Source organism: Salmonella sp. 2020_1395 (assembly GCF_043848115.1).
GTDB lineage: Bacteria > Pseudomonadota > Gammaproteobacteria > Enterobacterales > Enterobacteriaceae > Salmonella > Salmonella enterica.
The window spans coordinates 171,512-228,400 of sequence record NZ_JBCMFH010000008.1; the positions used below are offsets into that span (position 1 = coordinate 171,512).

Genomic DNA, 56,889 nt, shown 5'->3' on the forward strand with positions numbered 1-56,889 from the left:
TGCTTATTTAACTATATTAGAAAATAGAAAAGAAGTACCTTCATATACTGAGTATCAAGTTGGAACTGGTGCTGGGGTAAGTTTGAAAGATTTTCTGGTTTATTTGCAAAATACTATGATGCCAGGTTCATCGAGTATATTTGAATTTGGTGCGATAGAGCAAAGAGATAATGAAATAATGTTCTCTGTAGCAAATAATAAAAATTTAAAAGCAATGGGCTGGAAACCAAATTTCGATTATAAAAAAGGAATTGAAGAACTACTGAAACGGTTATGAGATTTTCATGATCTTTTAATAAATAAATCGTTAACAAATTAGTCGCGTTATGTTGTAAAAACTAAGTCGTTTAATTGCATAGTGAAAGTTCAATTGTTAAAAATTCCGAGTCATTTAATTGTTGCAGGTTCATCATGGTTATCCAAAATAATAATTGCCGGGGTGCAGTTAGCAAGTATTTCATATCTTATTTCTATACTAGGTGAAGAGAAATATGCAATCTTTAGTTTGTTAACTGGTTTATTAGTATGGTGTAGCGCTGTTGATTTTGGCATCGGTACAGGACTGCAAAATTATATATCAGAATGCAGAGCCAAAAACAAAAGTTATGATGCATATATTAAATCAGCATTACATCTAAGCTTTATAGCTATTATTTTTTTTATTGCTTTATTTTATATTTTTTCTGGGGTAATTTCCGCTAAATATCTTTCTTCTTTTCATGAGATATTACAGGACAAAACCAGAATGCTCTTTTTTACCTCATGTCTGGTTTTCAGTTCTATTGGAATCGGAGCTATTGCTTATAAAATACTTTTTGCCGAATTGGTCGGGTGGAAAGCTAATCTATTAAACGCATTATCTTATATGATAGGTATGCTCGGCTTGCTATATATATACTATAGGGGGATCTCAGTTGACATAAAATTATCACTAATAGTCCTGTATCTTCCAGTGGGTATGATTTCATTGTGCTATATTGTATATAGATACATAAAGCTTTATCATGTTAAAACAACAAAATCTCATTATATAGCGATTTTACGTAGATCTTCAGGGTTTTTTCTTTTTACTTTATTATCGATAGTGGTGCTTCAAACAGATTATATGGTCATTTCTCAAAGGCTAACTCCTGCTGATATTGTCCAATATACAGTAACGATGAAAATTTTTGGTTTAGTCTTTTTTATTTATACTGCTATTTTGCAAGCATTATGGCCTATATGTGCTGAATTGAGAGTCAAACAGCAATGGAAAAAACTTAACAAAATGATAGGTGTCAATATTTTGCTTGGCTCACTATATGTTGTTGGATGTACAATATTTATTTATTTATTTAAAGAGCAGATATTTTCAGTAATAGCCAAAGATATTAATTATCAAGTTTCTATTTTATCTTTTATGTTAATTGGCATATATTTCTGTATTCGCGTTTGGTGTGACACTTATGCAATGTTATTGCAAAGTATGAATTATTTAAAAATACTTTGGATATTAGTACCACTACAAGCAATAATTGGTGGAATAGCACAATGGTATTTTTCTAGTACGCTTGGAATCAGTGGAGTGCTGCTTGGCTTGATTATATCTTTTGCTTTAACTGTTTTTTGGGGGCTTCCACTAACTTACTTAATTAAGGCAAATAAGGGATAATCATATGCTTATATCATTTTGTATTCCAACTTATAATAGAAAAGAATATCTTGAAGAGTTGTTGAATAGTATAAATAATCAGGAAAAATTTAATTTAGATATTGAGATATGTATATCAGATAATGCCTCTACTGATGGTACAGAGGAAATGATTGATGTTTGGAGGAACAATTATAATTTCCCAATAATATATCGACGTAATAGCGTTAACCTTGGACCAGATAGAAATTTTCTTGCTTCAGTATCCCTTGCGAATGGGGATTATTGTTGGATATTTGGCAGTGATGATGCTCTTGCGAAAGACTCGTTAGCGATATTACAAACTTATCTCGATTCTCAAGCAGATATATATTTATGTGACAGAAAAGAGACCGGGTGTGATTTAGTTGAGATTAGAAATCCTCATCGTTCTTGGCTCAGAACAGATGATGAGCTTTATGTGTTTAATAATAATTTAGATAGGGAAATCTATCTCAGTAGATGCTTATCTATTGGTGGTGTATTTAGCTATCTAAGTTCTTTAATAGTAAAAAAAGAACGATGGGATGCCATTGATTTTGATGCGTCCTATATTGGCACTTCCTATCCTCATGTATTTATCATGATGAGCGTATTTAATACGCCTGGGTGCCTTTTGCATTATATATCAAAACCACTCGTAATATGCCGAGGAGATAATGATAGTTTCGAGAAGAAAGGAAAGGCCAGACGAATATTAATTGATTTTATTGCATATTTAAAATTAGCTAATGATTTTTACAGTAAAAATATATCTTTAAAACGAGCATTTGAAAATGTTTTGCTAAAAGAGAGACCATGGTTATATACAACTTTGGCTATGGCATGTTATGGCAATAGTGATGAAAAAAGAGATTTATCTGAATTTTATGCAAAGCTAGGTTGTAATAAAAATATGATCAACACTGTACTTCGATTTGGGAAACTAGCATATGCAGTGAAAAATATTACCGTGCTTAAGAATTTTACTAAACGGATAATTAAGTAGTAGTAAGTTATTATATTGAGATTAAATGTAGATTTAACCTTTCTGGATTCAGCTAGATTTACGTTACTGACTTTTCTTTTTAATGAAAAACCATATTTGATATATATAAATAAATTTGGATAGCTTAACTACTTAGATGTTTTTTCGGGGAATGTTAGTATAATAATATATTTTTCTTATGATTATTTTGTGGTGTTTTACTGCCGGTATTACATTAACTCTATTATTAAGAATTACACCTAGTGTAAACTTCGTAATATTATTTATCCTTATGATTATTGCTTTAAAGATGCGTATGGAAAAACGGAGAGCTATTCAATGATCGTAAACCTATCACGTTTAGGTAAAAGTGGTACGGGAATGTGGCAATACTCGATTAAATTTTTAACGGCACTGCGAGAAATAGCTGATGTTGACGCAATAATCTGTAGCAAGGTACACGCTGATTATTTTGAAAAGCTCGGTTATGCAGTAGTTACTGTTCCGAATATTGTTAGCAACACATCAAAAACATCGCGACTTAGACCATTAGTATGGTATGTATATAGTTACTGGCTTGCGCTGAGGGTTTTAATTAAGTTTGGTAATAAAAAATTGGTGTGTACTACGCATCACACTATCCCCTTACTGAGAAACCAAACGATAACCGTACATGATATAAGACCTTTTTATTATCCAGATAGTTTTATTCAGAAAGTGTATTTTCGCTTTTTATTAAAAATGTCTGTTAAGCGATGTAAGCATATTTTAACGGTATCTTATACCGTTAAAGATAGCATTGCTAAAACTTATAATGTAGATAGTGAGAAAATATCAGTAATTTATAATAGCGTTAATAAATCTGATTTTATACAAAAAAAAGAAAAAAAGAATTACTTTTTAGCTGTTGGAGCAAGTTGGCCACATAAAAATATTCATTCATTCATAAAGAATAAAAAAGTTTGGTCTGACTCTTATAATTTAATTATTGTATGTGGTCGTACTGACTATGCAATGTCTCTCCAACAAATGGTCGTTGATCTGGAACTAAAAGATAAAGTGACTTTTTTACATGAAGTCTCATTTAATGAATTAAAGATTTTATATTCTAAAGCCTACGCGCTTGTTTATCCTTCTATTGATGAGGGTTTTGGCATACCTCCTATTGAAGCGATGGCATCAAATACTCCAGTTATAGTGTCCGATATACCGGTATTTCATGAAGTGTTAACCAATGGTGCATTATATGTGAATCCGGATGATGAAAAAAGCTGGCAGAGTGCAATTAAAAATATAGAGCAGTTGCCTGATGCAATTTCCCGATTTAACAACTATGTCGCACGGTATGACTTTGATAATATGAAGCAGATGGTTGGCAATTGGTTGACGGAATCAAAATAAATGAAAATAACATTAATTATTCCCACATATAATGCAGGGTCGCTTTGGCCTAATGTTCTGGATGCGATTAAGCAGCAAACTATATATCCGGATAAATTGATTGTTATAGACTCAGGTTCTAAAGATGAAACGGTTCCGTTAGCCTCAGACCTGAAAAATATATCAATATTTAATATTGACTCTAAAGATTTTAATCATGGAGGAACCAGGAATTTAGCAGTTGCAAAAACTCTGGACGCTGATGTTATAATTTTTCTAACGCAAGATGCAATTCTCGCGGATTCGGATGCAATTAAAAATTTGGTTTATTATTTTTCAGATCCATTGATAGCAGCGGTTTGTGGTAGACAACTTCCTCATAAAGATGCTAATCCCCTTGCAGTGCATGCCAGAAATTTTAATTATAGTTCAAAATCTATTGTTAAAAGTAAGGCAGATACAGAAAAATTGGGCATTAAAACCGTGTTTATGTCAAATTCTTTTGCAGCTTATCGGCGGTCTGTTTTTGAAGCACTTGGGGGGTTTCCTGAACATACTATCCTCGCTGAAGATATGTTTATGGCTGCGAGAATGATCCAGGCGGGGTATAAAATTGCTTATTGCGCAGAAGCCAGCGTAAGGCATTCGCATAATTATACGCCAAAACAAGAGTTCCAACGGTATTTTGATACAGGGGTATTTCATGCCTGTAACCCTTGGATTCAGCGTGACTTTGGCGGAGCCGGTGGTGAGGGTTTCCGCTTCGTAAAATCAGAGATTCAATTCCTGCTTAAAAATGCACCGTTCTGGATTCCAAGAGCTTTATTAACAACCTTTGCTAAATTTCTGGGTTACAAATTAGGCAAGCATTGGCAATCTTTACCGTTGCCTACATGTCGCTATTTTAGCATGTACAAGAGTTATTGGAATAATATCCAATATTCTTCGTCAAAAGAGATAAAATAAATGTCTTTTCTTCCCGTAATTATGGCTGGCGGCACAGGTAGCCGTTTATGGCCGCTTTCACGCGAATATCATCCGAAGCAGTTTCTAAGCGTTGAAGGTAAACTATCAATGCTGCAAAATACTATAAAGCGATTAGCTTCACTTTCTACAGAAGAACCCGTTGTCATTTGCAATGACAGACACCGTTTCTTAGTCGCTGAACAACTCCGTGAAATTGACAAGTTAGCAAATAATATTATTCTCGAACCGGTAGGCCGTAATACTGCACCAGCGATCGCTCTTGCCGCGTTTTGTGCGCTCCAGAATGCTGATAATGCTGATCCTCTTTTGTTGGTTCTTGCTGCAGATCATGTGATCCAGGATGAAATAGCTTTTACGAAAGCTGTCAGACATGCGGAAGAATACGCCGCAAATGGTAAGCTTGTAACTTTTGGTATTGTTCCAACGCATGCTGAAACTGGTTATGGATATATTCGTCGTGGTGAGTTGATAGGAAATGACGCTTATGCAGTGGCTGAATTTGTGGAGAAACCGGATATCGATACCGCCGATGACTATTTCAAATCAGGGAAATATTACTGGAATAGCGGTATGTTTTTATTTCGTGCAAGCTCTTATTTAAAGGAATTGAAGTACTTATCACCTGAAATTTACAAAGCTTGTGAAAAGGCGGTAGGACATATAAATCCCGATCTTGATTTTATTCGTATTGATAAAGAAGAGTTTATCTCATGCCCGAGTGATTCTATCGATTATGCAGTTATGGAGCACACACAGCATGCCGTGGTGATACCAATGAGTGCTGGCTGGTCGGATGTGGGCTCCTGGTCCTCACTTTGGGATATATCGAATAAAGATCATCAGAGAAATGTTTTAAAAGGAGATATCTTCGCACATGCTTGTAATGATAATTACATTTATTCCGAAGATATGTTTATAAGTGCGATTGGTGTAAGCAATCTTGTCATTGTTCAAACAACAGACGCTTTACTGGTGGCTAATAAAGATACAGTACAAGATGTTAAAAAAATTGTTGATTATTTAAAACGAAATGATAGGAACGAATATAAACAACATCAAGAAGTTTTCCGCCCTTGGGGAAAATATAATGTGATTGATAGCGGAAAAAATTACCTCGTTAGATGTATCACTGTTAAGCCGGGTGAGAAATTTGTGGCGCAGATGCATCACCACCGGGCTGAGCATTGGATAGTATTATCCGGGACTGCTCGTGTTACAAAGGGAGAGCAGATTTATATGGTTTCTGAAAATGAATCAACATTTATTCCTCCGGATACTATTCACGCGCTGGAAAATCCCGGAATGATCCCCCTGAAGTTAATTGAGATTCAATCAGGTGCCTATCTTGGTGAGGATGATATTATTCGTTTAGAACAACGTTCTGGATTTTCGAAGGAGTGGACTAATGAACGTAGTTAATAATAGCCGTGATGTTATTCATTCATCAGGTATTGTGTTTGGAACGAGTGGGGCTCGCGGTCTTGTAAAAGATTTTACACCTCAGGTATGTGCTGCTTTTACGGTTTCATTTATTGCCGTTATGCAGGAACATTTTTCCTTTGATACCGTAGCATTGGCAATAGATAATCGTCCAAGTAGTTATGGGATGGCTCAGGCGTGTGCTGCTGCATTGGCGGATAAAGGCGTTAACTGTATTTTTTATGGAGTGGTACCAACCCCAGCTTTGGCCTTTCAGTCTATGTCTGACAATATGCCTGCGATAATGGTTACGGGAAGTCATATTCCATTCGAGCGGAACGGCCTCAAGTTTTATCGTCCTGATGGTGAAATCACGAAACATGATGAGGCTGCGATCCTTAGTGTTGAAGATACGTGTAGCCATTTAGAACTTAAAGAACTCATAGTTTCAGAAATGGCTGCTGTTAATTATATATCTCGTTATACATCTTTATTTTCTACTCCATTCCTGAAAAATAAGCGTATTGGTATTTACGAACATTCAAGCGCTGGGCGTGATCTTTATAAGCCTTTATTTATTGCATTGGGGGCTGAAGTCGTTAGCTTGGGTAGAAGCGATAATTTTGTACCTATAGATACAGAGGCTGTAAGCAAAGAGGATCGGGAAAAAGCTCGCTCATGGGCTAAAGAGTTCGATTTAGATGCCATATTCTCGACAGATGGGGATGGTGATCGCCCTCTTATTGCTGATGAGGCCGGTGAGTGGCTAAGAGGCGATATACTAGGTCTATTATGTTCACTTGCATTGGATGCAGAAGCGGTCGCTATTCCTGTTAGTTGTAATAGTATAATCTCTTCTGGCTGCTTTTTTAAACATGTTAAGCTTACGAAAATTGGCTCGCCTTATGTTATCGAAGCTTTTAATGAACTATCGCGGAGTTATAGTCGTATTGTCGGTTTTGAAGCCAATGGCGGCTTTTTATTAGGAAGCGACATCTGTATTAACGAGCAGAATCTTCATGCCTTACCAACTCGTGATGCTGTATTACCAGCAATAATGCTGCTTTACAAAAGTAGGAATACCAGCATTAGCGCTTTAGTCAATGAACTCCCAACTCGTTACACCCATTCTGACAGATTACAGGGGATTACGACTGATAAAAGTCAATCCTTAATTAGTATGGGCAGAGAAAATCTGAGCAACCTCTTAAGCTATATTGGCCTGGAGAATGAAGGTGCAATTTCTACAGATATGACAGATGGTATGCGAATTACCTTACGTGATGGATGTATTGTGCATTTGCGCGCTTCTGGTAATGCGCCTGAGTTACGCTGCTATGCAGAAGCTAATTTATTAAATAGAGCTCAGGATCTTGTAAATACAACGCTTGCTAATATTAAAAAACGATGCTTGCCGTAAAAGAATTGAATGTTATTTACTTAATATGCCTATTTTATTTACATTATGCACGGTCAGAGGGTGAGGATTAAATGGATAATATTGATAATAAGTATAATCCACAGCTATGTAAAATTTTTTTGGCTATATCGGATTTAATTTTTTTTAATTTAGCCTTATGGTTTTCATTAGGATGTGTCTATTTTATTTTTGATGAAGTACAGCGATTTATTCCTCAAGACCAATTAGATACAAGAGTTATTACTCATTTTATTTTGTCAGTAGTATGTGTCGGTTGGTTTTGGATTCGTTTGCGACATTATACATACCGCAAGCCATTTTGGTATGAGTTAAAAGAAATTTTTCGAACGATCGTTATTTTTGCTATATTTGATTTGGCGCTGATAGCGTTTACAAAATGGCAGTTTTCACGCTATGTCTGGGTGTTTTGTTGGACTTTTGCCATAATCCTGGTGCCTTTTTTTCGCGCACTTACAAAGCATTTATTGAACAAGCTAGGTATCTGGAAGAAAAAAACTATCATCCTGGGGAGCGGACAGAATGCTCGTGGTGCATATTCTGCGCTGCAAAGTGAGGAGATGATGGGGTTTGATGTTATCGCTTTTTTTGATACGGATGCGTCAGATGCTGAAATAAATATGTTGCCGGTGATAAAGGATACTGAGACTATTTGGGATTTAAATCGTACAGGTGATGTCCATTATATCCTTGCTTATGAATACACCGAGTTGGAGAAAACACATTTTTGGCTACGTGAACTTTCAAAACATCATTGTCGTTCTGTTACTGTAGTCCCCTCGTTTAGAGGATTGCCATTATATAATACTGATATGTCTTTTATCTTTAGCCATGAAGTTATGTTATTAAGGATACAAAATAACTTGGCTAAAAGGTCGTCCCGTTTTCTCAAACGGACATTTGATATTGTTTGTTCAATAATAATTCTTATAATTGCATCACCACTTATGATTTATCTGTGGTATAAAGTTACTCGAGATGGTGGTCCGGCTATTTATGGTCACCAGCGAGTAGGTCGGCATGGAAAACTTTTTCCATGCTATAAATTTCGTTCTATGGTTATGAATTCTCAAGAGGTACTAAAAGAACTTTTGGCTAACGATCCTATTGCCAGGGCTGAATGGGAAAAAGATTTTAAACTGAAAAATGATCCTCGAATCACAGCTGTAGGTCGATTTATACGTAAAACTAGCCTTGATGAGTTGCCACAACTTTTTAATGTACTAAAAGGTGATATGAGCCTGGTTGGACCACGACCTATCGTTTCGGATGAACTGGAGCGTTATTGTGATGATGTTGATTATTATTTGATGGCAAAACCGGGCATGACAGGTCTATGGCAAGTGAGTGGGCGTAATGATGTTGATTATGACACCCGTGTTTATTTTGATTCATGGTATGTTAAAAACTGGACGCTTTGGAATGATATTGCCATTCTGTTTAAAACAGCGAAAGTTGTTTTGCGGCGAGATGGTGCGTATTAAGCTTATCGAGAAGTACTGAATAATAATTGTATAAAATAGCCTGCGTAAAATCTGAACGCATCAATCGCTACCTTAATATCATACCTTTGAGTTAACATACTATTCACCTTTAACCTGCCATGACCGTTTGTGGCAGGGTTTCCACACCTGACAGGAGTATGTAATGTCCAAGCAACAGATCGGCGTCGTCGGTATGGCAGTGATGGGGCGCAACCTCGCGCTCAACATCGAAAGCCGTGGTTATACCGTCTCCGTTTTCAACCGCTCCCGTGAAAAGACCGAAGAAGTGATTGCCGAGAATCCCGGCAAAAAGCTGGTGCCTTATTACACGGTGAAAGAGTTTGTTGAATCCCTCGAAACGCCTCGTCGTATCCTGTTAATGGTGAAAGCGGGCGCAGGTACTGATGCAGCTATCGATTCGCTGAAACCGTATCTGGAAAAAGGCGATATCATTATTGATGGCGGTAACACCTTCTTCCAGGACACAATCCGTCGCAATCGCGAGCTGTCTGCGGAAGGTTTTAACTTTATCGGTACCGGTGTTTCCGGTGGTGAAGAGGGCGCGCTGAAAGGGCCATCTATCATGCCTGGCGGTCAGAAAGATGCCTATGAACTGGTGGCGCCGATCCTGACGAAGATTGCTGCTGTGGCGGAAGATGGCGAACCGTGCGTGACCTATATCGGCGCCGATGGTGCTGGTCACTACGTCAAGATGGTCCACAATGGTATTGAATATGGCGATATGCAGCTTATCGCTGAAGCTTACTCCCTGCTGAAAGGCGGCCTGAACCTCAGCAATGAAGAGTTGGCGAACACTTTTACCGAGTGGAATAACGGCGAGCTGAGCAGTTATTTGATCGACATCACTAAAGACATCTTCACTAAAAAAGATGAAGACGGAAACTACCTGGTGGATGTCATTCTTGATGAAGCCGCCAACAAAGGGACCGGTAAATGGACCAGCCAGAGCGCGCTGGATCTGGGCGAACCGCTGTCGCTAATTACCGAATCCGTCTTTGCGCGTTACATCTCTTCGTTGAAAGCACAACGTGTTGCCGCATCTAAAGTGCTCTCCGGCCCGAAAGCGCAGCCGGCAGGCGACAAAGCGGAATTTATCGAGAAAGTGCGTCGCGCGCTGTATCTTGGCAAGATCGTCTCCTATGCGCAGGGCTTCTCGCAGCTACGCGCCGCGTCTGATGAATATCACTGGGATCTCAACTACGGCGAGATTGCTAAGATTTTCCGTGCGGGTTGTATCATTCGCGCTCAGTTCCTGCAGAAAATCACCGATGCTTACGCAGAAAACGCTGGTATTGCCAATTTGCTGTTAGCGCCTTACTTCAAGAAAATTGCTGATGAGTACCAGCAGGCGCTGCGTGATGTTGTGGCTTACGCGGTGCAGAACGGCATTCCGGTGCCGACATTCTCTGCGGCAGTGGCCTACTATGACAGCTATCGCGCCGCAGTACTGCCAGCTAACTTAATTCAGGCGCAGCGTGACTACTTTGGTGCGCACACCTATAAACGTACTGATAAAGAAGGTGTTTTCCATACCGAATGGTTGGAATAATTTCTGCGAAATGTTTAAGCCCGGTTTAATACCGGGCTTTTTTTTATCTCTATTCTTATTGATTTATCGCTTTTGCTTAATATTAACTTAATAATCTGTGTTTATCGTAATGAAGATAATCTGAATTGTTTTCGTCTGCGTTGCACTTTATATACTCAGGCGTTAAAACTTTAATATCTTATCAGGATGCGAAATACATCATGATTCATAATTAAGTTAATTCTGAGAGCGAATAATGAAAATCACGATATCCGGGACGGGTTATGTTGGCTTGTCTAATGGTTTGCTTATTGCACAACATCATGATGTGGTGGCGTTAGACATTGTTCCTTCCCGTGTTGAACTGTTAAATGATCGGATATCTCCGATTGTTGATAAAGAAATTCAGCAATTTTTAAAGGAAGATAACATCAGATTCAGGGCAACGCTGGATAAGTTTGATGCGTACCAGAATGCAGATTACGTCATCATTGCTACGCCTACGGATTACGATCCCAAAACCAACTATTTTAATACGTCTAGTGTGGAATCGGTCATTCAGGATGTGATCAGCATCAACCCCGCTGCCGTGATGATTATTAAGTCTACGGTACCGGTTGGCTTCACGGCGGCAATGCGTCAGAAGTTTGCGACAGAAAACATCATTTTCTCTCCGGAGTTTTTACGTGAAGGTAAAGCCCTTTACGATAACCTTTATCCCTCCCGTATCGTGATTGGGGAACAGTCTGAGCGCGCCAGAGAATTTGCCGCATTACTCCAGGAAGGCGCTATTAAACAGGAGATTCCGACGCTGTTTACGGACTCCACTGAAGCGGAAGCCATTAAACTTTTCGCCAATACTTATCTCGCTATGCGAGTCGCTTATTTTAATGAATTAGACAGCTATGCTGAAACGTTAGGATTAAATACCCGACAAATTATTGAAGGGGTGTGCCTCGACCCGCGTATTGGCAATCATTATAATAATCCCTCTTTTGGTTATGGCGGATATTGTTTGCCAAAAGATACCAAACAGTTGCTGGCTAATTATCAGTCGGTGCCTAATAATATTATCTCCGCTATCGTTGAAGCAAACCGTACGCGTAAAGATTTTATTGCCGACGCTATCCTCGCCAGAAAGCCTAAAGTGGTGGGCATTTATCGCCTGATTATGAAGAGTGGCTCCGATAACTTCCGCGCCTCATCGATTCAGGGGATTATGAAGCGCATTAAAGCGAAAGGCGTAGAGGTCATCATCTATGAGCCGGTAATGGAAGAAGATACTTTCTTTAACTCACGTCTTGAACGTGATTTGCACTGCTTTAAACAGCAGGCGGATGTCATTATTTCCAACAGGATGGCGGCAGAGCTTTTGGATGTTGCTGAAAAAGTGTATACCCGCGATCTTTTCGGTAGTGATTAATAAGGCAATCGGGGCTGATGAGTCCCGATGATTTATTGACCATATGGAAATAATGTCTGATTTTTATCATTAATCCTATGGCATATATTTGCTTTATGACTACACTGTCTCCAGCTTCATCCTTTTTTTAGTTAGGGTATCTATGACAGTGGATAGTAATACGTCTTCCGGGCGTGGGAACGATCCGGAACAGATTGATTTGATTGAGTTATTGCTACAGTTATGGCGTGGGAAGATGACCATTATTGTAGCCGTTATTATCGCCATTTTGCTGGCCGTAGGCTACCTGATGATAGCCAAAGAAAAATGGACATCCACGGCGATTATTACCCAACCTGATGCCGCGCAGGTTGCCACCTATACCAACGCGCTCAACGTCTTGTATGGCGGGAATGCCCCCAAAATCTCTGAAGTGCAGGCGAATTTTATAAGCCGCTTTAGTTCTGCGTTTTCCGCATTATCGGAAGCGCTGGATAATCAGAAAGAGCGGGAAAAGCTCACCATTGAACAGTCGGTAAAGGGGCAGACGCTGCCGCTCTCGGTTTCTTATGTGAGTACTACCGCTGAAGGGGCGCAGCGTCGGCTGGCGGAATATATCCAACAGGTGGATGAAGAGGTCGCTAAGGAACTGGAAGTTGACCTGAAAGATAACATCACGCTGCAAACCAAAACGTTGCAGGAGTCTCTTGAGACGCAGGAAGTTGTGGCGCAGGAACAAAAAGATCTGCGTATTAAGCAAATCGAAGAAGCGTTGCGCTATGCGGATGAGGCCAAAATCACGCAGCCGCAGATTCAGCAAACCCAGGATGTTACCCAGGACACGATGTTCCTGTTGGGGAGCGATGCGCTAAAATCGATGATACAGAACGAAGCGACGCGTCCACTGGTCTTTTCTCCGGCCTATTACCAGACGAAGCAGACACTGCTGGACATTAAAAATCTGAAAGTGACTGCCGATACGGTGCACGTCTATCGTTATGTGATGAAGCCGACGCTGCCGGTCCGTCGCGATAGCCCGAAAACAGCCATTACCCTCGTGCTGGCTGTGTTGCTGGGCGGGATGATCGGTGCCGGGATTGTGCTGGGGCGCAATGCGCTACGTAGCTATAAGCCAAAAGCCTTGTAAGCTTCTTTGCCGGATGGTGGTCGGCTTCGAAAGGTAAAATTTCTCATTAAAAAACCGGGCATTGCCCGGTTTTTTTACGCTTATTGATGACGCTTACGAAGATTGTCGATCACGGTGGTGAGGTTGAGATCCTGATCCTGCAACAGCACCAGCAGGTGGTACATCAAATCAGACGCTTCATTGGTTAATTCAAAACGATCATTGACGGTGGCCGCCAGCGCGGTTTCCACACCTTCTTCGCCAACTTTTTGCGCAATACGTTTAGTACCGCTGGCGTACAGTTTCGCCGTGTAAGAGCTGGCCGGATCGGCGGTTTTGCGCTCTGCCAGTAGCTGCTCCAGTTGATACAGGAATAACCACTGATGGCTGGCGTCGCCAAAGCAGCTGCTGGTACCTTTGTGGCAGGTCGGCCCGACAGGATTTGCCAGCACCAGCAGTGTATCGTTGTCGCAATCCGGCGCAATGCTGACGACATTCAGCACATGGCCTGAGGTTTCGCCTTTGGTCCATAAACGCTGTTTCGTGCGTGAGAAGAACGTGACATGGCCGGATTCAATGGTTTTGTCCAGCGCTTGTGGGTTCATATAGCCCAGCATCAATACTTCGCCGGATACCGCATGTTGCACGATGGCTGGCATCAGGCCATCGGTTTTTTCCCAGTCCAGCTCGCGGCGTTGTTGCTCTGTTAACATATCCTGATCTCCACGCCCTGGCCTGCCAGGTACGCTTTTAATTCGCCAATATTGATGATTTGCTTGTGAAAAACGGAGGCGGCAAGCGCGCCGTCGACATCGGCATCACGGAATGCCTCAAGAAAGTGTTCCATCGTGCCCGCGCCGCCGGAGGCGATCAGCGGCACGCGGCAAACGTCACGGACTTTTTTCAACTGCGTCAGATCATAACCGTTACGCACGCCGTCCTGGTTCATCATATTCAGGACGATTTCCCCTGCGCCGCGCTGTTGTACCTCTTGCACCCAATCCAGCGTCTCCCACTGCGTCACGCGGGTACGGTTTTCATCGCCGGTATACTGGTTAACATGATATTTCCCCGTGGCGTCGTCAAACCAGGTATCAATCCCGACGACAATGCATTGTACGCCAAAACGGTCAGCCAGACGGGTAATCAGCGTTGAGTCAGCCAGCGCCGGGGAGTTGATAGAGATCTTATCCGCCCCGAAAGAAAGAATTTTGGCGGCGTCGTCAATTGACCGGATGCCGCCCGCTACACAAAACGGAATGTCGATCACCTCGGCAACGCGCGCCACCCAGCTTTTATCGACTACGCGACCATCGCTGGAGGCGGTAATGTCATAGAACACCAGTTCGTCCGCGCCTTCATCGGCATAGCGTTTGGCCAGCGGAACGATATCGCCAATGATCTCATGGTTGCGAAACTGTACGCCTTTCACCACCTGACCATCACGAACATCCAGACACGGAATTATACGTTTTGCCAGCATTGGATGGCCTCCTTAACGGTAAATTTCCCTTCCAGCAGAGCGCGTCCGACAATCACGCCGCGCACGCCGGTGCCGCGCAGGGCGGCAATATCACCGATATCGCCAATACCGCCGGAGGATTGAAAGGCGATCTGCGGATATCTGGCGCATATTTCTTCGTACAGCGACACGTTAGAGCCCGCCAGCGTGCCGTCGCGAGAAATATCGGTACACAGTACATGTTTCAGGCCGACGGGGAGATAGGTCTCCACCAGTTGTTCCAGCGAGACACCGGAATTTTCCTGCCAGCCGCTAACCGCCACCTGTTTGTTGCCGTGTTCGTCTATGCGAACGTCCAGCGCCAGTACCAGCGCCTGCGCGCCAAAACGTTCAAACCAGCCTTTCACCACGTCAGGGGATTTCACCGCCGTTGAACCGATGACCACACGGGCAACGCCAGCTTTCAGTAATGCCGCAACGTCTTCTTCGGTACGCACACCGCCGCCGACCTGAACAGGCACGTTCACGCCCGCGACCAGGGTTTTAATCAGCGGTATCTGTCGCTTAGCCGGATCTTTAGCGCCGGTCAGATCTACCAGATGCAGCACCCCGGCGCCCTGGGCGGCGTAATCCTGCAAACGGGGCAGGGGATCGTTACCATAATCCCGCTGCCGGGCGTAGTCGCCCTGGTGGAGACGCACCACGGTGCCGTCAATTAAATCTAATGCCGGAATAATCATTACATCTCCAGGAAGTTTTTCAGCAACTGTGCGCCCGCCGCGCCCGAACGTTCCGGGTGGAACTGTACGCCGAAGAAATTATCTTTCTGTACCGCCGCGGTAAACGGCTCGCCGTAATTGCACTGGGCGATAGTCCACGGGTTGACCGGCATCGCGTAGCTGTGAACAAAGTAAAAATAGGCGCCATCTTCAATGCCCTGAAACAGCCGATTGCCCGCCTGCGGATACACGCGATTCCAGCCCATGTGCGGCAGCGGCAGACCAAAGTCGGTCATTTTCGGCACGTCTTGCTCGATAATGTTCAGCAGATCCACGCCGCGCGTCTCTTCGCTGCGACGACCCAGCAGTTGCATCCCTAAGCAGATACCCAGTACCGGCTGAGTACACGCTTTAATTAAGTCGATCAGTTCACGTTCGCGCAGTTGATCCATAGCGGCCTGCGCCGTGCCGACGCCGGGCAGAAAGAGTTTGTCAGCGCGTAATACGGTTTCCGCTTCGCGGCTGACCACCGGGGTGTAACCGTGGCGCGCCACGGCGGATTTCACCGAGCTTAAATTGGCGCAGCCGGTGTCAAGGATGACGACGTTCATCACAGCACTCCTTTCGAGGACGGTAATGTATCGCCCTCCACGCGAATAGCCTGGCGTAGCGTCCGACCAAAGGCTTTAAACAAACTTTCGACACGGTGGTGATCGTTCTTACCCTTAGTCTTGAGATGCAGAGTGACGCCCATCGTGTAAGAGAGTGAGCGGAAAAAGTGTTCAATCATCTCTGTGCTCAAATCGCCCACACGCTGGTAGGTAAATTCAGCTTTATATTCCAGATGCGGACGACCGGAAATATCCAGCGCGCAGCGCGCCAGACATTCATCCATCGGCAGGACAAAGCCAAAACGACAGATACCGCGCTTGTCGCCGAGTGCCAGTTTTAATGCCTCACCGAGCGCCAGTCCGGTATCTTCTACCGTGTGGTGATCGTCGATATAGAGATCGCCCTTAACGGTAATCTCCATGCGAAAGCCGCCGTGGGTGGCGATTTGATCGAGCATATGGTCAAAGAAGCCGACGCCGGTATTAATCTTGCTGTTGCCTTCGCGATCCAGCCAGACGCTGACATCAATCTGTGTTTCTTTGGTGTTGCGGACCACATGCGCATAGCGATCGCGTTTCGTTAGCTGTTCGCCAATCATCGTCCAGTTCAGCGTTTCACGGTGATAGCGTAAACCAGTAATGCCCATATTATCAGCGAGCTGGATATCGGTCGCACGATCGCCAATCACATAGCTGTTGGCGCTATCCATCGCTTGTTCCGCAAGATAACGCTCCACCAGCTTCACTTTGGGCTTGCGGCAGTCGCAGTCGTCTGCGGGCAGGTGAGGGCAGATCAGCACCTCATCAAAGCGTACGCCCTGAGAGGTGAAAATCTGCATCATCAGGTTGTGCGGTCCGTCGAAGTCCGTCTGCGGGAAGCTTTGCGTGCCAAGTCCATCCTGGTTAGTGATCATCACCAGCTTAAAACCGGCTTTTTGCAGCTTCAGCAATACGGGTATCACTTCTGGCTCAAAGGCCAGTTTATCAAAGCGGTCTACCTGAAAATCGCTCGGCGGTTCGGAAATCAAGGTTCCGTCCCGGTCGATGAAAAGATACTTCTGACTCATACTGGCTCCGCACGTAAGGCGTCAATGACGCGCTGGTTTTCCTGGCGGGTGCCGACCGTAATCCGCAGGCAGCCGCTTAAAGAAGGTTGTTTATTCTGATCGCGTAAGATAATGCCCTGATCCCATAAGGATTTAAACACGCTGCTGGAGGCAGTAAACCGCGCCAGAATATAGTTGGTTTCAGAGTCAAAGACGTGTTCTACGCAGGCGGTCTGTTGCAGGGCATTCACCAGATACTGACGTTCCTGCACTGTCTGCGCCACGCGATCGCGCATTGCGTTTATTCCCTGCGGACTCAGCGCCTGGGCGGCGATATCCGCCACTGGCGTAGAAAGCGGATAAGGGGCGATCACTTTTAACAGCAGGTTGATCACCTCTTCATTAGCCAGCGTAAAGCCGCAGCGCAGACCCGCCAGCGCAAAAGCTTTCGACAATGTGCGCAGGATAACCAGATGAGGATATTCAACCAGCCAGCCTGTCAGCGTGGCCTGTGGGCAAAACTCAATATAAGCTTCGTCGGCGACGACTATCGCTTTACCGCGTGTCAACTCCAGCAGCGTGCGCAGATCCTGCGGGTTGATAAGTTGCCCGGTAGGGTTATTGGGGCTACAAACGAATACCACTTTTGTGCCGTCAAGGTTGTCGGAAATCCCCTGTAGATCCAGCTGCCAGTTTTCAAGCGCGGGAACCGTCCGGCGCTCTACGCCAATGGTTTCGGCGCTGACGCTGTACATACCGTAAGTGGGCGGACAGTAGAGAATGGCGTCTTTCCCCGGTTCGCAGAAGGCGCGGATCACCAGCTCGATCCCTTCATCCGCGCCGCGGCTGACCAGCACCTGCTCCGGCTTTACGCCAGCATATTGCGCGTAGTTTTCAATCACGGCCTTTGGCTGGCATTCCGGGTAGCGGTTAAGCGTTTGTTGGGTGAGCTGAAACTCCACCGCTGTCGGGAATTCATTCGCGTTCAGCCAGACATCGCCGTTACCGCCCAGACGGCGGGCGGACTGATACGGTACCAGGTTGCGGACATTTTCACGGGCTAAGTCAGCGACGCTGAGAGTGTTTTCAGTGCTCATGCTTGCTCCTTGAGGGCGTTTACGCGCAGGGTCACGGCATTTTTATGGGCGGTCAGACGTTCTGCCGCCGCCAATGTTTCAATGGTTGATGCCAGAGCGGAAAAGCCCGCTTTCGACAGTTCCTGAACGGTCATCCGTTTCTGGAAATCCGCTAACCCAAGGCTGGAACAGGTAGCAGTATAGCCATAGGTCGGTAAAACATGGTTGGTTCCGGAAGCGTAATCACCGGCGGATTCCGGCGACCAGTCGCCGAGAAATACCGAGCCTGCGCTGGTAATCGCATCCACCAAATCGCGCGCATTGCGCGTCTGGATGATTAAGTGTTCCGGCCCATACTGATTAGAGATGGCGACGCACTGCGCTAAATCTTTGGTCACAATTAGACGACTGGCGCTCAGGGCCTGCCGGGCGGTGTCCGCGCGCGGCAGCTCCGCCAGTTGACGTTCTACCGCCTCCGCCACCTTGCGGGCAATGTCAGCATCAGGCGTCAGCAGAATCACCTGGGAATCCGGACCGTGCTCAGCCTGGGAGAGCAGGTCAGAAGCGACGAAATCCGGTGTTGCGCCGCTGTCGGCGATCACCAGTACTTCAGACGGCCCGGCAGGCATATCGATAGCCGCGCCGTCGAGGCGCTGGCTGACCTGACGCTTGGCTTCGGTTACAAAGGCGTTGCCGGGGCCAAAAATTTTATCCACTTTCGGTACGGACTCGCTGCCGAAGGCCAGAGCGGCAATCGCCTGCGCGCCGCCGACGTTAAAGATTTCCTGCACGCCACACAGTTGCGCCGCATAGAGGATTTCATCAGCGATGGGCGGCGGCGAGCACAGAACCACGTTCTGACATCCCGCAATGCGCGCCGGCGTCGCCAGCATCAGCACCGTTGAGAAGAGCGGAGCCGAGCCGCCGGGAATATACAGACCGACAGACGCGACGGGACGCGTAACCTGCTGGCAACGCACGCCTGGCTGGGTTTCCACATCTACAGGCGGTAGCGTCTGCGCGGAATGGAACGTTTCAATATTTTTGACGGCAGCGGCCATCGCCTGTTTTAATTCGTCGCTCAGACGCGCGCCGGCGGCGGCGATCTCTTCAGGGGTGACGCGTAGCGCTGTCACTTCTGTTTTATCAAATTTAGCGCTGTATTCACGCAGGGCATCGTCACCGCGTGTTTTTACATTATCCAGAATATCGCTGACCGTCCGGGTAATACTGTCAGAGGCGGAAATCGCCGGACGCGTCAGCAGCGCACGCTGCTGTTCAGGGCTACAGCTGTTCCAGTCAATCAGGGTATTGAAGCTCATGGTCTTTACTCCATCACAGGGTTCCGCCTTATCCGGCCTACAGAACCCAAAATATCAACGCATTACGTAGGCCTGATAAGCGCAGCGCTATCAGGCGTCAGATCACTCCATCATCTTCTCGATCGGCAGTACCAGAATCGAGCTGGCGCCAAGCGCTTTCAGTTTCTCCATGGTTTCCCAGAACAACGTTTCGCTGCTGACCATGTGCATCGCCACGCGCTGTTGCTCGCCCGCCAGCGGCAGAATTGTCGGCCTTTCAGCGCCTGGCAGCAGGGCGATAACCTCTTCCAGGCGTTCACTTGGCGCGTGCATCATGATGTATTTCGATTCGCGCGCCTGAATCACGCCCTGAATACGGGTCAGCAATTTATCGATCAGCTCTTGCTTGCTCTGTGCCATCTCACCGTCGCGCTGAATCAGACAGGCTTTAGAGCGGTAGATAACTTCGACTTCACGCAGGCCGTTAGCTTCAAGCGTCGCGCCGGTAGAGACCAAATCGCAGATAGCGTCGGCCAGCCCCGCGCGCGGCGCGACTTCGACAGAACCATTTAACAGACACGATTTAAAAGAGACGCCTTTCTGATCGAGGTAGCGTTTGAGGAGGTGCGGATAAGAGGTAGCGATACGTTTACCGTCCAGCGCCGCCGGGCCGTCCCAGGCTTCGTCAACCGGCGTTGCCAGCGATAAACGGCAGCCGCCGAAGTCAAGACGGCGCAGGGTAAAATAGCGCGGATCTTCGCCCTGCGCGCGGCGGTTGAGTAGCTCTTCTTCCAGCACGTTCTCGCCGATAATGCCGAGATCGACCACGCCATCCATCACCAGACCCGGAATGTCATCATCACGCACGCGCAGGATATCAATCGGCATGTTTTCCGCCATCGCAATCAGGCGCTGAGTGTGTAAATTAATTTTTATGCCGCAGCGGGCCAGCAATTCTCGTGAATCATCGCTTAAACGGCCTGATTTCTGAATAGCTATGCGTAAGCGGGTGTTGTCTAACATTCTGCGTTCCTCTTTATCCTGTCTGAACCGGTCTGTATCGCGCGCCAAAAAAAAGCCCCCGGAAGATGATCTTCCGGGGGCTTTCTCATGCGTTCATGCACCACTGGAAGATCTGAATGTCTTCCAGCACACATCGCCTGAAAGACTAGTCAGGATGATGGTGATGATGGTGGTGTTTAAATTGAACGCGTGTCATAAAAATTCCGATGAATGCTTATTCATTTGATACCTTTTAACCTAAACCACTTTTACGCCTTAAAGCAAGCGCTTTTTTCATTTCGCATTTATAGTATGAATTGTCAGTCACGGCGGGCTGGCGTAGCCTTATGTATAAGGCGTTAAAGTCAGGAGAAAATGGATGAAAAAGGTCGCAATTGTCGGTTTAGGTTGGTTAGGCATGCCGCTGGCAATGTCGCTGGCAGCGAGAGGCTGGCAGGTTACCGGCAGCAAAACCACCCTTGACGGGGTGGAAGCGGCCCGTATGAGTGGAATTGAAAGCTATCCGCTGCGTCTGGAGCCGGAGTTGGTCTGTGAGGCGGACGATCTTGACGCTCTGCTGGATGTCGATGCGCTGGTGATAACACTGCCCGCGCGCCGTAGCGGTCCAGGAGAGGATTTTTATCTGCAGGCGATGCAGGAGCTGGTCGACAGCGCGCTGGCTTATCGTATCCCGCGTATTATTTTTACCAGTTCGACGTCTGTTTACGGCGATGCGCAAGGCGTGGTGAAAGAGAATACGCCGCGTAATCCGGTCACGGCCAGCGGGCGTACCCTGAAGGAACTGGAAGATTGGCTGCATAATCTGCCGGGCACGTCAGTAGATATTCTGCGGCTGGCGGGGTTGGTCGGGCCTGGACGCCATCCCGGACGTTTCTTTGCCGGAAAAACCGCGCCGGATGGTCAACACGGGGTCAATCTGGTGCATCTTGAAGACGTGGTTGGCGCAATTACCCTCTTGCTACAGGCGCCAAAAGGGGGGCACATCTATAATATATGTGCGCCGGCGCATCCAGCCCGCAACGTGTTTTATCCGCAAATGACGCGCTTGCTGGGAATGGCGCCGCCGCATTTTCGTGACGCACCGGACAACGGCAAAGGGAAGATTATCGACGGTAGCCGGATTTGTAATGAGCTGGGATTTGAATATCAATATCCCGATCCGCTGGTGATGCCGATGGAGTGAGTCGCTGTCCAGCAGGTGGTCGCCATATAGCGCAAGGGGACGAGTATGAAACCACTGCTGGACGTTCTGATTATTCTTGATGCGTTAGAAAAAGAAGGCAGCTTCGCGGCGGCGTCGGCAAAATTATTTAAAACGCCGTCCGCCCTCAGTTATACCGTTCATAAGCTGGAAAACGATCTTAATATCCAACTGCTCGACCGTAGCGGGCATCGCGCGCGATTTACGCGAACCGGTAAGATGCTACTGGAAAAAGGCCGTGAAGTGCTGCACACCGTTCGCGAGCTGGAAAAGCAGGCGATTAAACTGCATGAAGGCTGGGAGAACGAACTGGTCATCGGTGTGGATGATACCTTTCCCTTTTCTCTTCTGGCCCCGCTTATCGACGCTTTTTATCAACGCCACAGCGTGACGCGCCTTAAATTTGTCAATGGCGTTCTCGGCGGTTCATGGGAGACGCTGACGCAGGGAAGGGCGGATATCATCGTTGGCGCCATGCGCGCGCCGCCGCCTGACACCGGCTTTGGCTTTGCAAGACTGGGCGATCTTGAACTGGTGTTTGCTGTCGCCCCGCATCATCCGCTGGTTCATGAAGAGGAACCGCTTAGCCGCCAGACGATCAAACGTTTTCGCGCGATTGTGGTTGGCGATAGCGTCCATTCCTCGCGATCAATAGGGTCTGAACTGCTCGACGCTCAGGAAGCGATTACCGTGTTTGATTTTAAAACCAAGCTGGAGCTGCAAATTAGCGGCCTGGGATGCGGCTATTTACCGCGTTATCTGGCGCAGCGATTTTTGGAAAGCGGCGCGCTTATAGAGAAGAAAGTTGTGGCGCAAATCGTCTATGAACCGGTGTGGGTTGGCTGGAATGAACAGACCGCCGGGCTGGCCAGCGGCTGGTGGCGGGATGAAATTTTAGCAAATAATGCTATTGCTGGGGTGTATGCAAAATCGCCGGTTTAAAAATCAATCGCTTATGAAAAATAATTTTTTGAACGCGCTCGCATTCTCTTGTCATTTCACTTCAATTTAGGGCAGAATACGCCGCTTGCAAAAAATGACACTAACCGACGTTTTAATACGCGTCGGTTATTTTTTTGCTTCAAACACATCATTCAATACCAAGAGGCCGGGCTTCGTACCGGATAGATACTTACTTAAAAATCGACAGTTGTTGTCGCTGAGGAATCCAGAAAATGGGGCAATTTTTTGCTTACGCGACGGCATTCGCCGTAAAGGAGAATGACCATGTCGCATAACGTTACTCCAAACACCTCTCGCGTGGAATTACGTAAAACGCTTACGTTAGTTCCGGTTGTAATGATGGGTCTTGCCTATATGCAGCCGATGACGCTGTTCGATACATTTGGTATCGTTTCAGGCCTCACTGACGGTCACGTACCGACGGCGTATGCATTCGCGTTAATCGCGATTCTGTTTACGGCGTTGAGCTACGGGAAACTGGTGCGTCGCTACCCTTCCGCGGGTTCGGCGTACACCTATGCCCAGAAATCCATCAGCCCGACCGTTGGCTTTATGGTGGGTTGGTCTTCTCTGCTCGATTATCTGTTCGCGCCGATGATCAACATTCTGTTGGCGAAAATTTATTTTGAAGCGCTGGTGCCCTCCATTCCGTCATGGGTGTTTGTCGTGGCGCTGGTGGCCTTTATGACGGCCTTTAACCTGCGCAGCCTCAAATCAGTCGCTAACTTCAACACCGTGATTGTGGTGCTACAGGTGGTGCTGATTGCGGTCATTCTGGGCATGGTGGTTTATGGCGTATTTGAAGGCGAAGGCGCCGGTACGCTGGCGAGCACCCGTCCGTTCTGGTCCGGCGATGCGCACGTTATCCCGATGATTACGGGAGCGACGATCCTGTGCTTCTCCTTTACCGGCTTTGACGGCATCAGTAACCTGTCGGAAGAGACCAAAGATGCTGAGCGCGTGATCCCGCGTGCGATTTTCCTGACCGCGCTGATTGGCGGCCTGATCTTCATCTTTGCAACCTATTTCCTGCAATTGTACTTCCCGGATATCTCTCGCTTTAAAGATCCGGATGCGTCTCAGCCGGAAATCATGCTGTACGTGGCGGGTAAAACCTTCCAGGTTGGCGCGCTGATCTTCTCTACTATCACCGTACTGGCTTCCGGTATGGCGGCGCATGCAGGCGTAGCGCGCCTGATGTACGTGATGGGGCGCGACGGCGTATTCCCGAAAAGCTTCTTCGGTTACGTTCATCCGAAATGGCGTACGCCAGCGATGAACATCATCCTGGTCGGGGCGATCGCGCTGCTGGCGATTAATTTTGACCTGGTGATGGCGACGGCGCTGATTAACTTTGGCGCGCTGGTCGCGTTTACCTTTGTTAACCTGTCGGTGATTTCGCAGTTCTGGATCCGTGAGAAGCGTAATAAAACGTTGAAAGATCACTTCCAGTATCTGTTCCTGCCGATGTGCGGCGCGCTCACGGTTGGTGCGTTGTGGGTTAACCTGGAAGAGAGCTCAATGGTACTGGGCCTGATCTGGGCGGGTATCGGGCTGATTTATCTGGCGTGCGTAACTAAAAGCTTCCGCAACCCGGTTCCACAGTACGAAGACGTCGCGTAATCGCGCGTATTATCGGCAATAGTAAAACCGGAGGCAGTGCCTCCGGTTTTTTGTCTGTCATCCAGCACGTTTGCCGGATGGCGGCGTCACTATTTATCCGCTCTGAATTAACAATGCCCGTCAGGCATTGGTCAATTACACAATCTCAGTTGCGTACTGCCACAGTGATTTCAGCAACCCCAGCTTCGTTTTATCTTCCGCATACTGCTGAGAAAGCATCTGCAATTCATTGGCATACTGTTGTAAAAACTCCGGCGTCAGCACCTGACGGCGATGCTCCAGCCAGCGCTGCTGCTCTGCGTCATCCAGCGTACCGGGAAAATTGCGTGCGCGGTAATTAAACAGCAGCTTCTCAATGCGCTTATCGACAAAAGTAATGTCCAGCGCGGGTAGGTTACGCGGCTCGGTTTCGAGTACGATTTTCATGGCTGCGCGATCGGCATCGCTGAAAAAACCATCATAGAGCTGGGCATCAACGTTATCCGAGGCGGCAAAAGGTTCGGCTTCGGCGAAAATCGCCACCACTTTGTCGCGGACCTGCGGGTTTTCACGTAGCACTTTCAGGTTATCCAGGCAATGCTGGCGGTTAATTCCCAGCCGGTCGGCATCCTCCGGGCGCAAGGTATTCGCCTGCGCCAGTACCGGACATTTATTGATATGCACCAGCTTTACCGGCACTGCGACGTGATCGCCAAGATCGGCTTTGGCCGTATAAAGCCGCTCGCGAAGGGTGTCGCTGTCCAGCTCAAGAAGAGGAGAAATATCGCCTGCTAAATCGACCATGATCACCGCGTTACGGTTTTCAGGATGCCACGCCAGCGGCGCGACCCAGCTTGTATTACCGCGCCACGCGCCAAACATGCCGGAGACATGCACCAGCGGCTTCATCTGCGGAACGTCAATCAGCGCCGCCAGTTTATGTTTACTGCGGTGGCTATAAAGATAATCAAACAGTCGCGGCTGGCGTGTTTTCACCAGTTGCGCCATCGCAATAGTGGCGTAGACATCCGCCATCGCATCATGCGCGTTGCTGTGTTCGATCCCGTTCGCCTGGGTTAAATGTTCCAGACGAAAGCTGGGCAGGCCGTCGTCGTTTTCCGGCCAGTTAATTCCCTCCGGGCGCAGCGCATAACAGGCGCGCATGACATCCAATAGATCCCAACGTGAATTATCATGCTGCCAGCTCCAGGCATAGGGATCGTAAAAGTTGCGATAAAAAATATTGCGAGTGACTTCATCATCAAAGCGCACATTGTTGTAGCCTACAACGCAGGTTTTAGGAACGGTAAACAGCGCATGAATGCGTCTGGCGAAAGCGGCTTCGTTTTCTCCTTTCTCACGCGCTTCCTGCGGCGTGATGCCGGTAATCAGCACCGCGCCGGGCTGCGGTAGATAATCATCGGCGGGTTTGCAGTAAAACACCTCCGGCTCGCCAATAACGTTGAAGTCGTTATCCGTACGGAGCGCGGCGAATTGCGCAGGTCTGTCGAGGGCCGGATGCGTACCGAAGGTTTCGTAATCGTGGAAGAGGAATGTGCTCTGTATGCTGTCGTTTTTAACTGTCACTTGATGTACACGCCTGATGTTATCTGTATATGAAATATTTTATTCTTTTATTTTGTCGTTGATGGATTGTATTTGTACACCAATTGATATTGTTGCTAATGTTCGTACATGCGATGGTGAGTACATAAACATTAAAATCATTGAGTACAAAATACTAAAATGATCATCAGCGACACTAAGCTACGCTCCCTCTATGGTAAACCATATTTCGGTCCATCTGAAATTACTGATTCTGATTTAGTACTGTATGGAATTTAGGCCAGGGTCAATCTGGCCGGGATCTCAAAAATGCATGGACTAAAACGGGTCTATTTACAGAGGGACACAACGCTGTGTCCCTTAATTCCATGCGGGTTGAGGCTGGACTACGCCCAGGCCAGTGGCAGGATGGATGACAGAACACTCGGGAAATATTTTCTGGCATGACGTTGCATACTATCCGCCACAACGCTGGTACAGGTAAAGGCGCCATGGAGGCCGTGAAAACGGTCGGACCACTCGGTAAATTGTTCGCTGGATGGGAATATCGCCGGAGACAGCTCCCAGGCTTTCTGCATCAGCGCCTCCGCATAGCCTCTCAGGGCCGGCGGAGAGTCATGCTCAGTGCCGAAAATGGCGCTGGAGGAATAGCGTGCGAATGCGGTACTGAGACAGAACAGGGTTTCCGCCTGCTTCTGTGGGGTGGCGTCCGTCAGGTGATAAGCACTGAGGATGTGCTGGTAGTGTGCCGGGCTGAGTTTGCCTTCAGGAAGCAAGGGGTCAAAAATGGTGGCCAGACGCGACACTGAGGCATCATCAATCAACTTCACGGTGGAATGTTTCTGGTTCGTGGCGGCAATAAACTGCTGGTTCAGCTCCCCGTGCTCTTCAGTGCTGAGGATGATATCAATCAGCTCCCCAAAGCGTCGCTGCGTGGCCTGCTGATTAAATGCGGCGAGAAACACCGGAAAGTCATGACGGAATAACTCTACCGGAGAGATTTGCGCGGTGGAAACGTTCTCTCCGGCTCGCAGCAGGTAAAAGTTGTCCCATGCAGTGTCAGGAGTAGGGTTTAGCATTGTTAACAGCGTGTCAGTGGAGAGCATCATCGCCGTGTCTGAATCCTGGGAGGAAAGCAGCAGGAAATTATCTGCAGCGCGGGTTGTCCAGTCCGGGCTGCCGTCATAATTGCCGAAGAGCCCATTATGGATGTGGGGAGACACCGCCGGGTGAGCAAGATACTGTTCATAAAGCGCTGCAGCTTTCTGGCGGGTGCCATCAGTGCAGTCCACGCCTGTCATACAGTGTAAAATCACCTGATTAAAGAGTCCGCTGTGAGTAGTCATGGCGGCGCTGTTCCTGTCAAACGAATCCAGCAACACAGGCAGTATGCGCTGCTGATAATATGTGTCAGGAGCCGGCAGGGGAACGTCATTATAGGTCTGGCACTGGTGGGCAAAAAAACGTTCCTGAACAGGCCCGAGCCACTCGCTGATAAGCGCACTTTGCGTATAGGGGGGGTGGGCCAGTACGCTTACCAGCGAACTTTCAACTGGCCGGATACATGCCTCTGTTAAGCGGCCACCCCGCAATGACTTCACCAGGTCTTCCATTGCCCGGACTTTTTCCTGACTGTATTTATCGGGCAGGCTGTCAATGGTCATCAGAATACTTTTACCATTATTGTGCTCATGATTTAAAAATCCATCCACAGCGTTCTCACTCCAAAGGAGTGGCATTTGCAGCCAGATATCACCTAGACGAATAAAATTTCCGCCCCCTGACACTGACGGAGGTGATGAATTATCCGGTTCATTTAAAATAACGCCAGAGAGGTTGGCTTTGTGACGTATAAACGTATTTTTTAATGTTGTATTAATAAAAGAGGGCTGTTGTCGTGTAGTAATTGAATACTGTAAAGTCAGTTCATTCATGTCTGAATTACTAAATTTTGTATTACTGCAGACTACATCACTCAGTGTCGAATAAGTGAATCGGCATTCGTCAAAATGTAAATGAGATATATCAGAATAAGTAAATTTTGAATTTGAAAAGTTGAACCCCTTAATAATATCGCCGTCTCGCTTCATGAAGCTGGTGGGCAATATTTTGCTGAATGTAATATTACGGAAATCTGCGTTTGAAAAATCGCGATCTGCGGCCGTAAGGGTTTCTCCGGCTTTCTGTCGTAAAAGTGCATCCGTGAGTTTCTTAGCCCATTCGGCAGGTGATGACGGGGAAGACGTAGCCTGAAGTGAGAGGGAGGGTGATACTGGTGGTGTTCTACCTTCAGAAACAGTGGGCCTGTTATTGGCTGATACAGAGACTCCACCGGGGAGTGGGGCCGCACCTGTCACTCTGTAATTATAATCACATGTTTGATTTGCAATATGCTTACGCATGAATGCTGCATTCATTTTTGAGACATCTTCTGCTGAAATATTTTTCTTACCTGCATTATTTGTATCTTTAATATTTTTAACAGTAATCAATGTTTTGTTTAAGGTGTTTTTATCTTTCGGCTGAAAGAAGTCTTTTATTTTTTGTGGTAACGCGAACTCAATCGATGAGCTCTTTCCTGTTTTAAGTTTTTCATTTAAAGAAGCATGCGTGTTTTTAACACTGGTTATTTTTGAGGCGAACCCGTTTTTCGTATGTTCACGAATAGAGGTAATTAATTTTTTAACCTGGTTAGGAATAGTAGAAAAATTAATTGCGCCTGATGATATCTTCATTAGAATTCCTTATCAACATCATTATGGAAAAACGGTCTGGATTTTTAACGCCTTAAAAGTAAGCTTCATATGTCGGTATGGCGATGGAGATCACAATTCACCATGTTATCTGGCAGGTTTCTTTCAGAAAGTGTCCATCCTGTCATCATGTCACCGTATTGTGGGACGCTGACGTATCTGCGGAAAAATCAAGGCATAAGGGAGCGGGTCGGGTAACGAAGCCCGTGTGCACGCAAAAGTAAACCCGCTTCGATGCTCAACCAGCGTTTTTCACCGGCATTCGGGATATCGTCGGCGGACATTCCGGCGCGTATGAGAAAGAACTGCGTAAAGCGCGTGAAATCGCTTTTCAGGAAATAATCGTTTTCTTTTAAATATTATTACGTGTTATTGGAATTGTATCATTTTTATAATTAACAGCGGGTTGTTTGGTAATTCTGCTGATTATTCAATGACAGTCCATGTGCGTGTTCAGGAAATGTAAAATATTTATAAAATAAAAGGTTTTATCGTGTTGGCGTGTTCATTTTAACAACTATTTCAAATTGTGATTGAAGCCGACATTTCATAATACAAATTAAATATAATCTTCAGCTATATCTAATAACAGGAGGTTATATGAGCATTAGTCGTCGTTCTTTTTTGCAGGGGGTGGGCATCGGCTGCTCTGCCTGCGCGCTGGGCGCTTTTCCGCCCGGGGCGCTGGCGCGCAACCCGATTGCCAGCATTAACGGTAAAACCACGCTAACGCCAAGCTTGTGCGAAATGTGTTCCTTTCGTTGCCCTATTCAGGCGCAGGTAGTCAATAACAAGACCGTTTTTATCCAGGGCAATCCTTCTGCGCCGCAGCAGGGGACGCGCATATGCGCCAGGGGCGGGAGCGGCGTCAGCCTGGTCAATGACCCGCAACGGATTGTAAAACCTATGAAACGCACCGGGCCACGCGGTGACGGTGAATGGCAGGTGATTAGCTGGCAGCAGGCTTACCAGGAAATCGCGGCGAAAATGAATGCCATCAAAGCGCAGCATGGCCCCGAGAGCGTGGCTTTCTCTTCCAAATCGGGCTCGCTCTCCAGCCATCTTTTCCATCTGGCTACGGCCTTTGGTTCGCCTAATACCTTTACGCACGCCTCAACATGCCCTGCCGGGAAAGCCATTGCGGCAAAAGTGATGATGGGCGGCGATCTGGCGATGGATATCGCTAACACGCGCTATCTGGTTTCGTTTGGCCACAATTTGTATGAAGGGATTGAAGTTGCCGATACCCATGAGTTAATGACCGCGCAGGAGAAGGGGGCCAAAATGGTGAGCTTCGATCCGCGTCTGTCGATATTTTCCAGCAAGGCGGATGAGTGGCACGCTATTCGTCCCGGGGGGGATTTAGCGGTTCTGCTGGCGATGTGCCACGTCATGATTGATGAACAACTCTACGATGCGTCTTTTGTTGAGCGTTATACCAGCGGATTTGAACAGTTAGCACAGGCGGTAAAAGAGACGACGCCGGAATGGGCCGCCGCGCAGGCCGATGTCCCAGCCGACGTTATTGTCCGGGTGACACGCGAACTGGCCGCCTGCGCGCCTCACGCTATTGTCAGTCCTGGTCATCGCGCGACGTTCTCGCAGGAAGAGATCGATATGCGGCGTATGATTTTTACGCTTAATGTGCTGCTCGGTAATATTGAGCGCGAAGGCGGGCTATATCAGAAAAAAAACGCGTCTGTTTACAATAAACTGGCCGGAGAAAAGGTCGCGCCAACGCTGGCGAAACTCAACATTAAAAATATGCCGAAACCGACGGCGCAACGCATCGATTTGGTCGCACCGCAGTTTAAATATATCGCCGCTGGCGGCGGCGTGGTGCAAAGCATTATTGACGCGGTGTTAACCCAGAAGCCTTACCCGATAAAGGCGTGGATTATGTCGCGGCATAATCCTTTCCAGACCGTCACCTGTCGTTCGGACCTGGTAAAAACCGTTGAGCAACTGGATCTGGTGGTCAGTTGCGATGTCTATTTGAGCGAGAGCGCGGCGTATGCCGACTATCTGCTGCCGGAATGCACCTATCTCGAACGGGACGAAGAGGTATCGGATATGTCGGGACTGCACCCGGCTTACGCTCTGCGCCAACAGGTCGTAGAGCCGATTGGCGAGGCGCGTCCGAGTTGGCAAATCTGGAAAGAACTTGGCGAGCAGTTGGGATTAGGGCAGTACTATCCGTGGCAGGATATGCAGACGCGCCAACTCTATCAGTTGAACGGCGACCATGCCTTAGCGAAGGAACTGCGACAGAAAGGGTATCTCGAATGGGGCGTTCCGCTGCTATTACGCGAACCAGAATCCGTTCGCCAGTTTACGGCGCGTTACCCCGGCGCTATCTCGACGGACAGTGACAACACCTATGGCGAACAGCTTCGCTTCAAATCGCCCTCCGGCAAAATCGAACTTTATTCCGCAACCCTGGAGGAATTGCTCCCAGGCTACGGCGTTCCGCGCGTTCGTGACTTTGCGCTTAAAAAAGAGAATGAGCTTTACTTCATTCAGGGCAAGGTGGCCGTGCACACCAATGGCGCGACGCAGTACGTACCTTTACTCAGCGAGCTAATGTGGGATAACGCGGTCTGGGTCCATCCGCAAACGGCGCAAGAAAAAGGCATTAAGACCGGCGATGAGATCTGGCTGGAAAATGCTACGGGTAAAGAGAAAGGTAAGGCGCTGGTGACGCCCGGTATCCGTCCGGACACGCTTTTTGTCTATATGGGATTTGGCGCTAAAGCTGGGGCCAAAACGGCGGCGACGACACACGGTATCCACTGCGGAAATTTACTGCCGCACGTGACGAGTCCGGTATCCGGTACGGTAGTGCATACCGCAGGCGTGACGCTGAGCCGGGCATGAGGGAGGAGGGAACCATGAATCATTTAACGAATCAGTACGTCATGCTGCATGATGAAAAACGTTGTATCGGCTGCCAGGCGTGTACCGTTGCCTGCAAAGTGCTTAATGACGTACCGGAGGGATTTAGCCGCGTACAGGTACAAATTCGCGCCCCTGAACAGGCATCCAACGCACTAACCCATTTTCAATTTGTCCGCGTCTCCTGTCAGCACTGTGAAAATGCGCCATGTGTCAGCGTTTGTCCTACCGGAGCGTCATATCGTGATGAAAACGGGATCGTGCAGGTGGATAAATCGCGCTGTATTGGCTGCGATTATTGTGTTGCCGCGTGTCCTTTCCATGTGCGCTATTTGAATCCGCAAACCGGTGTCGCCGACAAGTGTAACTTCTGTGCCGACACGCGGTTGGCGGCTGGCCAGTCTCCGGCGTGCGTATCCGTTTGCCCAACGGACGCGCTGAAATTCGGCAGACTGGATGAGAGCGAGATCCAGCGCTGGGTCGGTCAGAAAGAGGTCTATCGCCAGCAGGAGGCGCGTAGCGGCGCGGTCAGTCTGTACCGTCGTAAAGAAGTCCATCAGGAGGGTAAAGCATGAATACTATCTGGGGAGCGGAACTACATTATGCGCCAGATTATTGGCCGCTGTGGTTAATTTACGCAGGCGTCGTGGTGCTGCTCATGCTTGTTGGGCTGGTTATCCATGCGTTATTGCGCCGGATGCTGGCGCCAAAAGCGGCGGGCGGCGAAGAGCATCGTGACTATCTCTACTCGCTGGCAATTCGCCGTTGGCATTGGGGAAATGCGTTACTGTTTGTTTTATTACTGTTCAGCGGTTTATTTGGTCATTTTTCTCTCGGCCCTGTAGCGCTAATGGTACAAGTGCATACCTGGTGTGGTTTTGCCTTACTGGCTTTCTGGGTCGGGTTTGTGCTGATCAATCTCACCACAGGTAACGGGCGTCACTATCGGGTAAATTTTTCCGGACTGGTAACGCGCTGCATACGCCAGACGCGTTTTTACCTTTTTGGCATCATGAAAGGGGAAGCGCATCCGTTCGCGGCAACAGAGCAGAATAAGTTCAATCCACTGCAACAACTGGCATATCTGGCGATTATGTACGCGCTGGTACCGCTGTTAATCATCACCGGTTTGCTGTGTCTCTATCCGCAGGTTGCGGGTCTGGGCCCTGTGATGCTGGTGCTGCATATGGCGCTTGCTATCATCGGCTTACTGTTTATTTGCGCGCATCTCTATCTGTGTACTCTTGGCGACACGCCGGGACAAATTTTCCGTAGCATGGTTGACGGCTATCATCGTCATCGTACCGCGCCGCGCGGGGATAAGTCCGCCGTCTGAGCGTATCCATAAAATAATGTCAGCAAGAAAATGTGCCTTGTGTCACATTTTCTTGCAATTTATCCATGTTTGTTTAACTGAACTTCCGTAAAAAGAACGGCAAATAGAGACCATCCTGAGGACATGCTGTTGAAACGCCGTTTGTTTATTGCCGCTTCTTTATTCGCGATGCACCTTTCTCCTGCGCTTGCGGCCGATGCCGTAAGTTTTGCTCCCCAACCGCCAGCCATTGATGCAGGCGCCTGGGTGTTGATGGATTACACTACGGGGCAGGTTCTTACCGCCGGTAATGAACACCAGCAACGTAATCCCGCCAGCCTTACCAAGCTAATGACGGGCTACGTCGTCGATCGCGCCATCGATAGTCATCGTATCAGCCCTGACGATATCGTCACCGTTGGGCGCGACGCCTGGGCGAAGGATAATCCGGTGTTTGTCGGCTCCTCGTTGATGTTTTTAAAAGAAGGGGATCGCGTGTCGGTGCGTGATTTAAGCCGTGGCTTAATTGTGGATTCCGGTAACGATGCCTGTGTGGCGCTGGCGGATTATATCGCGGGCGGGCAGCCGCAGTTTGTGGCGATGATGAACAGCTATGTGAAAAAACTCAATTTACAGGATACCCATTTTGAAACTGTCCACGGTCTGGATGCGCCGGGACAACATAGCTCCGCGTATGATCTGGCCGTACTCTCCCGGGCGATTATTCACGGCGAACCTGAATTTTATCACATGTACAGCGAGAAAAGCCTGACCTGGAACGGCATCACGCAGCAGAACCGCAACGGCTTGTTATGGGATAAGACCATGCATATCGATGGGCTTAAAACCGGACACACATCGGGAGCGGGATTTAATCTTATCGCATCGGCGGTGGACGGGCAGCGCCGACTTATCGCCGTCGTGATGGGAGCGAAAAGTTCGAAAGGTCGTGAGGAACAGGCGCGAAAACTGTTGCAGTGGGGCCAGCAAAACTTTGCGACGGTGCAGATTTTGCACAGCGGTAAAAAAGTGGGCAGCGAGCGAATCTGGTATGGAGACAAAGAAAAGATTGCGCTGGGTACGGAACAGGATTTCTGGATGGCGCTGCCCAAAGCGGAAATTCCGCATATCAAAGCAAAATATGTGCTGGATAGAAAAGAGCTGGAGGCGCCAATCGCTGCTCATCAACAGGTAGGTGAAATAGAGCTCTACGATCGGGATAAACTGATCGCTCAGTGGCCGCTGGTCACTCTGGAATCGGTGGGTAAAGGCGGTATGTTCTCTCGTCTGAGCGACTATTTTCAGCATAAAGCGTAAGCCGTTGTCACACACCGTTCACCGTCATTTGAGGTGTCAAAAGGGCGGGATTGCGAGGTTGCTCACAAAATGATCACGCTGTCCTTGTGACCGTAAAAGGCTGTAATTATACTGTACATTCATACAGTATAGTGAAGTGACGGAGGCAGCATGGATTACGAAATCAGGCAGGAACAAAAACGCAAGATAGCCGGTTTCCACATGGTCGGTCCATGGGAACACACCGTGAAGCAGGGTTTTGAACAACTGATGACGTGGGTGGATCGACAGCGGATCGTGCCAGTTGAATGGATTGCCGTCTATTACGACAATCCAGATGTCGTACCTGCGGAAAAACTCCGCTGCGATACCGTGGTGTCCGTGGCAGAGAATTTCATCCTGCCGGACAATAGCGAAGGCGTAATGGTGACCGCCATTGAAGGCGGCGAATATGCCACTGCTGTCGCGCGTGTGGAAGACCGTGACTTTGCGAAGCCGTGGGAACGGTTTTTTGACGTCCTGGAGCAGGATAGCGCTTATCAGATAGCCTCTGCGCCCTGTTTTGAAACCTATCTGAATAACGGCATGGAAGATGGATACTGGGATATTGAAATGTATATTCCGGTACAGCGGAAGTGATCGACTGGTTTCCTGGCTGAAAAGAGCGGACGGATAATGTGTTCCGTCCGCCAGTGCGCTATTTTTGCTATAAAGCAGGTACAATGCATTTTTTGCCATTCCCGTAAGGAGCGCAAGCGTGCGTGCCGATAAGTCATTAAGCCCTTTTGAAATACGGTTGTACCGTCATTATCGCATCGTGCATGGCATACGTATCGCCCTGGCGTTCATTCTTACCTTTCTGCTGGTTCGTCTGTTTTCTATTCCCGAGGGCACATGGCCGCTAATCACGTTAGTGGTGATTATGGGGCCCATCTCATTCTGGGGAAATGTAGTGCCTCGTGCTTTTGAGCGCATAGGCGGTACGATCCTGGGCGCGGCGTTAGGGCTGGTGGCGCTACGCCTGGAGCTCTTTTCCTTACCGCTGATGCTGGTGTGGTGTGCGATAGCGATGTTTTTGTGCGGCTGGCTGGCCTTAGGGAAAAAACCGTATCAGGCGCTACTGATAGGCATAACGCTCGCCGTTGTTGTCGGCGCTCCCGCTGGTGATATGAATACGGCATTATGGCGTGGCGGGGATGTGATTTTGGGGTCGCTACTGGCAATGTTGTTTACCGGCATCTGGCCCCAGCGCGCCTTTTTGCACTGGCGCATCCAACTGGCGCATTGCGTCACGGCGTATAATCGGGTGTATCAGGCAGCTCTGTCGCCGAATTTGCTGGAGCGCCCCCGGTTGGATAAACATTTGCAACGGTTGCTGAACGATGTCGTCAAAATGCGCGGGCTGATAACGCCCGCCAGTAAAGAAACCCGGATACAAAAATCTATTTTCGAGGCCATTCAGACCATCAACCGCAATCTGGTTTGTATGCTTGAATTACAAATCAATGCCCACTGGGCGACGCGCGCCAGCCATTTTGTGATGCTTAACGCGCACACATTGCGTGAAACCCAGCAGATGACGCAGCAAACCTTGCTAACGATCGCCCACGCGTTGTTTGAAGGCAACCCGCAGCCGGTACTGGCAAATACCGGTAAACTGAATGATATTGCTGCCGAGTTGCGACAGCTAATGAACGAGCAGCAGGGCGACGCGGTGGCTGAAACCCCCATCCACGGCTATGTTTGGCTAAGTATGGAAACGGCCCGACAGTTGGAACTGCTTTCACACTTGATCTGCCGGGCTTTGCGCAAATAAAAAGCAGATGGGGCGAATGAATTTGTTGCTGCTTCGATTCAGCAAAGATTAAGAGTATGATACTAATATAAGGATAAAATGAGTGCTACTGGCAACGATTTTATCCCCGAACCTTCAGGTTTCCCCAGACGGCGACGTAACGGTGTTTCCTCTGGCGGCTTGAAGTATGACGGGGATAAACGTAATGTTTATCCACTAGCAGTTGCTTAACGAATCCGAATCTCACATTATCAGGGGTGTAAAAATGGAAACAACCAAGCCTTCTTTCCAGGACGTGCTGGAGTTTGTTCGTCTGTTCCGTCGCAAAAATAAACTGCAGCGTGAAATTCAGGACATTGAGAAGAAGATCCGTGACAACCAGAAGCGTGTGCTGCTGCTGGACAACCTGAGCGACTACATCAAGCCAGGTATGAGCGTTGAGGCGATTCAGGGTATCATCGCCAGCATGAAAAGCGACTATGAAGATCGCGTTGATGACTACATCATTAAAAATGCCGAAATCTCCAAAGAGCGTCGCGACATTTCCAAAAAGCTGAAAGCGATGGGCGAAATGAAACACGCCGATGTAAAAGCCGAATAATGCGCTACGGCAGTGGGAGCGTATATCAGGCTCTCACTGCAGTTTGACCCCGCCTGTGACCATCTTGAGTAAATGTTGTTTTGGCCAGTGTCGGGTAAGTTTTTTCTCTGCCAGCTTACCTTTCAGACGCGCAATATCATGACGTTTCCGGTCCAGCATCAGACCCACCACGCTACCGCTATGCGCCACGTTCAATCCGTATAAATCACACTCTTCGACCAGCGACAGCAGGGCGGTAAATCCTGGCTTAGGTAACAGCGTCTGGCTGGCGATAGCGCTAAGCGTAGCCGCCTCACCCAGTCGGAGCGGATTTTGCGTTATACAGGCTTCCTGCACCAGATTCCAGGCCTGCTGCAAGGTTGCTGAACTTGCTATTAATTTCTGCTGGCGAGGGAGACGGTGATAATCTTGCGTGCGCAGTGTGACCGGACTTTCCAGTACCAGCAAATCGATTGGCGGCGGTGGCTCGCAGGCGATTTGCGTGACCGCATTATTATGATCAAACAGCGTTAACTGATGAAAAACGGTGCTATCGGTGGGTTCGATTGAGACGCAAAGCTGTGCAAGGGTGGTTTCATCCAGCGAATGGCCAAGATGATGCGCCGTTGCCACCGCCGTAGCGGCGATATCTGCGGTGCTGCTGGCCATGCCTTTGGCAACGGGAATTGACGAACGCACATCGACGCGAATCTCGTTACTCCAGTGCGCAGGATACTGCCAGTGCGCCAGAACGCGCTCCACCATCGCCCGCGACAATGGGCGCTCGTTTACCAACGGCGGCGCAGCCGTGACTGCTACGGTGCTGTACCAGTCAACGGGGCAGGAGACCAGTTTCTCACTGCCCAGAATCCATCCCTGGATAAGTTCTCCGCATGAGGCGGGGCATTGCGCAACAGCCACGTTATCACCTTTCAGGTACGAATAGTGTGCGCGCATAGTGTCATGGTAAAAGCGTTATTACCATGACTTGCCGCAATGCGTCGTATAACCCTCTCAGGCTGGTACACAAAGCCCTTCCGTGGCCGGTAGCGCAATGCGCATAACGTCTTGTGCGATCATTAACTCTTCGTTGGTGTTGATGACGGCGACTTTCACCAGGGCGTTCTCCGTCTGGATAAATGTCGCATTACGCTGATTTTTCTCTTCATCAACGGCTAAGCCCAAAAATTGCAAATTATGGCACACCGCCGATCTGGCGCGCGCTGAGTTCTCGCCAATGCCCCCAGTGAATACCAGCGCATCCAGTCCTCCCATTTGCATAATATAGCTGCCAATGGTGGCGCGAATGCGTTCGGCAAACAGAGTGAGAGCGAGTTTAGCCTGCCGGTTACCGGTATTGGCTGCCTGTTCGACATCGCGGTAATCAGACGACACGCCAGAAACGCCCAGCAAGCCTGACTCATTATTTAATAACTGATTCAACTGTTGCGGCGTTTTGCTTTCGCGCTGGGCTATCCACGGCAGAATAGAGGGATCAATATCTCCGCTACGGGTGCCCATCATCACGCCTGACTGCGGCGTAAAGCCCATCGACGTATTGACCGAACGCCCGTTCTTGATGGCGCAGATGCTGCTACCGTTTCCAAGATGACAACAAATCACCCGTAATGCGCTGAGTGGTACGCCCAGCTTTTCCGCCAGAACGCCGCTGACATACTTATGGCTGGTGCCATGAAAGCCATAACGGCGAATCCCCAGTTCCGCGTAATAATGCCAGGGAAGCGGGTAAATATAGGCGGGTTCATCCAGCGTCTGGTGAAATGCCGTATCAAACACGGCTACGGAAGGGGCATCAGGCAACAGTTGACGAAAAACGTGAATACCCAACGCGTTTACCGGGTTGTGAAGCGGGGCCAGTTCAGCAAGACGTTCGATTTGCGCTAACGTTTCATCCGTGACCAGCGTCGAGTCTTTAAAAAACTCACCGCCGTGCGCCACACGATGGCCCACCCCGTCAATGTCCCGCAGACTGTTAATGATTTGATAACCCAGCAGCTTTTCCAGAAGCAGCGTTACCGCATCGCGATGATCGGCAACGGGGACGGTTTCCTGCCATTTTTGGCTGTGCGTCTTAATTGTCACCTGCGCATCCGCCATACCGATACGCTCAATCAGCCCCTGACAGAGCATGTCGCCCTGCGGCATCTCCAGCAGCTGAAATTTTAACGATGAGCTACCGGCGTTAATGGCCATTATTTTGTAAGACATAAAGGTTCCTTCGAATTCAGAAAATCCAGCACGGCGTCGAGACCCGAGTTATTCAGCGCGCTGGTAATAAAAATCTGCTGTGCGCCAGCCTGCGTAAGCCATTCCGCAACCAGCGAAATACGCTGCGGCTCGGCGAGATCGGCCTTGGTGACCAGGCCAATCGTCGGGCGGTTCATCGGGGCGGTAAACCCCGGAGAAAAGGGCGACCACTGGGCGTCGGCATTTAACACCAGGGCGATAACGTCGGTCTCGCAGGCGCTGGTTAGCAGGGCGCTGTACAGGCAGCGGTTCTCCAGGTATTCGCCCGGCGTGTCGATGGCCATCGGCGACCATTCAATGGCCTGGGTTTTCTTATAATGGAGCGCTTCGCCGCGCAGGCTTTGGGTCAGCGAGGTTTTTCCGCACTGGCTGGGGCCGATAAACATCAAACGCTTCATTGGCTTACGTCCGGGTGATCGAACAGGTGGTGAACTGCATCATTTCGCCCAGCGTGCGCGTTACCTGCTTGAGGGCATACTCGACGGCGGAAACGTCGCCGGTCAGCACCACGGCACCGGTAAAGCGATCGAGAAAACCAATTTCCACCGCGCCGGATTTAGTGGCGATATCGCAGGCGATAATCGACGCCTCGCTGGGCGTAATGGTAAGGATGCCAATGGCGGACACCGCATCCTGCAGGCCCAGCTTCTTAAATAAATCTTTTCCCGGATTAGCAATCAGGTGCGCGAGGGTGACCTGTTTTCCAGGAACGTATTCCTGAATCATGCGATCCGTTGTCGGTTGTCTTTCCATTATCCCTCCACCATCTGTCGCCACATGGCTTCATGCGGGCGCGGGATCACCGAGCGGTAAACCAGCAACCCTTTCTCGCCCGCGCTTTCGCTGGCAACCGTCACGGCGTTATTGACGTCAGAAACGTCGCCCGCCACCACCATGTAGCATTTACCGCCGATGCCGAAGGCCATATGCACCCGCACCAGGGTGACGTTTGAGCCTTTTACCGCCCGGTCTGCGGCGCTAATGCAGGCCGCTACGCTCCAGGTTTCGACGATACCTACCGCCTGGCGCTTATCGACGCTGTTCAGGCCGCTGATGGCCGGAAGTACGCTGGGATGAATATTGGCCAGCACCAGGCTGTCGACGAGCATCTCGCCGGCCTGCGACGTACCGGTTTCAATGGCCTGCTGGATAGCGCCGATATCGCCGCCCAGCATCAGTAAAAACTTACCTGGGCAGATGGTCTTACTGACCAGCAGATTAACGTTGGCGCTTTTCAGCATCGTATCGCCGAGTTCCATCCCTTTGGCGATGCTGGTGAGTTCTAAAATTCCTATAGCCTGAGACATGGTTAACCTCTTACAACAGTGATGGCCTGTTCGCTGATGGCCGATACAACGCCGTCGATGCTAGCGTGAATGGGGGCGCCGAGCGCGCCAGTCGGGACATCGGCAACGCATTGCCCGCGCGTCACGCGTTCTCCCACCGCAACGTTCGCTACCGCGCTGGCACCAATATGCTGGCGCAGCTGCAAAGTGACTTTTTCTACTGACGGCTCTTCTTCAACCAGCGGTGCCTCCTGGTACCAGGGGCTTAGTCCCAGTTTGGCGATCAGCCGCTTCACCGGCACCAGGCGATATTTCGCCATTTCGTCGGCTGGATTCAGCGGCCCTTCGTAGCGCTGGTTTTGCGCCCGCAGCTCGCGTTTTAACATGCGGTTGATGCGCATCGGCGAGATCCCCACCGGGCAGGCCACGCTTTCGCAAACGTTGCATTCCGAGCAGGTAAGGGCGCTCAGCAGCAACTGCGGCGTGGCAGCCTGGTGAAAGTTCACCGCCCGCACCAGCAGGTGCGGGGAGAGTTCGTGGCCGATCAGGTGTCGCGGACAGAGATCGGTACACAGTCGGCACTGTTCGCAGACGGTGCGCGCGACGGAAAGCACCGTGCGCTCGTCCTGCATTCTCCGCTGGATAAGCAGATGGCTTTTGGGGAGCACCAGCAGGCCGCCGGTAGTTTTCGTCACCGGGTTATCAAGAGAGGTAATCAGGCCACCCATCATCGGGCCGCCGTTAATAAAACCAGGGTCGTCGACCGTTGCGCCGCCCGCCAGCGCCAGCACTTCATGCAGTGACATGCCGATAGGAACGGTAACGGTCAACGGTCTGGCGACCGCGCCGTTCACGGTCAACGTGCGACGAGTGACCGGAAACTGCTGCTCGACCGCCCGGGCAATATTGAGTACCGTTTGCACGTTATTGACGACCACGCCGACGCTGGCAGGCAGCGCAGCCGGGGCGACCCGACGACCGGTTGCCATCCAGATAGTCAGCACCTCATCGCCTGCGGGATATACATCCGGCAGGATATGCAGGCGGATACCGTCTGGCAGCAGTGGGGTGAGGGCGTCGATGGCCCGGCGGTATTTTTCTTTCAGGGCTATCACCCCTTCGCGCGCGCCGGTTGCCGTCATCGCGTACTGCACGCCGCGGACAAGACGCGCGGCCTGCTGCCACATCAGTTGCTGGTCAACTTTGAGCATCGGTTCACACTCGGCGGCGTTCACCAGAAAAATCTCTACCTGCGCCTGTAGTTTGACGTGAGCGGGAAAACCTGCGCCGCCCGCGCCGACAACGCCCGCTGCGCGAACGCGCTCGCGAATTTCATCAGCGCTATGGGGCATTTCAACGACGTTGACGGCGGTACTCATAGCAGTTCCTCCAGCAGTTCCCGAATGGCTTCGGCATTGGCCGGGCGCGGGTTAGTGCGCAGCGTAACGTCAGCCAGCGCAGCCTGCACCATCGCCGGAATGCGTGCGGAAAAGTCGGATCTTCCTTCTTTAAGCGCAACGGCCAGTGAGGGAAGGGCGCAGCGTTGCTTAAGCAGCTCGATTTGCTGAATCAGCGCATTGATTGCCGCAACGTCATTGGCTTCTGCCGGGCAAAAACCGCAGGCTTTGGCCAGCCGCGCATAGCGTTTGGCGGCGCGCGGGTCACCCGCGTTAAAGCGGATCACCGTCGTGAGCAGCAGCGCATTGGCCAGCCCGTGCGGCAGATGAAACTGTCCGCCAAGCTGGTGGGCTATCGCGTGGTTAAGCCCCAGCCCCGCCTGGCTGAAGGCCATCCCCGCCAGCGTTGAAGCATTGTGCATTTTCCCGCGCGTCGCTACGCAGTCGCCTTTTTCCACCGCCGTGGGCAGATACTGGAACACCAGTTTGGCGGCCTTTTCCGCCAGCGCGTCGGTAAAGTCGCTGGCGTGCGGTGAAACCCACGCTTCCAGGGCGTGGGTCAGCACGTCCATGCCGGTGTTGGCGGTAATCTGCGGCGGTACGCTGACCACCAGCTCCGGGTCGAGGATCGCCATATCCGGATACAGCGCATTGTTGAACAGCGGATACTTGATGCCTTTATCCGGGTCGCTAATTACGCAGGCGCTGGTGACTTCCGAACCGGTGCCGCTGGTGGTCGGGATCGCCACGCAGGTTTCGATGTTGATCCCGCTCTGCTGGCTAAACCAGACAATCGCTTTCGCCGCGTCCATTGCCGAGCCGCCGCCAAAACCGATCACCACCTGCGGTTGCAGAGCCTGCATTTGCGCAATGCCCTGAACCACTGTGTGGATGGTGGGGTCCGGCGTTATCTCGCTAAAGACGCTGATGCGGTTATCTGCGGGCAGCGCGTTACGCAGGGTATCCAGCAGCGGAGAGCGAGCCAGAAAGCCATCGCAGATTATCCAGATGTGCTTATTGGTAAAGCGCTTGAGCACCGCCAGGCTGCCCTGACCGCTGTACAACCGCGTTTGTAGTGAGAAGGTATTCATCGCGACCTCGGTTAGCGAATAGAAAAGCCGTTGGTCAGTACGCAGCGCCGGGAGCGGGCAAAAGTACGCGCTGACGTGGTCCCTTCACCGGTTGGTGTGGCAATAGTAAAGGTGGTAAAGCCTTCGCCGCCGACGCCGATCCCGGCATAAGAGGGGCCGTTTTTGACGAATATCGAGGTTTGCAGCGTGCGGGCCGCGAGGTTCAGGCGCGACACGTTCTGCGAGTGCATAATGGCGGTATGATGCAGCCCCTCTTCAACCTTCAGGGCCAGCGCCAGCGCGCTATCGAAATCGCTGACTTTTACCACCGGCAGCATCGGCATCAGCTGTTCGCTGGTGACCCACGGATCGTCGGCGTTGACAACGGCAATCAGCAGACGCGGCGCTTTTGCAGGGACAGCGATCCCGGCGGCTTCCAGCATGGCCGATGGGCTCTTGCCGACCAGTTTTTTATTCGCCTGGCCTTCAGGCAGGCAGACGGCGCGGAGTTTGTCGGTATCGGCAGGGCTTAGCAGCAGCGCGCCGAAGGTTTGCATTTGCTGCACCAGACGCTCGGCGACGCTCTCCACTACGATCAGGCTCTTCTCGGCAATGCAGGGCAGGTTGTAATCGAATGACGCGCCGTTAATGATATCTTCCGCCGCTTTCACCAGGTCCGCTGTTTCATCGACGATGCAGGGCGGGTTACCCGCGCCCGCGCCAATCACCTTCTTACCGCTCTTCATGCCCATTGCCACAATGCCCGGACCACCGGTAATCGCCAGTACTGCGATGCGCGGGTGGGCCATCATCTGCTGGGTCGCTTCGAAGGTGGGTTCAGCTACAGTCACCACCAGATTGCGGATGCCGCAGCAGCGGAAGGCAATCTCTTCAATCAGGCTAATCAGCTTCAGAGAGACCTTTTTCGCGCCCGGATGCGGGCTAAAGTAAATACTATTGCCCGCCGCCAACATGCTGATGCTGTTATTGATGATGGTTTCCGTCGGGTTGGTGCTTGGGGCGACCGAACCGATGACGCCAAACGGCGAGTATTCAAAGAGCACCATGCCGCCGTCACCGGTCAGCGCGGTGGTGGTGAGATCTTCTACGCCCGGCGTGTTGTCCAGCGCAGCCTTGTTCTTGAGGAATTTATCTTCTTTGTTGCCCATCCCCGTTTCATTGGCGCTCTCTTCCGCCAGGGTTGCCAGTAGCGGCGTCAGCTCCTGACGCATCGCGCTGATAATGGCGCTGCGGGTTTTTAGCGGGCACTGCTGATAACGTAAGAACGCCTGGTGCGCGGCATCGATGGCCTCGCTCACGGACTGGAAAATCCCTTTGCCCTGAGGCTGGGCCGGCGTTTGCGCCGGCGTGGTTAATTGCTCGCTAAGAATGGTGCGAATCAGGGTTTCGAGTTCAGAAGTATTCATTGATGAGTTCCCACGTTAATAGCCGCGATGGCGGTCTGTGCTATGTCCATGTCCTGCTCAACGCTGCCGCCGCTGATGCCAAGACCCCCAATTAATATGCCGTCGCGCCACAGGGCGTAACCGCCGCCAAAGGTGACCACTTTTCCCTGTAAATGACTTTCCAGGCCGTAAAGCGCGGCGCCCGGCTGAACGACATCGCTCAGCTCATGGGTCGCCGTTTTCATCGCCACTGCGGTCCAGGCCTTTTTCGGCGCCAGCTCGCTGCTGACCAGCAGGGCGTCCGGCATCCGCCAGGTCACAGTTTCCGTGCCGTGTGCGTCAACGATGCTGACGACTACCGGAACCTGAAGCTGCTGCGCGCGCTCAACGGCGGCGCGGGTGAGCTGGTGCAGATCGTGGAATGAGAGGGCCACGGGCGTTGTCTCCTTGCTGCGGGTCGGCTGGCTGGCAGCCAGATAGCGCTTGCTAACTTCACGGATGATGTTGGCCTGGTGCGCATCGCTATCTTCCGCGCGGGCCAGGGCGTACAGGCAGTCCGATAAGCGGTTGATATAGCGCATCAGCACCTGACGTACGTTGACTTCAGTTGCCAGTTCAACCAGACGGCGTTCGGCGCGGCGCGCCAGCGTGCGGGCAAAATGTAAGCGGCTCGCGGCTTCGCAGCGTCCGGGTAAAATAAAGCTGTGCAGCGGTTCGACGCGGGCCATTGCCCGATCGATAGCGGCTTCCAGAGCCGAAATCTCTTCGCTGCTGATGTAGCGCTGTTTGGGCGACGGCTGCTCGCTGTCGCTGGCCAGCTCTGCGCTAAACCAAAAAAGTTGCTGCTGGATGGCCTCAAGTAAGGTGCGGTGATTTTCATCCGCAGCGGCGCAGGCGCACAGGCTCAGCGCGGCGTTCAGCTCATCCAGCGTGCCGTAGGCTTCAACCCGCGGGTGGGTTTTGCTCACCCGCTGGCCGGTAAACAGTGATGTGGTGCCAGCGTCACCTGTTCGGGTATAAATCGCCATAACCGCCCCTTAACGCGAAAGCGTATCTACAATGCCGACAACGGCGAGGTCGATGGCCTCATTTGGCCCGGAAAAAACGTGCCTGGCGCTGGAGCCGCCGCTGAGCAAAACCAGTTCGCCGACGCCCGCGCCGACGGAGTCCACGGCCACTTCATCGCCGGAGGTAGGCGAGGCGGGGAGTTCGCCATCGGCGCTGACCCGACGCACCAGCAGCAGCTTTTTCCCAATCAAAGAAGGTGATTTTTGCGTGGAGACAACCGCGCCCGTGACTCGTGCCAGATGCATGATTTACTCCTGCTTAATTAATTGAATATTCCGCGCATTGGCCGCGTCACGCGCCATGGCGGTCACGATGCATTTGCGGTGGACAACCACACGCCCCCGGCTTAGCAGCGCGACATCGCGATAGCTCAGCACCGAACCCGCATGCAGAACCAGCGGCAGTCCGTGCTCGTCGGTGAATACCAGCGGCAGACGAGCCAGTTTTTTTACCGGGATAACCGGCAGCAGCTGGCTGTGCAGGCTGAGCTGTACGCGGATGCCAAACGCCAGCGCGTCGTGAATTTTCCGGGCTGCGGCATCGTCGGTTTCTGCATCCGCAAGCTGACCCAGCAGCGGCAGGTCGACGAGCAGGATGCGCAGCGACGCGTGCTGACAGAACAGCGCTGGGCAGTCGGCATCGCGAAGTTGCGTAACGCTCAGCGTCGCCGTGCTTTGGGCACGGCGCTGCAGCCGGGAGACAATCTCCTCGACAATGCGCTGCAGGGTTTCGCCGTTCATCGCGGGCCTACCAGCCGGGCAAAGGCCTGCGGGTTATCGGCACCAGCGGCGTTGGCTTCATCGGTATCAATGTGCATTTCGAGGCGCATGTCCGGTGAAACGCGAATCGCCACGTTGTTGAAAATCAGCCCGCGATCGTCGCCTTCAATCGCCACTGAAACCATATCGCCGTGGGAAACCCGCAGGATCAGCGCATCAAGCGGCGACATATGGATATGCCGCTGCGCGACGATAACCCCGGAAGGCAGCTCCAGTTCGGCAAAGGGGCTGACCAGGCGGATGCCCGGCGTCCCCTTCAGGTTGCCGGACATTCTCAGCGGCGCGGCAATCCCCAGCGTTCTCGCATCGGTACGCGAAATTTCCACCTGGCTTACCGAGCGCAGCGGGCCGAGCAGGCGCACATTTTTGAGCTGCCCTTTCGGTCCCACCAGAGTGACGGTTTGCTCCGCGGCGTATTGTCCCGGCTGCAGCAGCGCTTTTTTCTCGCTGATGGGATGGCCGGGAAACAGCCGCTCATAATCCTGCGCGGACAGGTGGATATGACGGTTTGAGACGCCCAGAGGGATAGGCCGCAGGCGCATCTCATCAAGAACTTTACTGACCGTTGATTGCAGAAGCTCTTTATCCATTACGCTTCACCTCGCTTGCCGGAATGAATGCAAAGCGTACGAGGTTCGCCCTTCTGGCGCGGACATTTTGGATCCAGACACAGATTGCAGCTGACCAGTTCTGATTCCTGCGGGGCCTCTTCGGCTGGCGCTGCAGAAACGACATCAGCTATCTCTGACGCTTCAGGCTCAGGTTCAATGACGGAGGGGGGAGGCGTTTCTGCGAGCAGGATCCCTTCTCCGGGCCTGGCGATAACCTTGTGGGCCACCAGGCCATTCCGCTGTTCGGCGAAATGCGCACCGGTGGTGATGGCCGCCTGCACGGAGGCCACATCACCGGTAATTTTAATCACCATCCAGCCTGAACCATTGGTCTTTTCGAGGGCGAGCAGCGTGATAGAAGCGGATTTCGCCATGATATCGGCGCAGCTGATAGCCAGTGCCAGACCACAAACTTCAAGTAATCCCAGTGATTGCTTCACGCGGTGCTCCTTATTCGCCATCGATTAGGCTGATTTCGGTAAAATGGCCTCAACATCGCTGTGCGGACGCGGGATAACGTGGCAGGATTTCACTTCACCCACTACGCTTGCCGCCGCGCTGCCTGCATCTACGGCTGCTTTAACCGCGCCGACATCGCCGCGAACCATGACGGTAACCAGGCCAGAACCAATTTTTTCGTAGCCCACCAGCTGTACGTTGGCGGATTTAACCATTGCATCGGCGGCTTCAATGGCGCCGACCAGCCCTTTTGTTTCAACCAGTCCCAGTGCGTTATTCATACTGCCGTTCTCCTGTGATTAAGCATGGAGATCCCGAAAAGGGATCCCTTTGACCAGCCGTGCCGCGTTATTACCGGTATTGCGATGGGCCAGACTGTCCTGATGATGCATCAGCGTAAAAAGCGGCGCCGATGCGGGTAAATTCTTGTAATGTACGACCAGCGAGTGTCGATCGCAGGCAATGCCAACCAGCAGCGGTGAGCTACGCGCCGCCTGCCAGGCGCTGTCAACGACATCTCCAGCTGGATGATGCTGAAGCAGGAAAGGGATGCCTTCCTCTTCGATACCCAGCAGCACTTCGTGCCAGAGGCTGGCGCAGTCGTTGATAACGGTAATGACGATAGCCGGGGCGCTGTGATTACTGTCCATGCGCAAACTCCTTGTGCCAGGAGAGAATCAGGCCGGTGGCTACCGCGTTTCTTGGGCCTTCGCTGCCGCGAATATTTCCCCGCCCTGCGACCAGGCGGTAGTGCGCCAGCGCATCGGTGACCAACTGAGGAACTTCGAAATCCAGCGACGAGCCGCCGACCAGCACCACGAACGGAATATCGCGAATGTTGCCGGTTGGACTGACCTGACGCAGCGCGCGCAGGGCGTTGGTGACAAAGACGCGTTCTTTAGCGCTGCGGCGAATGGCGCGCACTTTTTCCAGCGCTAAGTCGCCGGGAAGCGGCACCAGTTCGTCCGGTTTCACCACGCAGACGCGGGCGAACACGGCGGGAGGCAGCGGCGTCGGGAAGAACTGGACGCTGCCGTCCTCGTGGCGTAAGTGGAACAGGCTTTCGACCTTAGCCAGCGGGTATTTTTTGATCTCTTCCGCCAGATAGCGGTCTTCCAGCCCCAGTTCGCGGGCAATAATCATCGTGACCATATCGCCTGCCCCGGCGAGATGGGTGGCGATGATTTTACCTTTAGGGTTGATGATGGAGGCATCGGTGGAGCCCGCGCCGAGGTCGAGGATCGCCAGCGGTCGGGTGGTACCCGGCGTGGTCAGCGCGCCCAGAATGGCAGCTTCAGCCTCAGCGCCGCCGATCTGCACGTCGATATTAAGCTTCTGCTCAATTTCACGGGCAATCATCGCCATCTGCAGACGGTCTGATTTCACCATCGAGGCGATGCCGACGGCCTGCTCCAGCGAGAACTCCCCGGCCAGACCGCCGGTGACGCTCACCGGAACCGAGGTGTCAACGGCCAGAAGATCCTGAATGAAAACCTCACTGCTCGGCTTATTGGTTAGCTCGGCCATGGTCTGGCGCACGTGCTCCAGCATGCCGCCGATATTGGTCCCGGCCTCGCCGGTGACGTTGTCGAGCTTGCCGCAGCCGTCCACCGCTTTCATGATAGCTTCGGCACCGGCGGCAACATCCACGCGCACGGTACGACCCTGCGCCTGCAGCTCCAGGTTACCGGCGGGTATCGCACGAGCTTTGACGTCGCCGGATGGCGTTTTAACCACCACGGCGGAACGGTTGCCGATCAGCGCGCGCGCCATCGGGACGATGTTTTTCGTCTCATCGGCGTTGAGATTAAACACGGTGGCGATGCCGTAAGGGTTAGAGAGGGTTTCGATAACCTTCCCCGGCACGGCGACTTCAATCGCCGCCAGCATCCCCAGCGGAATGCGGTCGATGTACAGAACTTCGTCAACGATCGGCAGCGATTTTTCCAGCCGGTTGCTGACCAGTACGCCATCGTCGCGCTGCAAAATGACGCCGGTAATCTGGTATCCGGCGCGCATTGAGGCGTTGATAACATTGGCGATATCGGCAAAATCAAAGGCTGACGATACCACCAGAATATAGGACGAGTCCGCCGGGCGGGTTAACAGCTCCTCCGGCGTAATCGTGATACCCACACCAAGGCCTGCTCCGCCCGGCGTTTTTGGGTTATGGCCGATCATTGTCGATTCGGTGATGATGGTTTCGGTAATGGTTTCCATCGCCACATCGCCAATCACCGGCGTGGCTTCGTTAATGCGGATGAGCGAAATATCGCTGACATTGATCCCCGCGCGCTTTGCGACGAGGGCGAGCGCTTCCTGAATGCCGAACACGTTACGCAACGTGCCTTTGATCCCGGTCGTTTCCGCCAGCGCGCTGTGGGTGATTGTCAGCGCGCCAGCCTCATCTTGCCGCGCCAGTGCGACTTCCGTCGATGAGTTGCCGATATCAATGCCAGCTATATATCGCATCACATACCCCTGTAATTAATCGTCGCCTTTGAGTTTTTTACGCTCAACGTACAGCCCTGCCGCTTCACGAACGAAAGCTGCGCAAATCTTTGCCTGATAACGGTTTTCGAGATCGTCGGCGATAGCGAGCAGCTCTTCTTTCGTTGAACGATACGGACGAAGGGCGTTGTAGATTTCAAGAATGCGGTCATCCGGTACCGCGGTCAGTTCGGCGGCGCGTTCGAAGTTCATCGCCAGCCGGTCGCGGCCCGCATCTTTGGCGATAGACGCCTGTAAGCGCAGGGTTTCCGGGGTAATACGCATATCCTGAGCGGTGACTTTATTGCTCAGCACGTTTTCCAGCGTAAAGTCGTCCAGCGTTTTATTGGTGGCGGTTTTCACCCATTCCGGGTGTTTGTTCGCCAGCGGGTAGTCGCTGACCTTTGCGCTGCGGGACGTGCCGCCTGCCGCAGGAGCCGCTGCTGGCGCATCGCCCTGCAGGCTGTTCATGCGGCTCAATACGTCCCGAACCATCGATTCAATTGCGTCGGTATTCATGGAGTTATCCTTTATCAAAGCGCCACGCGCAGTTCCTGCGGGTTTTTGCCCGTCACGACGTACTTGGTCTCTTTAATGTGCAAAATGGCCGACTTTGCCTGGTACTTCGGGCGTGCCATCTGGTCATTGAGCGTAGGAACCGGCTGCGGTGATTCGCGTTTCGCATAACGGGCGGCGTTTTTACCAATCTGACGGTAGGTTTCCAGCGTCAGCAGCGGTGCCTGCGGGAACAGCTCCAGGTTGGAGAGCGGCGGTAGCCCCTGCTGGTGGATAACCGTAGTACCTTTCGACTGGATGCCGATGGAGATGCCGGATCCGCTCAGGCGGTTACCTTCAACGGCGACGAACGCCACGTCGGAAGATTTAAAGCAGCGAATCACGCGCGCCTTGATGCCTTCTTCTTCAATACCGGCAATGACTTCGCGCAGAATGCTCTTATGCGGTAAGCCGACGATATTGACGGTTTGCGCCAGGCCAAATGCCGGGCCGACGGCGATAATGACTTCGTCCTGCTGAGTGCCCTGGCGCGCTTCGCCCACTTCGGTCAGAAAGCCGTCGCCCGCAGGCGCAGCGGTCTGTGGTGCTGTGGATGCCGCAGGCGCATTAAACGAGACGGGTTTATCGCTGCCCTTCATATCGCGGAGCACGTCTTCAATTATCTGGCGCAGCAATTTTTCATTAATTTCCATTTCTCACCCCTTAATCAATCTCGTTGGGATCAAGAGCGCCAGGGATGTTTTTAATCTCTTCCCAGCGTTCTCCCTGCAGGCGATAACCTGTTGCCGGACCGGCATAGTCATTGACGTCATTAACCGCAGAGAGCACTTGTCCGTCGCCGACGATAATGGCGGAGGTGTGCAAATAGTCGCCGGTTAGCTTGGCTTTCTGGATGTTGAGCATGTCCTGGGCCACGTCGGTAAACCCGCCCTGCGCCAGCGCTTTAACGACTTCCAGACCGTTGCGGTTTTTATTGATGATTTCCTGGGCGAACTTGATGTCTTCGACGATGTTACGCTCCGGCATATCTTTCGAACCGTGGGCATAGGTCGCGGCTTCAACTTCTTCATCGGTAATCGGCGGTAGTCCCATTCCGGCAAACACGGCCTGCAGCGCGCGGGCGGCTTTGTTACGGATGGCGATAACGTCCTCTTCGCGAACCGGGCGCAGACCACCGTCCACTTTCAGGTCACGCTGGATAACGTTGTAGTCGTCAAAGTCTTCCGCATCTTCGTTGGAACCGGCGAACATGTTGTCGTAGTTCGGCACCGCGGAATAACCGGAGGAGATAAAGTCGGTACCCGGCAGGAACTGCATCAGCAGGCGCGCGGTACGACGCATATCGGAGTGGGTGAAGGTCTGGTCGTTACTGGAGGCGCATTCCAGATCCAGCGACGAGCAGATCAGGTTTTCCGCCAGCACGGCACGAATGCCTGACGGCACGGCAGACGGTACGCCGATACAGCTTACGGAGCCGTTTTGCAGCCCCTGAACGCCCGCGGCTTTGGTGATATAGATGCAGCGCGCTTCCAGATACAGCATGGATTTGCCTTCGGCGTAGCCCATCTGCACTTCGGAGCCAGAACCGGAGGTGAAGCGCATTTTCAGGCCGCGAGAGGCGTAGGAAGAGGCTAAGAAGCCCTTCGACCATGGTGTATCGTCACCGTCGGTGAAGACCGGCTCGGTGCCGTAAACGGAGATGGTTTCGGCGTAGCAGGTGTGGCCCAGCATGCCGAGCTTCAGCTCGGTGGCTTCTTCCAGCGAGCACTGCGTCAGTACGCCCGGACGACCAACCTGAGAGCCGACCAACAGCGCGATGGCGTTGAACGGCGCGTAGCGTGCTACCGCAACCGTGGTTTCTTGTTCGTCAAACCCGCGCCATGCGCCTTCGGCGGCGTCGGCGGCGATTTGCACCGGGTTGTCTTTAACGTTGGTGACGTGCGCCTGCTGAGACGGCGTGCGGCGAGCGCGCATTTTCTGCATCGACATCATCATTTCGACGACGTTCATATGCGAAACCACTTCAACAATTTTCGCCGGGGTCATGGCGGTGGTCAGCGGGACGATTTCGCTGCGCTTGACGTTCGGATCGCAGAGCATGTTAGCCAGCTTGACCGAATCCATCGCCATCACTTCTTCGGCGCGGTTCAGGTTGATGCCGTAGCGGGCGATAAAGTGGTCGATCAGGTCGAATTCGCTAACCGGTTTTCCGTCCAGCTCGGTTACCGCGCCGTTAACGATTTTTATCGACGGTTTTGGGTCGTTCGGGCTTTCCATTGCGATAAAGCCTTCTTCGATCCACTCCTTAACAAAGCCGTCCTGATTCACAGGGCGTTTCGCCAGTGCTTCAAATCTTTTCGATCTCATGAATCAGCCTCGTGGGTATCAGATGTAGGACGGGCGATCGTTTTTCGGTTCAGAACCGAGGGTCGCAAGGACGGTTTTGCCGATTTCGCGGGCGGAGGTCACCGCCTGACGGACCGCGCCGGAGTCGCCGGAAATCACCAGAATGGCTTCGTTACTAAAGCTGGTGCCGTGCGCCGGAGAGCTGTACGCCACGACTTCAACGTTGGCTGACTTCAGGGCGGTATCGGCCATCAGTACGCCGACGGAAGCCGGAGCGCCGACGATGACGCCGCAGGCACGGCCAATCGGCGCGCCGAACGCTTTTTCCAGCGCGTAGCTGGCGCGAGCGGTGTACTGCAGCTCGATATGCCCGGCTTCGTTGCCGTAAACATCACCGAAGGTGCGGTCCAGCTCTTTCAGCGCGACTTCGATACCGCGCTTGACGTCGGATACATCGTTACCGCCTAAAATAATCAGCGAACCGTGGCCCGCTCCGCCTTTGGTATCGCGCGGCAGCTCAATGCTGACCACTTCGGTGTTGGTGGCTTTCACCGCTTCGTCCGCCGCCATAATGTGCGGGCCTGCGCCGGTGCGGGCGCCGAGAATGCCGATGGAACGATAGCGCTTCTCAAGCTTCATCGCGTCCAGCAGGGCGGTATCGACGTTGGCGATAACCAGGCCCAGGGTATCGCCAATGGCGGTCCCGACAAATTCCGTTAAACTGCAGCTTTTTTCTGCCATAGCCGTCTCTCGTATAGGTTGGGGTTGACCAGGGATGGCCTGTTGTTCCGGCGTTGCCACACGGGCAATCACCTGCGCCATGATCTGTTCCACCAGCTCATTGCTGCTCATTGGCTAATTCCCTTCGGTAAGATTTTTTCTACATCGGTGTGAGGGCGTGGGATGACGTGTACGGCTTTCACTTCACCCACGTTGCGTGCGGCTGCGGCACCTGCATCGGTGGCCGCTTTGACCGCGCCAACATCGCCGCGCACGATGACGGTTACCAGCCCGGAGCCAATCTTTTCATAGCCCACTAACATCACATTGGCTGACTTAACCATTGCATCAGCGGCCTCTATGGCTGCGGTTAAGCCTTTGGTTTCTACCATTCCTAGTGCTTCTTGTTGCATAAAGACCTCGCATGGAGTGTTCCGATAGTTGGGACTATAAGAAGATGCGAGGAAAAAGAATGGCTGACTTGCTGCTGAGCATCAGAAAATAATGGGAAAGCAATATGACTAAATTGCCTTTTGTTTTTATAACTCATTGATAATTAACATTTAATTTATTATCATCTATATGATTATTTTGTTTTTATTATTTCATTTTTACATTTTTGTTAGTGACGAGAGTATTTTTATTTGATATGGCGAAAGACGCAAAATGTGATGTTTATTCGAAATTGATAAGTTGGTTTGTGCAATATTTTATTATTTCAACAGGCGTATTTTATAGCTCAAATTTCCCGTGTGATGGGCTGATAAAAATATCGGAAAAGCAAAATTTTGCTATCGCAACACGATTTTTCCGGAAGGCAGGCCCGCAGGTTGCCAACAATTTACAGGCGGCACTTTTTATAGTGAGGTTAGCTGTACTCTACCGCCAGCCGAAACTTGCGCTGGCCAGGACACGAACTTTGCTCAGAAGGTGTCACATGAATGATTCTCTAAAGGCGCAATGTGGTGCGGAATTTTTAGGCACCGGACTCTTTTTGTTTTTTGGTATCGGTTGTTTGAGCGCACTCAAAGTCGCAGGCGCCAGCCTCGGATTATGGGAGATTTGCATTATTTGGGGGCTTGGAATTTCACTGGCCGTTTACCTTACTGCCGGAATCTCCGGCGGACATCTTAACCCTGCGGTGACGATTGCGCTGTGGCTGTTTGCCTGCTTCCCCAAACAGAAAGTATTGCCTTATATTATTGCCCAGTTTGCCGGCGCTTTTGGCGGCGCTCTGCTGGCGTATGTGCTTTATAGTAGCCTTTTTACTGAATTTGAGACTGCGCATCATATGGTGCGCGGTAGCGTCGAAAGTTTGCAATTAGCCAGCATTTTCAGTACCTATCCGGCCGCAGCGCTAAATGTATGGCAGGCTGCGTTGGTGGAAGTGGTCATTACGTCGATTCTGATGGGCATGATCATGGCATTGACGGATGATGGCAATGGCATTCCTAAAGGGCCGCTTGCGCCTTTGCTTATTGGGATACTGGTTGCCGTTATCGGCGCGTCTACTGGACCCCTTACCGGTTTTGCAATGAACCCGGCGCGTGATTTCGGTCCCAAACTGTTCACATGGTTAGCGGGGTGGGGAAACATGGCGATGAGCGGTGGGCGAGAGATCCCTTATTTTATCGTGCCGATTGTCGCGCCTGTTATCGGCGCCTGTGCCGGAGCAGCCATATATCGCTATTTTATTGGTAAGAATTTACCTTGTAACCGCTGTGAACTGTAAGGAAATGCGAACCAGATTCACAGCAATGATGTATCGTAAAAACAGGTGAGATAATTTCGTGATCTGCTTTCACGAACTGATCAAAACGTCTCCCAGCAATGGGAGACTTTTGATATTGTCATTGTACTTTTTATCAGGGCCAGGATAATGGTAATAAAAAGTGAATGTAAATAATGTGTTTTGTTTATAACAATAAATTAACTGAGGGGTTTTATCATGATTTCTGCGAGCGCTCTGAACTCAGAACTCATTAATAAAATCGCACAGGATTTTGCACAAGCCACCGGTCTGGCGGTTGTGGTTGTCAATATTCATGGTGATGAAATATCTGAGCTATTCAATTTCACGCCGTTTTGTCAGTTGATGCGGCAGCATCCCCAGCATAGTACACGTTGTCGTATGAGCGATCGCTGCGGGGGACTGGAGGCATCGAAGTCCGATCAACCCTGTATTTATCGTTGTCATGCAGGTCTAACGGATTTTTCTATTCCGCTGGTAATCGCAGGGCATTTAGTTGGCTTTGTTTTATGCGGGCAGGTTCGTTTAAGTAATGACGTGGAGCTGGTAAACATTCTTAATGTTGACGATCGCTGGCAGGCTGATCCTGAGCTCTTGAATGAATTTCGGAATGTGCCAGAGATGGACTATTCACGCGTTATCGCTTCCGCCGATCTTCTTAAACTGATAGTTGAGAATTGCCTGAAAAAACAGCTCAATTTCGTGGTTATCAAAGACAATCCGCAGCAATCTGAGGCAAATAAAACCACTCGTGGCCCCACTCCGCATGACAGTAAAATGAAAAAAGCGCTTCGCTATATTGATGCGCATTTGTCCGACGATCTTCGTCTTGAGGATGTCGCCTCACATGTCTATCTCAGCCCCTATTACTTCAGTAAGCTATTCAAGAAATATCAGGGAATCGGATTTAATGCGTGGGTAAACCGCCAGAGAATGGTTAGCGCCAGAGAATTGCTTTGCCATAGTGACTGGAGTATTGCCAGTATTGCGCGTAATTTAGGCTTTTCGCAAACCAGCTATTTTTGCAAAGTCTTCCGCCAGACCTATCAGGTTACGCCGCAGGCTTATCGCCAGCAGATAAATGAGAATTCTCATCCTCCATCGTTATGAATAGCAATATTTTGCTATTGCCGATTTTTGATAGTCTTTTGTATCTTAATCATTTCAGAAAGAAAATTTATCTGGTATAACAATAAATTGTCATAGCGCAACAAAATAATAAAATTTAGGGCATAAACTGCACCAGTTTTTATTTTTGTGATGAAGTACAGTGTCAGGAAAGATAAGTTTTATTACGCTTTGTCGATACGTTTTATCGTCAATATACCGGTAAGGATGAGTAGATTAACGTCAGATGAGCAACCGCTCAGGCTATTGCTCACAGAAATGTAAAACGTAGCACATTATTAATTGTCGTTATGGGTGTGCCGTACAGCCATAACGTAAACCAACAGGTTTGCCACATTTGTGGTAGGGAAGGGGGTGAAAATCCCCCGCAGCCCCCGCTGCTGTGATGCTGACGACCCCGTAAAGACCACTGATCGCAAGATTGGGAAGGACGGGCGAGGAGGACGCTAAGCCAGAAGACCTGCCTGTCGGTGATAACCAACAACTTCGGTGGGAAGTGGGTTGCGAAGACGCGTACAGTCGAAAGACTGAACATGCGCGTACCTGTATACCCCTACCACCCTGAACAGGATCAGGGTAATGGCGGCAAGGCATCACGCATTTATTCTTGCAGGCACAGGAAGCGGTTGCGGCAAAACCACGGTGACGCTTGGTTTGTTGAGGCTGCTGCAAAAACGCGCGCTGCGCGTACAGCCGTTTAAAGTTGGGCCAGATTACCTTGATACCGGCTGGCATACCGCTATCTGTGGCGTGGCGTCCCGTAATCTTGACAGTTTCATGCTTCCTCCTCCTGTTCTCAACGCCTTATTTTGCGAACAAATGCGGCAGGCGGATATCGCTGTCATTGAAGGGGTCATGGGGCTGTATGACGGCTATGGCGTCGACCCCAATTACTGCAGCACAGCCGCGATGGCCAAACAGCTTGGTTGCCCGGTCATCCTACTGGTGGACGGCAAGGCTGTTTCAACGT

Annotated in this window: 57 protein-coding genes, 2 pseudogenes, 1 riboswitch and 1 other annotated feature (2 of these 61 only partly in view); of the genes and pseudogenes, 27 read left to right on the forward strand and 32 right to left on the reverse strand. The window is 50.7% G+C overall.

The window, feature by feature from the left end; translation table 11 throughout:
• From ACH0WD_RS14965 to wzzB, 11 genes are all read left to right on the forward strand, one after another.
• Positions 1–277, forward strand: partial view of a CDP-abequose synthase gene (locus ACH0WD_RS14965; protein WP_000143399.1) — the 3' end only. 623 nt of this gene lie to the left of the window's left edge; the window shows 277 of its 900 coding nt (coding positions 624–900); its start codon lies off the left edge, out of view; the stop codon is at positions 275–277.
• An 81-nt stretch (positions 278–358) separates the two neighbouring features.
• Entirely contained in the window at positions 359–1,651 is a 1,293-nt protein-coding gene (locus tag ACH0WD_RS14970; RefSeq protein ID WP_006497737.1) for an MATE family efflux transporter, read from the forward strand.
• A gap of 4 nt (positions 1,652–1,655) precedes the next feature.
• Complete coding sequence (gene rfbV / locus ACH0WD_RS14975; RefSeq protein WP_000908622.1) at positions 1,656–2,657, forward strand: abequosyltransferase RfbV; 1,002 nt, start codon at positions 1,656–1,658, stop codon at positions 2,655–2,657.
• Between the two features lie 318 nt (positions 2,658–2,975).
• A complete protein-coding gene (locus ACH0WD_RS14980; protein WP_001747575.1) occupies positions 2,976–4,037 on the forward strand; it encodes a glycosyltransferase family 1 protein in 1,062 nt (353 codons plus the stop codon).
• Positions 4,038–4,982 carry an O antigen biosynthesis rhamnosyltransferase RfbN gene (gene rfbN, locus ACH0WD_RS14985; protein ID WP_000705154.1) on the forward strand — a complete coding sequence of 315 codons (945 nt, stop codon included), beginning with the start codon at positions 4,038–4,040 and terminating at the stop codon, positions 4,980–4,982.
• Positions 4,983–6,422 carry a mannose-1-phosphate guanylyltransferase/mannose-6-phosphate isomerase gene (locus tag ACH0WD_RS14990; RefSeq protein WP_001747574.1) on the forward strand — a complete coding sequence of 480 codons (1,440 nt, stop codon included), beginning with the start codon at positions 4,983–4,985 and terminating at the stop codon, positions 6,420–6,422. It abuts the gene before it with no gap.
• The gene (rfbK, locus tag ACH0WD_RS14995) at positions 6,409–7,842 is read left to right on the forward strand and encodes an O-antigen biosynthesis phosphomannomutase RfbK (RefSeq protein WP_001103634.1); all 1,434 of its coding nucleotides are present in this window, start codon (positions 6,409–6,411) and stop codon (positions 7,840–7,842) included. The genes ACH0WD_RS14990 and rfbK overlap by 14 nt, the downstream gene beginning before the upstream one ends.
• Positions 7,843–7,913: 71 nt before the next feature.
• Positions 7,914–9,344 carry an undecaprenyl-phosphate galactose phosphotransferase gene (locus tag ACH0WD_RS15000; protein ID WP_000368701.1) on the forward strand — a complete coding sequence of 477 codons (1,431 nt, stop codon included), beginning with the start codon at positions 7,914–7,916 and terminating at the stop codon, positions 9,342–9,344.
• 163 nt (positions 9,345–9,507) lie between these two features.
• The gene (gndA, locus tag ACH0WD_RS15005) at positions 9,508–10,914 is read left to right on the forward strand and encodes an NADP-dependent phosphogluconate dehydrogenase (protein ID WP_000043533.1); all 1,407 of its coding nucleotides are present in this window, start codon (positions 9,508–9,510) and stop codon (positions 10,912–10,914) included.
• A gap of 235 nt (positions 10,915–11,149) precedes the next feature.
• Positions 11,150–12,316, forward strand: coding sequence for a UDP-glucose 6-dehydrogenase (gene ugd, locus ACH0WD_RS15010; RefSeq protein ID WP_000704825.1), 1,167 nt, complete (start codon positions 11,150–11,152; stop codon positions 12,314–12,316).
• A 142-nt stretch (positions 12,317–12,458) separates the two neighbouring features.
• Entirely contained in the window at positions 12,459–13,442 is a 984-nt protein-coding gene (gene wzzB, locus ACH0WD_RS15015; RefSeq protein ID WP_000215255.1) for an LPS O-antigen chain length determinant protein WzzB, read from the forward strand.
• 80 nt (positions 13,443–13,522) lie between these two features.
• Here the strand turns inward: wzzB and hisIE are convergent, their stop codons facing one another.
• The 9 genes from hisIE to hisL form a co-directional block, all read right to left on the reverse strand.
• The gene (gene hisIE, locus ACH0WD_RS15020) at positions 13,523–14,134 is read right to left on the reverse strand and encodes a bifunctional phosphoribosyl-AMP cyclohydrolase/phosphoribosyl-ATP diphosphatase HisIE (protein WP_000954846.1); all 612 of its coding nucleotides are present in this window, start codon (positions 14,132–14,134) and stop codon (positions 13,523–13,525) included.
• Positions 14,128–14,904 carry an imidazole glycerol phosphate synthase subunit HisF gene (gene hisF, locus ACH0WD_RS15025; protein WP_000880130.1) on the reverse strand — a complete coding sequence of 259 codons (777 nt, stop codon included), beginning with the start codon at positions 14,902–14,904 and terminating at the stop codon, positions 14,128–14,130. The genes hisIE and hisF overlap by 7 nt, the downstream gene beginning before the upstream one ends.
• Positions 14,886–15,623, reverse strand: coding sequence for a 1-(5-phosphoribosyl)-5-[(5-phosphoribosylamino)methylideneamino]imidazole-4-carboxamide isomerase (hisA, locus tag ACH0WD_RS15030; protein ID WP_000586404.1), 738 nt, complete (start codon positions 15,621–15,623; stop codon positions 14,886–14,888). Before hisA ends, hisF begins: the two co-directional genes overlap by 19 nt.
• The gene (gene hisH / locus ACH0WD_RS15035) at positions 15,623–16,213 is read right to left on the reverse strand and encodes an imidazole glycerol phosphate synthase subunit HisH (protein ID WP_001103593.1); all 591 of its coding nucleotides are present in this window, start codon (positions 16,211–16,213) and stop codon (positions 15,623–15,625) included. The genes hisA and hisH overlap by 1 nt, the downstream gene beginning before the upstream one ends.
• Positions 16,213–17,280 (reverse strand): bifunctional histidinol-phosphatase/imidazoleglycerol-phosphate dehydratase HisB, encoded by a 1,068-nt coding sequence (gene hisB / locus ACH0WD_RS15040; RefSeq protein ID WP_000080053.1) that lies wholly within the window; start codon positions 17,278–17,280, stop codon positions 16,213–16,215. The genes hisH and hisB overlap by 1 nt, the downstream gene beginning before the upstream one ends.
• The gene (gene hisC, locus ACH0WD_RS15045; protein ID WP_000102715.1) at positions 17,277–18,356 is read right to left on the reverse strand and encodes a histidinol-phosphate transaminase; all 1,080 of its coding nucleotides are present in this window, start codon (positions 18,354–18,356) and stop codon (positions 17,277–17,279) included. The genes hisB and hisC overlap by 4 nt, the downstream gene beginning before the upstream one ends.
• On the reverse strand, positions 18,353–19,657 hold the full coding sequence (hisD, locus tag ACH0WD_RS15050; protein ID WP_000009622.1) for a histidinol dehydrogenase: 1,305 nt from the start codon (positions 19,655–19,657) through the stop codon (positions 18,353–18,355). The genes hisC and hisD overlap by 4 nt, the downstream gene beginning before the upstream one ends.
• A gap of 102 nt (positions 19,658–19,759) precedes the next feature.
• Complete coding sequence (gene hisG, locus ACH0WD_RS15055) at positions 19,760–20,659, reverse strand: ATP phosphoribosyltransferase (RefSeq protein WP_000886599.1); 900 nt, start codon at positions 20,657–20,659, stop codon at positions 19,760–19,762.
• A 46-nt stretch (positions 20,660–20,705) separates the two neighbouring features.
• Positions 20,706–20,829 (reverse strand) — a sequence feature (His leader region).
• A complete protein-coding gene (gene hisL, locus ACH0WD_RS15060; RefSeq protein WP_001364200.1) occupies positions 20,805–20,855 on the reverse strand; it encodes a his operon leader peptide in 51 nt (16 codons plus the stop codon). Its footprint overlaps the feature before it by 25 nt.
• Positions 20,856–21,017: 162 nt before the next feature.
• Here hisL and ACH0WD_RS15065 point away from each other — a divergent pair, with 162 nt between their 5' ends.
• The 4 genes from ACH0WD_RS15065 to plaP all read left to right on the forward strand — a co-directional run bounded on the left by ACH0WD_RS15065 (position 21,018) and on the right by plaP (position 24,446).
• The gene (locus ACH0WD_RS15065; protein WP_000754712.1) at positions 21,018–21,842 is read left to right on the forward strand and encodes an SDR family oxidoreductase; all 825 of its coding nucleotides are present in this window, start codon (positions 21,018–21,020) and stop codon (positions 21,840–21,842) included.
• Between the two features lie 45 nt (positions 21,843–21,887).
• Positions 21,888–22,802 carry a LysR family transcriptional regulator gene (locus tag ACH0WD_RS15070; RefSeq protein ID WP_000803316.1) on the forward strand — a complete coding sequence of 305 codons (915 nt, stop codon included), beginning with the start codon at positions 21,888–21,890 and terminating at the stop codon, positions 22,800–22,802.
• Positions 22,803–23,035: 233 nt separating this feature from the next.
• Positions 23,036–23,098 (forward strand): membrane protein YoeI, encoded by a 63-nt coding sequence (gene yoeI, locus ACH0WD_RS15075; RefSeq protein ID WP_096335044.1) that lies wholly within the window; start codon positions 23,036–23,038, stop codon positions 23,096–23,098.
• The gene (plaP, locus tag ACH0WD_RS15080) at positions 23,088–24,446 is read left to right on the forward strand and encodes a putrescine/proton symporter PlaP (protein ID WP_001519005.1); all 1,359 of its coding nucleotides are present in this window, start codon (positions 23,088–23,090) and stop codon (positions 24,444–24,446) included. The genes yoeI and plaP overlap by 11 nt, the downstream gene beginning before the upstream one ends.
• A gap of 135 nt (positions 24,447–24,581) precedes the next feature.
• On the opposite strand, the gene sbcB is transcribed toward plaP, so the two are convergent.
• Positions 24,582–26,012, reverse strand: coding sequence for an exodeoxyribonuclease I (sbcB, locus tag ACH0WD_RS15085; protein WP_000216702.1), 1,431 nt, complete (start codon positions 26,010–26,012; stop codon positions 24,582–24,584).
• Positions 26,013–26,171: 159 nt separating this feature from the next.
• Between sbcB and ACH0WD_RS15090 the strand changes: the two are divergent.
• A pseudogene (locus tag ACH0WD_RS15090) lies at positions 26,172–26,249 on the forward strand (hypothetical protein); the annotation flags it as partial.
• 128 nt (positions 26,250–26,377) lie between these two features.
• On the opposite strand, the gene sopA reads toward ACH0WD_RS15090, so the two are convergent.
• Positions 26,378–28,726: an SPI-1 type III secretion system effector HECT-type E3 ubiquitin transferase SopA gene (gene sopA, locus ACH0WD_RS15095; protein WP_000703987.1), complete on the reverse strand. Its 2,349-nt coding sequence runs from the start codon at positions 28,724–28,726 to the stop codon at positions 26,378–26,380.
• Positions 28,727–28,992: 266 nt separating this feature from the next.
• Here sopA and ACH0WD_RS15100 point away from each other — a divergent pair.
• The 8 genes and pseudogenes from ACH0WD_RS15100 to ACH0WD_RS15135 form a co-directional block, all read left to right on the forward strand.
• A pseudogene (locus ACH0WD_RS15100) lies at positions 28,993–29,085 on the forward strand (heavy metal-binding domain-containing protein); the annotation flags it as partial.
• A 259-nt stretch (positions 29,086–29,344) separates the two neighbouring features.
• Positions 29,345–31,621, forward strand: a complete 2,277-nt coding sequence (gene phsA, locus ACH0WD_RS15105; protein WP_000028237.1) for a thiosulfate reductase PhsA — start codon at positions 29,345–29,347, stop codon at positions 31,619–31,621.
• Positions 31,622–31,635: 14 nt separating this feature from the next.
• Positions 31,636–32,214: a thiosulfate reductase electron transport protein PhsB gene (phsB, locus tag ACH0WD_RS15110; RefSeq protein ID WP_001016236.1), complete on the forward strand. Its 579-nt coding sequence runs from the start codon at positions 31,636–31,638 to the stop codon at positions 32,212–32,214.
• The gene (gene phsC, locus ACH0WD_RS15115; protein WP_001092544.1) at positions 32,211–32,975 is read left to right on the forward strand and encodes a thiosulfate reductase cytochrome B subunit; all 765 of its coding nucleotides are present in this window, start codon (positions 32,211–32,213) and stop codon (positions 32,973–32,975) included. The genes phsB and phsC overlap by 4 nt, the downstream gene beginning before the upstream one ends.
• 123 nt (positions 32,976–33,098) lie before the next feature.
• Positions 33,099–34,271 (forward strand): serine-type D-Ala-D-Ala carboxypeptidase DacD, encoded by a 1,173-nt coding sequence (gene dacD / locus ACH0WD_RS15120; protein WP_000925042.1) that lies wholly within the window; start codon positions 33,099–33,101, stop codon positions 34,269–34,271.
• A gap of 150 nt (positions 34,272–34,421) precedes the next feature.
• Positions 34,422–34,889, forward strand: a complete 468-nt coding sequence (gene sbmC / locus ACH0WD_RS15125; RefSeq protein ID WP_000384329.1) for a DNA gyrase inhibitor SbmC — start codon at positions 34,422–34,424, stop codon at positions 34,887–34,889.
• Positions 34,890–35,007: 118 nt separating this feature from the next.
• A complete protein-coding gene (locus ACH0WD_RS15130) occupies positions 35,008–36,066 on the forward strand; it encodes an FUSC family protein (RefSeq protein ID WP_001200858.1) in 1,059 nt (352 codons plus the stop codon).
• 244 nt (positions 36,067–36,310) lie between these two features.
• Positions 36,311–36,646 (forward strand): DUF496 family protein, encoded by a 336-nt coding sequence (locus ACH0WD_RS15135; protein ID WP_000450405.1) that lies wholly within the window; start codon positions 36,311–36,313, stop codon positions 36,644–36,646.
• Positions 36,647–36,679: 33 nt separating this feature from the next.
• On the opposite strand, the gene pduX is transcribed toward ACH0WD_RS15135, so the two are convergent.
• The 21 genes from pduX to pduA all read right to left on the reverse strand — a co-directional run bounded on the left by pduX (position 36,680) and on the right by pduA (position 53,454).
• Entirely contained in the window at positions 36,680–37,546 is an 867-nt protein-coding gene (gene pduX, locus ACH0WD_RS15140) for an L-threonine kinase PduX (protein ID WP_001533066.1), read from the reverse strand.
• Positions 37,547–37,639: 93 nt separating this feature from the next.
• Complete coding sequence (gene pduW, locus ACH0WD_RS15145) at positions 37,640–38,854, reverse strand: propanediol utilization propionate kinase PduW (RefSeq protein ID WP_000120647.1); 1,215 nt, start codon at positions 38,852–38,854, stop codon at positions 37,640–37,642.
• Entirely contained in the window at positions 38,839–39,291 is a 453-nt protein-coding gene (gene pduV / locus ACH0WD_RS15150; RefSeq protein ID WP_000826282.1) for a propanediol utilization protein PduV, read from the reverse strand. Before pduV ends, pduW begins: the two co-directional genes overlap by 16 nt.
• Before the next feature lie 4 nt (positions 39,292–39,295).
• A complete protein-coding gene (pduU, locus tag ACH0WD_RS15155) occupies positions 39,296–39,646 on the reverse strand; it encodes a propanediol utilization microcompartment protein PduU (RefSeq protein WP_000441103.1) in 351 nt (116 codons plus the stop codon).
• On the reverse strand, positions 39,646–40,200 hold the full coding sequence (gene pduT / locus ACH0WD_RS15160) for a propanediol utilization microcompartment protein PduT (RefSeq protein WP_000075779.1): 555 nt from the start codon (positions 40,198–40,200) through the stop codon (positions 39,646–39,648). Before pduT ends, pduU begins: the two co-directional genes overlap by 1 nt.
• Before the next feature lie 2 nt (positions 40,201–40,202).
• Positions 40,203–41,558: a cobalamin reductase PduS gene (gene pduS / locus ACH0WD_RS15165; protein WP_000102034.1), complete on the reverse strand. Its 1,356-nt coding sequence runs from the start codon at positions 41,556–41,558 to the stop codon at positions 40,203–40,205.
• Positions 41,555–42,667: a 1-propanol dehydrogenase PduQ gene (pduQ, locus tag ACH0WD_RS15170; protein ID WP_001091454.1), complete on the reverse strand. Its 1,113-nt coding sequence runs from the start codon at positions 42,665–42,667 to the stop codon at positions 41,555–41,557. The genes pduS and pduQ overlap by 4 nt, the downstream gene beginning before the upstream one ends.
• 11 nt (positions 42,668–42,678) lie before the next feature.
• Positions 42,679–44,073, reverse strand: coding sequence for a CoA-acylating propionaldehyde dehydrogenase PduP (gene pduP / locus ACH0WD_RS15175; protein WP_001097674.1), 1,395 nt, complete (start codon positions 44,071–44,073; stop codon positions 42,679–42,681).
• Positions 44,070–45,080, reverse strand: a complete 1,011-nt coding sequence (pduO, locus tag ACH0WD_RS15180; protein WP_001029486.1) for a two-domain cob(I)yrinic acid a,c-diamide adenosyltransferase PduO — start codon at positions 45,078–45,080, stop codon at positions 44,070–44,072. The genes pduP and pduO overlap by 4 nt, the downstream gene beginning before the upstream one ends.
• A 9-nt stretch (positions 45,081–45,089) precedes the next feature.
• Positions 45,090–45,365, reverse strand: coding sequence for a propanediol utilization microcompartment protein PduN (gene pduN / locus ACH0WD_RS15185; protein WP_000549825.1), 276 nt, complete (start codon positions 45,363–45,365; stop codon positions 45,090–45,092).
• Positions 45,366–45,368: 3 nt separating this feature from the next.
• Entirely contained in the window at positions 45,369–45,860 is a 492-nt protein-coding gene (gene pduM, locus ACH0WD_RS15190) for a propanediol utilization microcompartment protein PduM (protein WP_001012966.1), read from the reverse strand.
• Positions 45,857–46,489, reverse strand: coding sequence for a phosphate propanoyltransferase (locus ACH0WD_RS15195; RefSeq protein WP_000356726.1), 633 nt, complete (start codon positions 46,487–46,489; stop codon positions 45,857–45,859). The genes pduM and ACH0WD_RS15195 overlap by 4 nt, the downstream gene beginning before the upstream one ends.
• Complete coding sequence (gene pduK / locus ACH0WD_RS15200) at positions 46,489–46,971, reverse strand: propanediol utilization microcompartment protein PduK (protein ID WP_001284381.1); 483 nt, start codon at positions 46,969–46,971, stop codon at positions 46,489–46,491. The genes ACH0WD_RS15195 and pduK overlap by 1 nt, the downstream gene beginning before the upstream one ends.
• A 3-nt stretch (positions 46,972–46,974) precedes the next feature.
• A complete protein-coding gene (gene pduJ, locus ACH0WD_RS15205; RefSeq protein ID WP_001057755.1) occupies positions 46,975–47,250 on the reverse strand; it encodes a propanediol utilization microcompartment protein PduJ in 276 nt (91 codons plus the stop codon).
• Positions 47,251–47,268: 18 nt separating this feature from the next.
• Positions 47,269–47,619 carry a propanediol dehydratase reactivase beta subunit PduH gene (gene pduH / locus ACH0WD_RS15210; protein ID WP_000377964.1) on the reverse strand — a complete coding sequence of 117 codons (351 nt, stop codon included), beginning with the start codon at positions 47,617–47,619 and terminating at the stop codon, positions 47,269–47,271.
• Positions 47,609–49,441: a propanediol dehydratase reactivase alpha subunit PduG gene (pduG, locus tag ACH0WD_RS15215; RefSeq protein ID WP_001268871.1), complete on the reverse strand. Its 1,833-nt coding sequence runs from the start codon at positions 49,439–49,441 to the stop codon at positions 47,609–47,611. Before pduG ends, pduH begins: the two co-directional genes overlap by 11 nt.
• Before the next feature lie 15 nt (positions 49,442–49,456).
• Positions 49,457–49,978, reverse strand: a complete 522-nt coding sequence (gene pduE / locus ACH0WD_RS15220) for a propanediol dehydratase small subunit PduE (RefSeq protein WP_001090597.1) — start codon at positions 49,976–49,978, stop codon at positions 49,457–49,459.
• A gap of 14 nt (positions 49,979–49,992) precedes the next feature.
• Positions 49,993–50,667, reverse strand: a complete 675-nt coding sequence (gene pduD, locus ACH0WD_RS15225; protein ID WP_000405048.1) for a propanediol dehydratase medium subunit PduD — start codon at positions 50,665–50,667, stop codon at positions 49,993–49,995.
• A 10-nt stretch (positions 50,668–50,677) separates the two neighbouring features.
• Positions 50,678–52,342, reverse strand: coding sequence for a propanediol dehydratase large subunit PduC (pduC, locus tag ACH0WD_RS15230; protein ID WP_001256899.1), 1,665 nt, complete (start codon positions 52,340–52,342; stop codon positions 50,678–50,680).
• Positions 52,343–52,360: 18 nt separating this feature from the next.
• Positions 52,361–53,173 (reverse strand): propanediol utilization microcompartment protein PduB, encoded by an 813-nt coding sequence (gene pduB, locus ACH0WD_RS15235; protein WP_000097500.1) that lies wholly within the window; start codon positions 53,171–53,173, stop codon positions 52,361–52,363.
• Positions 53,170–53,454: a propanediol utilization microcompartment protein PduA gene (pduA, locus tag ACH0WD_RS15240; RefSeq protein ID WP_001183618.1), complete on the reverse strand. Its 285-nt coding sequence runs from the start codon at positions 53,452–53,454 to the stop codon at positions 53,170–53,172. Before pduA ends, pduB begins: the two co-directional genes overlap by 4 nt.
• Positions 53,455–53,978: 524 nt before the next feature.
• Here pduA and pduF point away from each other — a divergent pair.
• From pduF to ACH0WD_RS15255, 3 genes are all read left to right on the forward strand, one after another.
• Positions 53,979–54,773 (forward strand): propanediol diffusion facilitator PduF, encoded by a 795-nt coding sequence (gene pduF, locus ACH0WD_RS15245; RefSeq protein ID WP_001000023.1) that lies wholly within the window; start codon positions 53,979–53,981, stop codon positions 54,771–54,773.
• Positions 54,774–54,989: 216 nt separating this feature from the next.
• Positions 54,990–55,901 carry a regulatory protein PocR gene (pocR, locus tag ACH0WD_RS15250; protein WP_000622326.1) on the forward strand — a complete coding sequence of 304 codons (912 nt, stop codon included), beginning with the start codon at positions 54,990–54,992 and terminating at the stop codon, positions 55,899–55,901.
• A gap of 325 nt (positions 55,902–56,226) precedes the next feature.
• Positions 56,227–56,402, forward strand: a riboswitch (cobalamin riboswitch).
• 96 nt (positions 56,403–56,498) lie between these two features.
• Positions 56,499–56,889 carry the beginning of a cobyrinate a,c-diamide synthase gene (locus ACH0WD_RS15255; protein ID WP_000741255.1) on the forward strand. Its footprint extends 989 nt past the window's final position, so 391 of the gene's 1,380 nt are visible here — the first part of the coding sequence; its start codon is at positions 56,499–56,501; its stop codon lies beyond the right edge, outside the window.

Excerpts from the sequence above, each read along its gene's own strand:
- plaP (WP_001519005.1), top strand. The coding sequence starts at position 23,088 with ATGTCGCATAACGTTACTCCAAACACCTCTCGCGTGGAATTACGTAAA.
- rfbV (WP_000908622.1), top strand. The coding sequence starts at position 1,656 with ATGCTTATATCATTTTGTATTCCAACTTATAATAGAAAAGAATATCTT.
- pduA (WP_001183618.1), bottom strand. The coding sequence starts at position 53,454 with ATGCAACAAGAAGCACTAGGAATGGTAGAAACCAAAGGCTTAACCGCA.
- rfbK (WP_001103634.1), top strand. The coding sequence starts at position 6,409 with ATGAACGTAGTTAATAATAGCCGTGATGTTATTCATTCATCAGGTATT.
- pduU (WP_000441103.1), bottom strand. The coding sequence starts at position 39,646 with ATGGAAAGACAACCGACAACGGATCGCATGATTCAGGAATACGTTCCT.
- pduC (WP_001256899.1), bottom strand. The coding sequence starts at position 52,342 with ATGAGATCGAAAAGATTTGAAGCACTGGCGAAACGCCCTGTGAATCAG.
- phsA (WP_000028237.1), top strand. The coding sequence starts at position 29,345 with ATGAGCATTAGTCGTCGTTCTTTTTTGCAGGGGGTGGGCATCGGCTGC.
- ACH0WD_RS15065 (WP_000754712.1), top strand. The coding sequence starts at position 21,018 with ATGAAAAAGGTCGCAATTGTCGGTTTAGGTTGGTTAGGCATGCCGCTG.
- ACH0WD_RS15135 (WP_000450405.1), top strand. The coding sequence starts at position 36,311 with ATGGAAACAACCAAGCCTTCTTTCCAGGACGTGCTGGAGTTTGTTCGT.
- hisB (WP_000080053.1), bottom strand. The coding sequence starts at position 17,280 with ATGAGTCAGAAGTATCTTTTCATCGACCGGGACGGAACCTTGATTTCC.
- pduJ (WP_001057755.1), bottom strand. The coding sequence starts at position 47,250 with ATGAATAACGCACTGGGACTGGTTGAAACAAAAGGGCTGGTCGGCGCC.
- pduF (WP_001000023.1), top strand. The coding sequence starts at position 53,979 with ATGAATGATTCTCTAAAGGCGCAATGTGGTGCGGAATTTTTAGGCACC.
- pocR (WP_000622326.1), top strand. The coding sequence starts at position 54,990 with ATGATTTCTGCGAGCGCTCTGAACTCAGAACTCATTAATAAAATCGCA.
- hisC (WP_000102715.1), bottom strand. The coding sequence starts at position 18,356 with ATGAGCACTGAAAACACTCTCAGCGTCGCTGACTTAGCCCGTGAAAAT.
- hisF (WP_000880130.1), bottom strand. The coding sequence starts at position 14,904 with ATGCTGGCAAAACGTATAATTCCGTGTCTGGATGTTCGTGATGGTCAG.
- pduP (WP_001097674.1), bottom strand. The coding sequence starts at position 44,073 with ATGAATACTTCTGAACTCGAAACCCTGATTCGCACCATTCTTAGCGAG.
- sopA (WP_000703987.1), bottom strand. The coding sequence starts at position 28,726 with ATGAAGATATCATCAGGCGCAATTAATTTTTCTACTATTCCTAACCAG.
- pduD (WP_000405048.1), bottom strand. The coding sequence starts at position 50,667 with ATGGAAATTAATGAAAAATTGCTGCGCCAGATAATTGAAGACGTGCTC.
- phsB (WP_001016236.1), top strand. The coding sequence starts at position 31,636 with ATGAATCATTTAACGAATCAGTACGTCATGCTGCATGATGAAAAACGT.
- pduQ (WP_001091454.1), bottom strand. The coding sequence starts at position 42,667 with ATGAATACCTTCTCACTACAAACGCGGTTGTACAGCGGTCAGGGCAGC.
- ACH0WD_RS15000 (WP_000368701.1), top strand. The coding sequence starts at position 7,914 with ATGGATAATATTGATAATAAGTATAATCCACAGCTATGTAAAATTTTT.
- hisIE (WP_000954846.1), bottom strand. The coding sequence starts at position 14,134 with ATGTTAACAGAGCAACAACGCCGCGAGCTGGACTGGGAAAAAACCGAT.
- ugd (WP_000704825.1), top strand. The coding sequence starts at position 11,150 with ATGAAAATCACGATATCCGGGACGGGTTATGTTGGCTTGTCTAATGGT.
- pduW (WP_000120647.1), bottom strand. The coding sequence starts at position 38,854 with ATGTCTTACAAAATAATGGCCATTAACGCCGGTAGCTCATCGTTAAAA.
- hisA (WP_000586404.1), bottom strand. The coding sequence starts at position 15,623 with ATGATTATTCCGGCATTAGATTTAATTGACGGCACCGTGGTGCGTCTC.
- pduG (WP_001268871.1), bottom strand. The coding sequence starts at position 49,441 with ATGCGATATATAGCTGGCATTGATATCGGCAACTCATCGACGGAAGTC.
- ACH0WD_RS14990 (WP_001747574.1), top strand. The coding sequence starts at position 4,983 with ATGTCTTTTCTTCCCGTAATTATGGCTGGCGGCACAGGTAGCCGTTTA.
- ACH0WD_RS14980 (WP_001747575.1), top strand. The coding sequence starts at position 2,976 with ATGATCGTAAACCTATCACGTTTAGGTAAAAGTGGTACGGGAATGTGG.
- pduN (WP_000549825.1), bottom strand. The coding sequence starts at position 45,365 with ATGCATCTGGCACGAGTCACGGGCGCGGTTGTCTCCACGCAAAAATCA.
- ACH0WD_RS15070 (WP_000803316.1), top strand. The coding sequence starts at position 21,888 with ATGAAACCACTGCTGGACGTTCTGATTATTCTTGATGCGTTAGAAAAA.
- pduO (WP_001029486.1), bottom strand. The coding sequence starts at position 45,080 with ATGGCGATTTATACCCGAACAGGTGACGCTGGCACCACATCACTGTTT.
- gndA (WP_000043533.1), top strand. The coding sequence starts at position 9,508 with ATGTCCAAGCAACAGATCGGCGTCGTCGGTATGGCAGTGATGGGGCGC.
- wzzB (WP_000215255.1), top strand. The coding sequence starts at position 12,459 with ATGACAGTGGATAGTAATACGTCTTCCGGGCGTGGGAACGATCCGGAA.
- hisD (WP_000009622.1), bottom strand. The coding sequence starts at position 19,657 with ATGAGCTTCAATACCCTGATTGACTGGAACAGCTGTAGCCCTGAACAG.
- pduH (WP_000377964.1), bottom strand. The coding sequence starts at position 47,619 with ATGGACAGTAATCACAGCGCCCCGGCTATCGTCATTACCGTTATCAAC.
- phsC (WP_001092544.1), top strand. The coding sequence starts at position 32,211 with ATGAATACTATCTGGGGAGCGGAACTACATTATGCGCCAGATTATTGG.
- pduS (WP_000102034.1), bottom strand. The coding sequence starts at position 41,558 with ATGAGTACCGCCGTCAACGTCGTTGAAATGCCCCATAGCGCTGATGAA.
- pduV (WP_000826282.1), bottom strand. The coding sequence starts at position 39,291 with ATGAAGCGTTTGATGTTTATCGGCCCCAGCCAGTGCGGAAAAACCTCG.
- pduK (WP_001284381.1), bottom strand. The coding sequence starts at position 46,971 with ATGGCGAATAAGGAGCACCGCGTGAAGCAATCACTGGGATTACTTGAA.
- pduM (WP_001012966.1), bottom strand. The coding sequence starts at position 45,860 with ATGAACGGCGAAACCCTGCAGCGCATTGTCGAGGAGATTGTCTCCCGG.
- ACH0WD_RS15195 (WP_000356726.1), bottom strand. The coding sequence starts at position 46,489 with ATGGATAAAGAGCTTCTGCAATCAACGGTCAGTAAAGTTCTTGATGAG.
- rfbN (WP_000705154.1), top strand. The coding sequence starts at position 4,038 with ATGAAAATAACATTAATTATTCCCACATATAATGCAGGGTCGCTTTGG.
- sbmC (WP_000384329.1), top strand. The coding sequence starts at position 34,422 with ATGGATTACGAAATCAGGCAGGAACAAAAACGCAAGATAGCCGGTTTC.
- pduT (WP_000075779.1), bottom strand. The coding sequence starts at position 40,200 with ATGTCTCAGGCTATAGGAATTTTAGAACTCACCAGCATCGCCAAAGGG.
- pduB (WP_000097500.1), bottom strand. The coding sequence starts at position 53,173 with ATGAGCAGCAATGAGCTGGTGGAACAGATCATGGCGCAGGTGATTGCC.
- hisH (WP_001103593.1), bottom strand. The coding sequence starts at position 16,213 with ATGAACGTCGTCATCCTTGACACCGGCTGCGCCAATTTAAGCTCGGTG.
- pduE (WP_001090597.1), bottom strand. The coding sequence starts at position 49,978 with ATGAATACCGACGCAATTGAATCGATGGTTCGGGACGTATTGAGCCGC.
- hisG (WP_000886599.1), bottom strand. The coding sequence starts at position 20,659 with ATGTTAGACAACACCCGCTTACGCATAGCTATTCAGAAATCAGGCCGT.
- dacD (WP_000925042.1), top strand. The coding sequence starts at position 33,099 with ATGCTGTTGAAACGCCGTTTGTTTATTGCCGCTTCTTTATTCGCGATG.